Source organism: Mycobacterium syngnathidarum, from assembly GCF_001942625.1.
Taxonomy (GTDB): Bacteria; Actinomycetota; Actinomycetes; order Mycobacteriales; family Mycobacteriaceae; genus Mycobacterium; species Mycobacterium syngnathidarum.
In genome coordinates, this window is sequence record NZ_MLCL01000093.1 from 227,840 (window position 1) to 271,165 (window position 43,326).

At 66.3% G+C, this 43,326-nt stretch carries 36 protein-coding genes, 2 tRNA genes and 1 pseudogene (1 of these 39 running past the window's edge); 26 read left to right on the forward strand and 13 right to left on the reverse strand.

The features are described 5' to 3' along the window. Nucleotides 1-1,904, reverse strand: partial view of a leucine--tRNA ligase gene (gene leuS, locus BKG60_RS30805; RefSeq protein ID WP_075910512.1) — the 5' portion only. It extends 961 nt beyond the left edge of the window; the window shows 1,904 of its 2,865 coding nt (coding positions 1-1,904); it begins with the start codon at nt 1,902-1,904; its stop codon lies off the left edge, out of view. A 210-nt stretch (nt 1,905-2,114) separates the two neighbouring features. Between leuS and BKG60_RS30810 the strand changes: the two genes are divergently transcribed. Together BKG60_RS30810 and BKG60_RS30815 are read left to right on the forward strand one after the other, a co-directional pair. Then, a complete protein-coding gene (locus BKG60_RS30810) occupies nt 2,115-2,999 on the forward strand; it encodes an LpqN/LpqT family lipoprotein (RefSeq protein WP_075910471.1) in 885 nt (294 codons plus the stop codon). Nucleotides 3,000-3,057: 58 nt separating this feature from the next. Then, nucleotides 3,058-3,408, forward strand: a complete 351-nt coding sequence (locus BKG60_RS30815; protein ID WP_044514280.1) for a hypothetical protein — start codon at nt 3,058-3,060, stop codon at nt 3,406-3,408. Between the two features lie 16 nt (nt 3,409-3,424). Here BKG60_RS30815 and BKG60_RS30820 read toward each other — a convergent pair whose 3' ends face one another. Next, a complete protein-coding gene (locus BKG60_RS30820) occupies nt 3,425-4,030 on the reverse strand; it encodes a YqgE/AlgH family protein (RefSeq protein WP_070945591.1) in 606 nt (201 codons plus the stop codon). An 89-nt stretch (nt 4,031-4,119) separates the two neighbouring features. On the opposite strand from BKG60_RS30820, the gene BKG60_RS30825 reads away from it, so the two are divergent. Both BKG60_RS30825 and BKG60_RS30830 read left to right on the forward strand, forming a co-directional pair. Continuing rightward, nucleotides 4,120-5,403, forward strand: a complete 1,284-nt coding sequence (locus tag BKG60_RS30825; RefSeq protein WP_075910472.1) for an MFS transporter — start codon at nt 4,120-4,122, stop codon at nt 5,401-5,403. 23 nt (nt 5,404-5,426) lie between these two features. After that, the gene (locus BKG60_RS30830; protein WP_075910473.1) at nt 5,427-6,203 is read left to right on the forward strand and encodes a TIGR03084 family metal-binding protein; all 777 of its coding nucleotides are present in this window, start codon (nt 5,427-5,429) and stop codon (nt 6,201-6,203) included. A gap of 80 nt (nt 6,204-6,283) precedes the next feature. On the opposite strand, the gene BKG60_RS30835 is transcribed toward BKG60_RS30830, so the two are convergent. Both BKG60_RS30835 and BKG60_RS30840 read right to left on the reverse strand, forming a co-directional pair. Further along, nucleotides 6,284-6,775 carry a pullulanase gene (locus BKG60_RS30835; RefSeq protein ID WP_070187693.1) on the reverse strand — a complete coding sequence of 164 codons (492 nt, stop codon included), beginning with the start codon at nt 6,773-6,775 and terminating at the stop codon, nt 6,284-6,286. Between the two features lie 18 nt (nt 6,776-6,793). Beyond that, on the reverse strand, nt 6,794-8,272 hold the full coding sequence (locus BKG60_RS30840) for a CCA tRNA nucleotidyltransferase (protein ID WP_075910474.1): 1,479 nt from the start codon (nt 8,270-8,272) through the stop codon (nt 6,794-6,796). Between the two features lie 84 nt (nt 8,273-8,356). Between BKG60_RS30840 and BKG60_RS30845 the strand changes: the two genes are divergently transcribed. The 8 genes from BKG60_RS30845 (at nt 8,357) to BKG60_RS30880 (ending at nt 19,447) form a co-directional block, all read left to right on the forward strand. Beyond that, nucleotides 8,357-9,160: an NUDIX hydrolase gene (locus BKG60_RS30845; protein ID WP_075910475.1), complete on the forward strand. Its 804-nt coding sequence runs from the start codon at nt 8,357-8,359 to the stop codon at nt 9,158-9,160. Beyond that, nucleotides 9,157-11,643, forward strand: a complete 2,487-nt coding sequence (locus BKG60_RS30850) for a DUF6049 family protein (RefSeq protein ID WP_083650390.1) — start codon at nt 9,157-9,159, stop codon at nt 11,641-11,643. The genes BKG60_RS30845 and BKG60_RS30850 overlap by 4 nt, the downstream gene beginning before the upstream one ends. Continuing rightward, nucleotides 11,643-15,308 (forward strand): murein biosynthesis integral membrane protein MurJ, encoded by a 3,666-nt coding sequence (gene murJ / locus BKG60_RS30855; RefSeq protein ID WP_075910476.1) that lies wholly within the window; start codon nt 11,643-11,645, stop codon nt 15,306-15,308. Before BKG60_RS30850 ends, murJ begins: the two co-directional genes overlap by 1 nt. 99 nt (nt 15,309-15,407) lie before the next feature. Further along, nucleotides 15,408-16,061 carry an RNA polymerase sigma factor SigM gene (gene sigM / locus BKG60_RS30860; protein WP_075910477.1) on the forward strand — a complete coding sequence of 218 codons (654 nt, stop codon included), beginning with the start codon at nt 15,408-15,410 and terminating at the stop codon, nt 16,059-16,061. After that, nucleotides 16,012-16,761, forward strand: a complete 750-nt coding sequence (locus tag BKG60_RS30865) for a hypothetical protein (RefSeq protein WP_075910478.1) — start codon at nt 16,012-16,014, stop codon at nt 16,759-16,761. The genes sigM and BKG60_RS30865 overlap by 50 nt, the downstream gene beginning before the upstream one ends. 81 nt (nt 16,762-16,842) lie before the next feature. After that, the gene (gene trxB, locus BKG60_RS30870; RefSeq protein ID WP_070187688.1) at nt 16,843-17,778 is read left to right on the forward strand and encodes a thioredoxin-disulfide reductase; all 936 of its coding nucleotides are present in this window, start codon (nt 16,843-16,845) and stop codon (nt 17,776-17,778) included. 34 nt (nt 17,779-17,812) lie between these two features. After that, a complete protein-coding gene (trxA, locus tag BKG60_RS30875) occupies nt 17,813-18,145 on the forward strand; it encodes a thioredoxin (protein WP_019344858.1) in 333 nt (110 codons plus the stop codon). A 111-nt stretch (nt 18,146-18,256) separates the two neighbouring features. After that, nucleotides 18,257-19,447, forward strand: coding sequence for an N-acetylmuramoyl-L-alanine amidase (locus BKG60_RS30880; protein ID WP_070187687.1), 1,191 nt, complete (start codon nt 18,257-18,259; stop codon nt 19,445-19,447). A gap of 183 nt (nt 19,448-19,630) precedes the next feature. Here the strand turns inward: BKG60_RS30880 and BKG60_RS30885 are convergent, their stop codons facing one another. The 9 genes from BKG60_RS30885 to rpmH all read right to left on the reverse strand — a co-directional run bounded on the left by BKG60_RS30885 (nt 19,631) and on the right by rpmH (nt 26,138). Further along, nucleotides 19,631-20,503: an acetyltransferase gene (locus BKG60_RS30885; protein WP_075910479.1), complete on the reverse strand. Its 873-nt coding sequence runs from the start codon at nt 20,501-20,503 to the stop codon at nt 19,631-19,633. 222 nt (nt 20,504-20,725) lie between these two features. After that, nucleotides 20,726-21,766, reverse strand: coding sequence for a ParB/RepB/Spo0J family partition protein (locus BKG60_RS30890; RefSeq protein ID WP_070185764.1), 1,041 nt, complete (start codon nt 21,764-21,766; stop codon nt 20,726-20,728). Nucleotides 21,767-21,839: 73 nt separating this feature from the next. Then, a complete protein-coding gene (locus BKG60_RS30895) occupies nt 21,840-22,706 on the reverse strand; it encodes a ParA family protein (protein WP_234998218.1) in 867 nt (288 codons plus the stop codon). Nucleotides 22,707-22,828: 122 nt separating this feature from the next. Continuing rightward, complete coding sequence (rsmG, locus tag BKG60_RS30900; protein WP_075910480.1) at nt 22,829-23,545, reverse strand: 16S rRNA (guanine(527)-N(7))-methyltransferase RsmG; 717 nt, start codon at nt 23,543-23,545, stop codon at nt 22,829-22,831. Between the two features lie 58 nt (nt 23,546-23,603). After that, nucleotides 23,604-24,146 carry a Jag family protein gene (locus BKG60_RS30905; protein ID WP_070185767.1) on the reverse strand — a complete coding sequence of 181 codons (543 nt, stop codon included), beginning with the start codon at nt 24,144-24,146 and terminating at the stop codon, nt 23,604-23,606. 39 nt (nt 24,147-24,185) lie between these two features. Further along, entirely contained in the window at nt 24,186-25,214 is a 1,029-nt protein-coding gene (gene yidC, locus BKG60_RS30910; RefSeq protein ID WP_239252632.1) for a membrane protein insertase YidC, read from the reverse strand. 43 nt (nt 25,215-25,257) lie between these two features. Beyond that, complete coding sequence (gene yidD / locus BKG60_RS30915; RefSeq protein WP_070185769.1) at nt 25,258-25,611, reverse strand: membrane protein insertion efficiency factor YidD; 354 nt, start codon at nt 25,609-25,611, stop codon at nt 25,258-25,260. Then, entirely contained in the window at nt 25,608-25,964 is a 357-nt protein-coding gene (rnpA, locus tag BKG60_RS30920) for a ribonuclease P protein component (RefSeq protein ID WP_070185770.1), read from the reverse strand. Before rnpA ends, yidD begins: the two co-directional genes overlap by 4 nt. 30 nt (nt 25,965-25,994) lie before the next feature. Next, nucleotides 25,995-26,138 (reverse strand): 50S ribosomal protein L34, encoded by a 144-nt coding sequence (gene rpmH, locus BKG60_RS30925; RefSeq protein WP_003883350.1) that lies wholly within the window; start codon nt 26,136-26,138, stop codon nt 25,995-25,997. Nucleotides 26,139-26,653: 515 nt separating this feature from the next. Between rpmH and dnaA the strand changes: the two genes are divergently transcribed. From dnaA to BKG60_RS30995, 14 genes and pseudogenes are all read left to right on the forward strand, one after another. Further along, nucleotides 26,654-28,183: a chromosomal replication initiator protein DnaA gene (gene dnaA / locus BKG60_RS30930; RefSeq protein WP_070185771.1), complete on the forward strand. Its 1,530-nt coding sequence runs from the start codon at nt 26,654-26,656 to the stop codon at nt 28,181-28,183. A gap of 622 nt (nt 28,184-28,805) precedes the next feature. Beyond that, nucleotides 28,806-29,999: a DNA polymerase III subunit beta gene (dnaN, locus tag BKG60_RS30935; RefSeq protein WP_070185772.1), complete on the forward strand. Its 1,194-nt coding sequence runs from the start codon at nt 28,806-28,808 to the stop codon at nt 29,997-29,999. 13 nt (nt 30,000-30,012) lie between these two features. Beyond that, nucleotides 30,013-30,918, forward strand: a pseudogene (gene gnd / locus BKG60_RS30940) (phosphogluconate dehydrogenase (NAD(+)-dependent, decarboxylating)); the annotation flags it as partial. A gap of 12 nt (nt 30,919-30,930) precedes the next feature. Beyond that, nucleotides 30,931-32,079, forward strand: a complete 1,149-nt coding sequence (gene recF, locus BKG60_RS30945; protein ID WP_075910482.1) for a DNA replication/repair protein RecF — start codon at nt 30,931-30,933, stop codon at nt 32,077-32,079. A gap of 2 nt (nt 32,080-32,081) precedes the next feature. After that, on the forward strand, nt 32,082-32,654 hold the full coding sequence (locus BKG60_RS30950; RefSeq protein ID WP_075910483.1) for a DUF721 family protein: 573 nt from the start codon (nt 32,082-32,084) through the stop codon (nt 32,652-32,654). Between the two features lie 210 nt (nt 32,655-32,864). Continuing rightward, a complete protein-coding gene (gene gyrB, locus BKG60_RS30955) occupies nt 32,865-34,877 on the forward strand; it encodes a DNA topoisomerase (ATP-hydrolyzing) subunit B (RefSeq protein WP_075910484.1) in 2,013 nt (670 codons plus the stop codon). A 57-nt stretch (nt 34,878-34,934) separates the two neighbouring features. After that, nucleotides 34,935-38,702, forward strand: a complete 3,768-nt coding sequence (gyrA, locus tag BKG60_RS30960) for an intein-containing DNA gyrase subunit A (protein WP_075910485.1) — start codon at nt 34,935-34,937, stop codon at nt 38,700-38,702. Nucleotides 38,703-38,754: 52 nt separating this feature from the next. After that, nucleotides 38,755-39,669: a DUF3566 domain-containing protein gene (locus BKG60_RS30965; RefSeq protein ID WP_075910486.1), complete on the forward strand. Its 915-nt coding sequence runs from the start codon at nt 38,755-38,757 to the stop codon at nt 39,667-39,669. Between the two features lie 56 nt (nt 39,670-39,725). Then, nucleotides 39,726-39,799 (forward strand) — tRNA-Ile (locus BKG60_RS30970). Between the two features lie 153 nt (nt 39,800-39,952). After that, nucleotides 39,953-40,025 (forward strand) — tRNA-Ala (locus BKG60_RS30975). Nucleotides 40,026-40,809: 784 nt separating this feature from the next. Next, nucleotides 40,810-41,799: an amidase domain-containing protein gene (locus BKG60_RS32645; RefSeq protein ID WP_242671665.1), complete on the forward strand. Its 990-nt coding sequence runs from the start codon at nt 40,810-40,812 to the stop codon at nt 41,797-41,799. A 5-nt stretch (nt 41,800-41,804) separates the two neighbouring features. Then, the gene (locus BKG60_RS30985; RefSeq protein ID WP_075910487.1) at nt 41,805-42,287 is read left to right on the forward strand and encodes a hypothetical protein; all 483 of its coding nucleotides are present in this window, start codon (nt 41,805-41,807) and stop codon (nt 42,285-42,287) included. A 338-nt stretch (nt 42,288-42,625) separates the two neighbouring features. Further along, nucleotides 42,626-43,030 carry a hypothetical protein gene (locus tag BKG60_RS32875; RefSeq protein WP_423226862.1) on the forward strand — a complete coding sequence of 135 codons (405 nt, stop codon included), beginning with the start codon at nt 42,626-42,628 and terminating at the stop codon, nt 43,028-43,030. A 132-nt stretch (nt 43,031-43,162) separates the two neighbouring features. After that, nucleotides 43,163-43,326 (forward strand): helix-turn-helix domain-containing protein (locus BKG60_RS30995; RefSeq protein ID WP_162562104.1); only part of this gene is annotated, 164 nt, incomplete at its 3' end.

A 43,326-nucleotide genomic window follows, 5' to 3' on the forward strand; every position in this document is an offset into this window, starting at 1 on the left:
TCGCTCGGTCCATGCTCGGCCGGACGCGGGCCCATCCAGTACGCCTCGTTCTCCTTGGCGCACAGCTCTTCTGAATTGTGCGGGTCGGTATAACGCAGCTCGTACCAGGAGCTGCCGGCCCACTGCGGCATCACGTTGGTGTCGCGGGTGTAGGTCTGCAGCCCGTCACCGAGATCCAGCTCGACATGCACCCACTCGGTGGCCTTGCCCAGCGGCGGCGACGGTTCACTGTCGGCGTCGTCCGGATCGAAGGAGACCGGCGAGTAGTCCGGGACATCCGGAAGTTCTACGGGCAGAGCCGATTCCGGCAAAGCATGAGCGCGGCCCTCGGCGTCGTAGACGATCGGGAACGGTTCACCCCAGTACCGCTGCCGGGCGAACAGCCAGTCCCGCAGCTTGTATTCGATGCGAGCGCGGCCGCGTCCGTCGGCCTCCAGGTGTTCGATCACGGCCTGCTTGGCCTCGGCCACCGACATCCCGTTCAGGTAGTCGGAGTTGACCATGGTGCCGTCACCGTTGTAGGCGGCCTCGGTGATGTCGCCGCCGGCGACCACCTCGATGATGGGCAGACCGAACTCGGTGGCGAAATCCCAGTCCCGCTGGTCGCCGCCGGGCACGGCCATGATGGCGCCGGTGCCGTAGCCGGCCAGCACGTAGTCGGCGATGAACACCGGAACCCGTTGTCCGTTGACCGGATTGGTGGCATAGGCGCCGAGGAACACACCCGTCTTGGTCTTGTTCTCCTGGCGCTCCAGATCCGACTTGGCCGAGATCCCGGCCCGGTAGGCAGCGACGGCCTCCACCGGGGTCACCGCTGCGAAGGTCCACCGCGAATCGGTGCCCTCTGGCCAGGCGTCGGCCACCAGCGCGTCGACCAGATCGTGCTCGGGGGCCAACACCAGGTAGGTGGCGCCGAACAACGTGTCCGGGCGGGTGGTGAAGACCTCGACATCGCCTGCAGCGGTGCCGAATTCGACCGAGGCACCGGTCGAGCGGCCAATCCAGTTGCGCTGCATGGTCTTGACCTTGTCCGGCCAGTCCAGCACGTCCAGATCGTCGAGCAACCGGTCCGAGTAGGCGGTGATGCGCATCATCCACTGCCGCAGCCGCTTCCGGAACACCGGGAAGTTGCCGCGGTCACTGCGTCCGTCGGCGGTGACCTCTTCGTTCGCCAGCACGGTGCCCAGGCCCGGGCACCAGTTCACCACCGAGTCGGCGCGGTACACCAGCCGGTAGCCGTCCACCACATCGGCGCGCTCGGCCGCCGACAGCTCGGCCCACGCCCGGCCGTCGTCGAGCGTGCGGGCCCCGGACTCGAACTCGGCCAGCAACTCGCTGATCGGTCGGGCCTTCTTGGCATCGGTGTCGAACCAGGCGTTGTAGATCTGCAGGAAGATCCACTGCGTCCACTTGTAGAAGTCGACATCGGTGGTGGCGAAGCTGCGCCGAGAATCGTGGCCCAGACCCAGCCGGCCCAACTGCCTGCGGAAGTTGACGATGTTGGCTTCGGTGCGGGTGCGCGGGTGTGTCCCGGTCTGCACGGCGTACTGCTCGGCGGGCAGACCGAACGCGTCGAAGCCCAGCGCGTGCAGCACGTTGCGGCCGATCATCCGGTAGTACCGGGCGTAGACGTCGGTGGCGATGTAGCCCAGCGGGTGCCCGACATGCAGCCCGTCACCGGACGGGTACGGGAACATGTCCTGCACGAACATCTTGTCGGCCGGAACCGACGAGCCGTCCTGCGGCGCGAGCGAGCCCACCGGGTTGGCCACGTTGAACGTCCCGAGCTCGGCCCAGGTCTGCTGCCAGGACTGCTCGATCTGACCCGCCAGCTCCGCGGTGTAACGGTGTTGCGGGGTGTCCTCTGACGGCTCTGCTTGGGTCGTGGTGGCGGGTTCGATCACGCCGTTCAGGGTATAAGGCCGGGGTTTGAGCAGCTCACCGCCCGTCTCACGGCGCACAAGCCACAGCTTGGTATCGGTTGCGTCGCGGCACTGTCAGGGGTTGATTCCAGGTCGATTGAGATGCTGGTGCCAGGCGGCAGACCCTGGATACTCTCGGCCCCTAGTGACGAGATTGCCTGGTGAGGGCATGGTTTGTGGGAGGAACCGAGGATGATCGAGTTGGCCGGCCGGTGGCGGGTGGTGGCAGCGGGCACCGCCATCGGCGTCTCCGCGGTTGTGGGCTTCGCCGGTCAGACCGCCTCAGCCGAACCTCTACTGCCGGCTCCCGGCGTTCCCGGGCCGGTGACCGTGGCCCAGCCCGTCCCCGGTGCAACACCCGCGGTCCCGGCTGCAGCGCCGGCTGCCCCCGCAGTCCCCGGTGCGACAACCGCGGTCCCGGTGGCCGTGCCGGCCCCGGCGGCCCAGACCATCACCCCGGCCACCTCAGGCACCTTCGCGGAGTTCTTCAAGAGCAAGGGCGTCAAGATGGAGCCTCAGGTCAGCCACAATTTCAAGGCGCTGAGCATCGTCTTGCCGTTGCCGTCCGGGTGGACCAACGTGCCCGATCCGAACGTGCCCGACGCCTTCGCCGTGATCGCCGACCGTTCCAGCACCGACCTCTACACCCCCAACGCACAGGTCGTGGTCTACAAGCTCGTCGGCGACTTCGACCCGGTCGAAGCCATCAGCCACGGCTTCGTCGACACCCAGCAGTTGCAGAGCTGGCGCCCCACCGACATGGCCATGGGCTCCTTCAACGGATTCCCCTCGGCATTTATCGAAGGTAGCTACATGTCGGGCAGCCAGATGCTCAACACCTCGCGCAGGCACATCCTGGCCACCGCGGGTCCCGACCGTTACCTGGTGTCGTTGTCGGTGAATTCCTCAGCCGCCAACCAGGGTGTTTCCGCGGCTGCCGACGCCGCCGACGCGATCGTGTCGGGGTTCAAGGTCAGCGCCCCGGCCCCCGCCGCCGCGCCGCCGCCAGCTACCCCGGCCCCGGCCGCACCCGCGCCCGCACCGGGTTTGCCCCAGCTCCTGGGCCTGCAACGCTGAATCAGCGGCACCAAACCCGAGCTCGCAATACCGATCGGCGCCTCGTATTGTGTGGCGCATGCTGATCGCCGCGCTGCTGTGTTTGAGCGCCGCCGTCATCGTCGGCGTGTTCGGGCTGTGGTTGTTGACCAGACCTCGCACCGGTGATCCCGTGCGCTCGGTGCTGAGGGCAGTGGCCCCAACCCAACTGGCTGCCGCGGTGATGCTCGCCGCCGGTGGCGCCGCCGCCCTGGCCGCCGCACCCCACACCGGCTTGATGGTCGTCATGGTGTGCATCATCGGCGCTGTCGCCACCGTGGCGGCCGGCTGCTGGCAGAGCGCCAAGGCCGTGGCGGCAGCGGAGGCCGGCTCGGCTTCCGGTGCGGGCTGCGCCGGCTCGTGCGCCAGCTGCACGTTGTCGTGCAAGTGACGGACTGCGGGCAGCGCTAGTTGCGGCTCACGTCGATCGGATGTGTGGCCAGTAGCGACATCGGCAACGGCTGACGGCGCAGCACCCGACCCCACAGATCGATCCTCGGTTCGATCAGCACGTCCGACGGCAACGCCGAGAGCACCATCCAGTCGTCCCGTTCGATCTCGCCGTCCAGTTGTCCGATGGTCCAGCCGGAGTATCCGGCGAATATCCGCACGCCCTCGATGACCGGGGCCAGCGTGTCCGGATCCGCGTCGAGATCGACCATCACCACCCGGCCCTGCACGTGACGCAGCCCCGGAACGCCGTCGGCCTGCATGCCCACCCGCAGCGTCGCCAGGCACAACGCGGAGTCCCGCTTGACCGGGCCACCGATGAACATGGTCTTGGGTTTGGCGGTGAGCTTCGACCACTGCGGCAGCACGTTGTAGACGGCGGTTTCGCTGGGCCGGTTCAGCACGACACCGAGAGTCCCGCCGGCGTTGTGCTCGACGATGTAGATGACGCTGCGCCGGAACGTCGGCTCCAGCAGATCGGTGTTGGCCAGCAGCAGTGTGCCCGGCCGTACCCGGTGCGCCGCAGGTGCGATGAAATCCTCCGGATCTTCTGACTGCGCCACGCCCTACATCATGGCACCGCCATTGCCCACAGGGGGCGAACAAGCCCGGGCGCGGTCGGATTTCGGCACAGCTTTGTACTGTTGATCGGGTGATTCATGCTCGTGCTCCCCGTGCCCTGTGGCACTCACTGCGCGGCATGACCGAATTCCGCCGGCTGCTGGAGTTGCGTGCGGTCAGCCAGTTCGGCGATGGGCTGTTCCAGGCCGGGCTGGCCGGTGCGATCCTGTTCAATCCGGAACGCCAGGCCGAGCCGTGGCAGATCGCCGCGGCGTTCGCGGTGATGTTCCTGCCGTACTCGGTGCTGGGCCCGTTCGCCGGAGCCCTGCTGGACCGCTGGGACCGGCGCCTGGTGCTGATCGGGGCGAATCTGGGCCGGCTGATCGTGGTGCTGCTGGTGGGTACGTTGCTGGCCTTCGGAGCCGGCGACATCCCCATCCTGTGTTGCGCGCTGATCGTCAACGGGTTGACCCGGTTCGTCTCCTCGGGCCTGTCTGCCTCGCTGCCCGACGTGGTTCCGCACGACCGCGTGGTGACGATGAACTCGGTGGCCACCGCCGTCGGTGCGCTGGCAGCCTTTTTGGGCGCCGACTTCATGCTGGTGCCGCGCAAGCTGGTCGGCGCCGACGACACCGGCGCCTCGGTGGTGATGTTCATCGTGGCGCTTCCGGTGGCGCTCGCGCTGTGGTTGTCGGTGCGCTTCGGCCCCCATGTTCTCGGCCCGCACGAGAGCAAGCGAGCCATCCACGGCTCGGTGGTCTACGCGGTGGCCACCGGTTGGGTGCACGGCATCCGGACCGTCTGGGCCGTGCGCCCCGTGGCGGGAACGCTGGCCGGGCTGGCCGCCCACCGCATGGCCTTTGGGATCAACTCGCTTCTGGTGCTGGTGATCGTCCGGCACACCGACGATCCGGATGTGACCGGACTGGGCCTGGGTACCGCGGTGCTGTTCGTGGCCGCCGGCGGTGTCGGACAGTTCCTCGCCACGATCTTCGCCCCGGCGGTGATCGGCCGCTTCGGCCGCTACGCGACGGCCAACGGCGCATTGGGTTTCGCCGTGCTGACACAGCTGGTGGCGATCGGCCTGCACGTGCCGGTGATGCTGGCCTGTGGCTTCCTGCTCGGCGCCGCCGGGCAACTTGTGAAGCTGTGCGCGGATTCGGCGATGCAGCTCGATGTCGACGACGCGCTCCGCGGTCACGTGTTCACCGTGCAGGACGCGCTGTTCTGGATGTCGTTCGTCGCCGCGATCGCCGTGGCAGCCGCGGTGATTCCCGCTGACGGGCGATCGCCGGCACTGGTGGTCGCCGGTGCCGCGGCCTATCTCGTGGGCCTCGGCCTGCACGCGACGGTGGCATCCCGGAAACGGGTGTGACCCTCCGGTCTAGGCTGGCCGCCATGGTGAGCGCCGAGCCGATCGTGGCCGACTTGTCCGCCGAGAGCGATGAACTCGATGCCCTGGTGGCCGACCTGCCGCCCGAGCGCTGGGCCACGCCCACCCCGGCCGAAGGTTGGACCATTGCCCACCAGATCGCCCACCTGCTGTGGACGGATCGGGTGTCGGTCATCGCGATCACCGACCAGGCCGGCTTCGAGGCGGTCCTCGCCGAGGCGTGGAAGAACCCGACCGGATTCGTCGACGCGGCCGCCGAGGAACTCGCACTGACCCCGCCCGAGCAGCTGCTGGCCGAATGGCGGACCACCCGCGCGAGACTGCACACCGAGCTGGTGAACGTGGCCGAGGGCCGCAAGCTGCCCTGGTTCGGCCCGCCGATGAGCGCGACATCGATGGCCACGGCCCGCATGATGGAGACCTGGGCGCACGGGCTTGATGTGGCCGACGCTCTCGGCGTGCACCGGCCGGCGACCACGCGCCTGCGATCGATCGCTCACATCGGTGTTCGCACAAGGGATTTCGCGTTCACGGTGCATGAGCTGACGCCGCCGGCCGAGCCGTTCCGGGTCGAGCTTCGCGCGCCCGACGACACTCAGTGGGAGTGGGGTCCGCCCGATGCACAACAGCGGGTGACGGGTTCTGCCGAGGACTTCTGCATGCTGGTGACCCAGCGCCGGGCGCCCGCCGAACTGGACGTGAGAGCGGTGGGCGAGGACGCCGCCAAGTGGCTGACCATCGCACAGGCCTTCGCCGGACCGCCGGGGGCCGGGAGGGGCTGAGCGGTCGACTAGCGGGGATTCGATTCTGCGCCCAGGACGCGAAAGCTCAAGAGGCCCAGGCCGTCACGCAGAGTCAACACTCACGAAACGGCGTCGGCGCGGCCGTCCCCGTCCGTGTCGGCCAGCTTGAGGTCCCACCGCCCGTCACCGTCGGTGTCGACGTAGGCCAGACCCCCGGCCAACGCCCGATCGGCCCGCCCGTCCCCGTCCGCATCGAGCAGCCGGTCATCGACCGCGCCGTCGCCGTCGAAGTCGACCAGCGGCCCACCCGTCTGCTCGACGCCGTCCAACCCGAACCAGCGCACCTGCCCAGACCGGTCCACGCGCACCGCCCAGGTGCCCGAACCGTCGTCGGAGAAATAGCTTTCGGCCCGCCCGTCATCGTCGGCATCGAGCACGGCCCGCTCGGCGCTCCCGTCGCCGTCGAAATCGGCCATCACGTCGTCGATACGGCCGTCCCCGTCGAAATCCAGGCCGATGCCGTCCGGAGCGCCGTCGCCGTCCACGTCCACATCGGGAACCCCGGTGAAAATCGCCGCGGTGCCATCGGGTTCACCCAGGCAGTAGTCCATGACTGATCAGACGCACGATCAGCCCCTGTCGTTCCACCATTTCAACAATTCGTCGACGGCCTGCTCACGGGACAGCGGCCCGTGGTCGAGCCGGAGCTCCTTGAGGTACTTCCACGCCTCACCGACCTGCGGGCCCGCCGGGATGCCCAGGATCTCCATGATCTCGTTGCCGTCGAGATCCGGCCGGACCCGCTGCAGATCCTCCTTGGCCGCCAGCTCGGCGATCCGGTTCTCCAGATCGTCGTAATTGGCCTGCAGGCGCGCGGCGCGACGCTTGTTGCGGGTGGTGCAGTCGGCACGGACCAGCTTGTGCAGCCGGCCGAGCAGCGGGCCTGCGTCGGTGACATAGCGGCGTACCGCCGAGTCGGTCCACTTGCCGGTGCCCTTGTCGTCGGCGTAGCCGTGGAACCGCAGGTGGAGATACACCAGCTGCGACACGTCGTCGACCATCTGCTTGGAGTACTTGAGCGCCCGCATCCGCTTGCGGGTCATCTTCGCGCCGACCACCTCGTGGTGGTGGAAGCTCACCCCGCCGTCGGATTCGTGCTTGCGGGTGGCGGGCTTGCCGATGTCGTGCAGCAGCGCGGCCCAGCGCAACACCAGGTCCGGACCCTCGTCCTCGAGATCGACAGCCTGACGCAGCACCGTCAGCGAATGCCAATAGACGTCCTTGTGCTGGTGGTGTTCGTCGATGGCCATCCGCATCTCACCGACCTCGGGCAGCACCACATCGCCCAACCCGGTCTGAACCATCAGATCGACCCCGGCAACGGGATCCTTACCCAGCAGCATCTTGTCCAACTCGGCGGCGACCCGCTCGACGGTGATCCGCCCCAACTGCGGAGCCATCTCCAGCAGTGCCTCAAGAACCCGCGGCGCCACCTCGAACCCGAGCTGCGAGACAAACCTGACCGCACGCAGCATCCGCAGCGGATCATCGCCGAAAGACACCTGCGGCGCAGACGGAGTGTCGAGGAGCTTGGCCTGGATGGCCGCCAAACCGCCCAGGGGATCGATGAATTCGCCGATTCCGCCCGGCTGATCCGGGGTGATCCGGACCGCCATCGCGTTCACCGTGAAATCGCGGCGCACCAGATCGTCATCGAGGTTGTCGCCGAACTCGACGGTCGGATTCCGTGACACCTGGTCGTAGCTGTCGGCGCGGAACGTGGTGATCTCAAGCCGGTGCTCCACGCCGCCCATCCGCTTGCCCACACCGACGGTGCCGAACTCGATCCCGGTGTCCCACAGCGCGTCGGCCCACGGCCGCAGGAATTTCACCATCTGCTCGGGCCGGGCATCGGTGGTGAAGTCGAGATCACTGTGCGCGGTCAGCCGGCCCAGCAGGGCGTCACGCACACTGCCACCGACCAGATACAGCTCATGACCCGCCGCAGCGAACACCGCACCGAGCCCGTGCAGCACCTCGGCGCGCTCCTTCAACGAGACCAGGGCGCCCGCCAACAATTCGGCATCAGTAACAACAGCGTCGGACACGTTCGATGAGCCTAATGCTCGCAGTGTGGTCACAACCGGCGAGTGTGGCAGGAGGGCCACCCCGCGGCAGCTACTATCGCTTGGGTGTCGGACGGCGAACAGGCCAAACCACGACGGCGCCGCAGTCGGCGTCGTGGCCGTCGTCGTGCACAAAGGGCGGCGGGGCCGCCGGCCGGTGATCAGGGCAATGAAGCCGCCGCACCCAGCGAAGCGACGGCCGGCTCCACGACTCCCACCCCAACCCCTCGTGACCAGTCCAAGCAACACAAATCGCGACCGCGTCGACCCCCGGAGCGGCTGCGGACCGTACACGAGACCTCGGCCGGAGGTTTGGTCATCGACGGCATCGACGGCCCCAAGGACACGCAGGTGGCAGCATTGATCGGTCGGGTCGACCGGCGCGGACGGATGCTGTGGTCGCTGCCCAAGGGTCACATCGAACTCGGCGAGACGGCCGAGCAGACCGCGATCCGCGAAGTCGCCGAGGAAACCGGCATCCACGGTGACGTGCTGGCCGCGCTCGGCAGCATCGACTACTGGTTCGTCACCGAGGGCCGGCGAGTGCACAAGACCGTGCACCACTACCTGCTCCGCTTTCAGGGCGGAGAACTGTCCGACGACGACGTCGAGGTGACCGAGGTCGCCTGGGTCCCGCTGCGGGATCTGCCCTCTCGGCTGGCCTACGCCGACGAGCGCAAGCTCGCCGAAGTGGCCGGCGAACTCATCGACAAACTGCACACCGACGGTCCGGGCTCCCTGCCGCCGCTGCCCCGCAGCGCGCCTCGGCGCCGTCCGCAGACCCACTCACACGCCCGCAATCACCGCCGCGACGACCCTGCGCAACCCCAGCCCCGCCGGCGCACGAACGGATGCGGACAGGGACCGTGACCGCCGCCCCGGCGGTGCGCCGAGGGGTCTCCCTCCTCGCGCACACAGTGGTGCTTGTGGCGGTGGTGTTGCTGTTCTCGGTGTGGTCCACCGCGGCGCTGCCCGTGCTTCTGCCCCAAGCCGAAGCGAGCGAACCCGGCGAGCTGCCGTTCCTGCAGATCCGGATCGACCGCGTCACCCCGGACGTCGTCACCACCACCAGTGAGTCGACGCTGACCGTCAGCGGATCCGTGCTCAACGTCGGCGACCGCCCGGTACGCGACGTGGACATCCGGATGGAACACGCCAACGCCGTGACCTCGTCGAGCCAGCTGCGTACCGACCTCACCGGGGACGTCGCCCGGTTCGAGCCGGTGGCCGACTTCGTCACGCTGGCCCCGGAGCTGGAACGGGGCCAGTCGGTCGGATTCAACCTGACCTATCCCCTGCGCACCGACGGTTCCGGATCACTGCACATCACCGAACCCGGCGTCTACCCCGTGCTGATCAACGTCAACGGGACACCGGACTACGGTGCGCCGGCCAAACTGGACGACTCCCGCTTCCTGCTGCCCGTGCTCGGCGTGCCTCCCGACCGGCCCGCAGGCGAGACACCCGACTCGATGTCGGCGGCGGAGACACTCAGTTCGGTGGTGCCGCCGGACACATCGCAGCCGGTGCGCATGACCATGCTCTGGCCCCTGGCCGACCGCCCTCGGCTGGCCCCGGGGGCACCCGGCGGGACGACGCCCGTGCGTCTGGTCGACGACAGCCTGGCCGCCTCACTGGCTCCCGGCGGGCGGCTCGACACCTTGCTTTCGGCGGCTGATTTCGCCACCGGCCCGACCGTCGACTCCGGCGGCCAGATGCGCGCCACCCTGTGCCTTGCCGTCGACCCCGACCTGCTGGTCACAGTCAACGCGATGACCGGCGGCTACGTCGTCAACGACGGTCCCGACGCCGGGGCCGCCACCCCGACGCGCCCCGGCACCGGGCAGGAAGCCGCGATCGCCTGGCTGAACCGACTGCGTGCCCTGGCCACGCGGCTCTGCGTGGCACCCACCAACTACGCGCAAGCCGACCTGGCCGCCCTGCAGCGGGTCGGTGATCCGGGCCTGAGTGCGATCGCCACCAACGGCGCCGGCGACATCGTCGACCAGATTCTGGGCATCACCTCGGTCCGAGGAGCCAGCATCCTGGGCGACGGTCCGCTCACCCGGCCCGCCCTGGACCTGCTGGCGGCCCAGGGGCAGACGGTCAGCATCTCGGCCGCCCACATCACCGCTCAGGACTCCGAGACCGGGGCTCCCGAGACCGCCGACATCACTCCTCTGCGGTACCGGCCGGAAGTCGTGGCCGCCGGATTCGACCCGGCCGTCGGGGCCGCACTGGCCGGTGCGGGCACCGATCCGGTGGCACCGTCCTACCTGGACCCGTCACTGCAGATCCCGGTACGCCACGACTCGCAGACCGCACGGCGCCAGGACGCGCTGGGTGCGCTGCTGTGGCGCGGGCTCACCCCCACCGAGGAGCCGCGGACGCAGATCCTGATGCCACCGCTGGTGTGGTCGCTGGACGCCAACGACGCGCAGGCCATCCTGACCTCGGTGGCCACCACGATCCATGCCGGCCTGGCCGTGCCGCGCCCGCTGCCCGCGGTGATCGCCGAGAGCAGCGCCCTGCCGCCCGAACCCGTGGCCCCGCCGCCACCGGACACCCTGGGCGACCCGCGCGGCAACGTCGACCAGAACATCGACAGGGGTATCGCCGCGGTGGTCGGCCGGCTGTGGGGCCTGACCGCCGCGCTGACCACCGACGAGCGCACCGGCCTGACCGGCATGCAGTACACCGCGCCGCTACGGGAAGACACGCTGCGCGCGCTCAGCCAATCCGTACCGCCGGAGGCCCGCGAAGGGTTGGCCGAGCAGCGATTGCAAGCGGTCAGCCGCAGCGTGAACGACATGTTCAGGGCGGTGACGATCGTCAACCCGGGCGGGGCGTACACGCTGGCCACCGAACGCAGCCCGCTCCCGCTGGCCCTGCGCAACGACCTGCCGGTACCCGTACGGGTCCGGCTGCACGTGGACGCGCCGCCGGGCATGACCGTCACCGACATGGGCGAGATCGAGCTGCCACCCGGCTATCTGCCGCTACGGGTGCCGATCGAAGTTCACTTCACCCAGCGGGTGGCCGTCGATGTCAGCCTGCAGACCGCCGAGGGCGTCACCCTCGGTGAACCGGTGCGATTGTCGGTGCACTCCAACGCCTACGGCAAGGTGCTGTTCTTCATCACCCTGTCGGCCGGGGCGGTGCTGGTGGCACTCGCCGGGCGCCGGTTGTGGCACCGCTTCCGCGGTCAGCCCGACCGCGCCGACCTCATCCCCCCGGGCGAACACCCCGACCCGCTCGATGTCGCCATGGCGTTCAACGCCGAGCCCGGCACCGAAGACCGCGCCGAGCCCGCCGCCGCGCCGAGCTCTGAATCCAGTCCGGACCGACCCTGATGACCGTGCCCGACCACAACCCGACCCGACCCCCGAAAACACCGGCGCAGCCGGCCGGGCGCGCCGAGTTGTCCGATGCGGCGGTGGTGTCGCGCTCGTGGGGCATGGCATTCGCCACGCTGATCTCACGCATTACCGGATTCTTGCGGTTCGTGCTGCTCATGGCACTCCTCGGCGGGCCGCTGACCAGCTCGTTCTCCGTGGCCAACCAGCTGCCCAACATGGTGGCTGCACTCGTCTTGGAAGCCACCTTCACCGCGATCTTCGTGCCGGTATTGGTCCGCGCCGAACGCGACGATCCCGACGGCGGGCGGGCCTTCATCCGTCGGCTGGTGACCCTGGCCACGACGCTGCTGCTGGTCACCACGGTGCTCTCGGTGCTGTGCGCCCCGTTGCTGGTGAAGCTCATGCTGGGCAGCCACCCCGAGGTCGACACCCCGCTGACCACCTCATTCGCTTACCTGCTGCTGCCGCAGGTGTTGTTCTACGGCCTGACGTCGGTGTACGGCGCGATCCTCAACACCCGCAACATCTTCGGCCCGCCGGCCTGGGCGCCGGTCGTCAACAACGTCATCGCCATCCTGACGCTGGGCCTCTTCGTCCTGGTGCCCGGCGCGCTGTCGGAGAACCCGGTTCAGATGGGCACGGCCAAACTGCTGGTGCTCGGTATCGGCACCACCCTCGGCGTCGTGGCCCAGGCCATGGTGCTGTTTGTGGCCATCCGGACCGAGCGGGTCAGCCTGCGGCCGCTGTGGGGTATCGACGACCGGCTCAAGAAGTTCGGCGGCATGGCCGCGGCGATGGTGCTGTACGTGCTGATCAACCAGATCGGGTTCATCGTCGGCAACCGGATCGCGAGCAGCGCGGCCGCTTCCGGGCCGGCCATCTACAACTACACCTGGCTGGTCCTGATGTTGCCGTTCGGGATGATCGGCGTCACGGTGCTCACGGTGGTGATGCCGCGCCTGAGCCGCAACGCCGCGGCGAACGACATCCCTGCCGTCCTCGACGATTTCTCCCTGGCCACCCGGTTGACCATGGTGACGCTGATCCCGATCGTGGCGATGATGACCGTCGGCGGCCCGGCGATCGGCAGCGCCCTGTTCGCCTACGGCAGGTTCAGCGCCTCCGACGCCGGTTACCTCGGCATGGCGATCACCCTGTCCTCGTTCACCCTCATCCCCTACGCGCTGGTACTCCTGCAGCTGCGGGTGCTCTACGCGCGGGAGCGACCGTGGACTCCCATCGTGATCGTCGTGGTCATCGCCGTCGTCAAGATCATCGGTTCGATCGCCGCGCCGCACGTCACCGACGACCCCAGCATGGTGGCCGGGTACCTCGGCCTGGCCAACGGCTTGGGATACGTGGCCGGAGCGATCGCGGGCTACCTACTGCTGAAAGCCAACCTGCGGCCGGGCGGCGGACAATTGCTGCGTCCCGCGGTGATCCGCACGATCCTGGTGACGGTCGCGGCGTCATTGATCGCCAGCCTGGTGGCGCACACCGTCGACCAGCTGCTGGGGCTGGAGTCGCTGACCACGGCCGGCGGCGCCGCCGGATCGATGCTGCGCCTGATCACACTGGGGCTCATCATGGTCCCGATCATCGCCGGCGTGATGCTCGCAGCCCGCGTGCCCGAGGCTCACTCGGCGTTGGACATGATCCGACGCCGGCTCGGGCGAGGGCGTGTCGCGCCGAGTCCGGGGGCAGGACAGGTAGCCGCGCAAACAATCGCGCCGCCCGTCAGACCGCACCCCGCATCGCCAGTCACGTACCCTGATCAGAGGAATTCTTCTCCCAGCGGGTGGCCGCCAAGCCCGGCAGCCGCCGGAGGCGGGACTCCGGCAGGTGTTGCCGGGGCGGGGATGTGGAAAGGATCACCGGTGACCGACGAATCTACGGACGGCCCGGCAGCGAACACCGCCTCGAGTTCCGGGATGACAACCGAGACGACGAAGTTGCCGCGTTCGGCCGCCGACGAGTTCCAGCCGGACGTGGCCCCCGACGGCCCGGAAGACAGCACCCCACCAGACACGGGTGACACCTCCGATGACGCGGCCGGTGGCCACACCAACGGAGCGACGCGCCCGCTCACCGATTTCGGCGGTGACCCGACCCGTGAGCCGATCTCGTTCGCCCCGCCCAACGATGCCGGACTCGATTCGGCAGATGACGACGTGCACCTGATCCCGGGGGCCACCATCGCCGATGGCCGCTACCGGTTGCTGGTGTTCCACGGCGGTCCCCCGCACCTGCAGTTCTGGCAGGCGCTGGACACCGCGCTGGATCGCCAGGTGGCATTGACATTCGTCGACCCGGACTCGACCCTGCCGGATGCCAAGGTTCAGGAAATCCTTTCGCGCACCCTCAAACTCAGCCGTATCGACGTTCCCGGGATCGCTCGGGTGCTCGACGTGGCCCACAGCGGATCCGGCGGGCTGATCGTCTCGGAGTGGATTCGTGGCGGCTCGCTGGCCGAGGTGGCCGATACCTCGCCGTCCCCGATCGGTGGCGCCCGGGCCATCCAGTCGCTGGCCGCGGCGGCCGAGGCCGCCCATCGCGCCGGCGTCGCCCTGTCGATCGACCACCCGGGCCGGGTTCGCGTCAGCATCGAAGGCGATGTGGCACTGGCCTTCCCGGCCACCATGCCCGACGCCACCCCTGACGACGACATCCGCGGTATCGGAGCCGCGCTCTACGCACTGCTGGTCAACCGCTGGCCACTGCCGGAATCGGGCGCCCGCAGCGGGCTGGAACCGGCTGCACTGGACCAAGCCGGCCAACCGGTCGAGCCGCGCGCCATCGATCGCGAGATCCCGTTCCAGATCTCGGCGGCAGCCGCTCGCGCCGTCCAGCCCGGTGGTGGAATCCGCAGTGCACCAACGCTTTTGAATCTGCTGCAACAGGCCACCGCGATCGCCGACCGGACCGAGCTGCTGGGGTCGGTGGAAGAGACCCCCGCGCCGGCCGCCCCGGTCCGGGCACACGAGACGCCCGAGGAGCACGAGGCCGCCGAGGCGCGGCGCCGCAAGGGCCTGATCATCGGCATCAGCGTGGGCGCCGGCATCATCCTGGTCGCACTGCTGGTATTGGCTTCGGTGCTCAACAGCATCTTCGGCGATGTCGGGGGCGGGCTGAACCGCGATGAGCTCGGCCTCAACGCGCCATCGGCGAGCAGTGAGGAAACCACGGACGATTCCACCGCGGCCAGCGGCAGCACGGTGAAACCCGTTCGCGCCACGGTGTTCTCACCTGAGGGCGAAGCCGACTCACCATCCACGGCGGGGCAGGCCATCGACGGTGACTCCAGCACCGCGTGGTCCACCGACACCTACTCGGATCCGGCTCCGTTCCCCGGGTTCAAGAACGGTGTCGGCCTGATGCTGCAGTTGCCGCAGCCGACCGTGATCGGCTCGGTAACCCTCAACGTGACGAGCACCGGCACCTCGGTGCAGATCCGCTCGTCCCAGTCCGCCAACCCGTCGTCACTCTCGGACACCACCGAGCTGACCCCGTCGACCCCGCTGAAGCCCGGCTCCAACACCATCTCGGTGAACAAGGAATCGTCGACCTCCTACGTGCTGGTCTGGATCTCGACGCTGGGCACCGTGGACGGCAAGAGCCGTACCGACATCTCCGAGATCACCCTCAAAGCGGCGTCCTGACCCGCCATCCCCAGCCAATTCAGCTCCTTGACCAGGCGTTATATCGGGTCGGGCAAACAAGTGTCCAGGCCGCGGCCCGACAACGTTTAAGTTCAGCGTGTGGGAAGGTTCGGGGGAGCCGGCAAGCCGGCCACAGGGCAGCCGCGGGGGCACGACACCGCCACACGTTCTGACGCCGAGCTGCTCGCCGCCCACGTCGCCGGGGATCGCTACGCGTTCGAGGAGCTCGTCCACCGACACCACCGGCAGTTGCGCCGCCTGGCCTTTCTGACCAGCCGCCATCACGAAGACGCCGACGACGCGGTGCAAGAGGCCCTGCTGTCCGCTCACCGCACCGCCGCGTCGTTCCGCCACGACTCTGCGGTCAGCAGTTGGCTGTACCGGATCGTGGTCAACGCCTGCCTGGACCGGGTGCGCCGGTCGCGTACCCAGCCGGCAGCGTCGCAGTACGAGTCCAGCCACCTGCTGCACCTACACGACCCGGCCGGTGACCCGGCACCACGGGTGGCCACCGCGATCGTGGTGGAGCGGGCCCTCATGCAGCTGCCGGTCGAGCAGCGCGCCGCCGTGGTGGCCGTCGACATGCAGGGCTATTCGGTGGCCGAGACGGCGAAGTTGCTCGGGGTGGCCGAGGGCACCGTGAAGAGCCGCTGCGCCCGCGCCAGGCACAAGCTGGCGCGGCTGCTCCAGTATTTTGAATCCGATGAACGGCAGCACGCCCCGAGTGCCGTCGGACGGCCCGATTCCTGCTGACCTGCTGGCCGACCTGCAGGCCGGGCTGCTCGACGACGCCACCGCCGCGGATGTCCGTCGGCGCGTGCGCACCGACCCGGTGGCCGGCCCCCAAGCCAGGAGCAACCTCGCCGCCCTCGATCGGGTGCGCCGCGACCTGCGCGAGCTGGGGGCGGATTCACAGTCGGCTCCCCCGGTGCCCGCCGAGGTCAGCGCTCGACTGTCCGAAGTGCTGCGGGCTGAACCGGCACCGGCTCCACCGGCACGACGCTGGAAGTCACTAGCCGCTGTCGCCGGTGTTATCGCGGCGACAGCGGCCGCGGTGCTGGGCGTGGCCGTACTGCTGCACCCGGCGGATGAGGTGGCCTCGACACGGGTCAGCCTCGGCCAGATCACGGTGTCACCGCCGCGTTCCGGGGTCGGCCTGTCCGAAACCCAGATCCTGGGCCTGCTGTCGAAACCGCCCGACCTGGGACCGCTGACCGACGCGAAGCGCCGCACCGCCTGCCTCACTGCACTGGGGTACCCGACCGGAATCGCGATCCTGGGCGCCGAGCCGATCGAGGCCGCCGGTCAGCCCGGGGTGCTGGTGCTCGTACCCCCGAATCCGCCCGATCCGCCCGAATCCGTCGTCGCCGTGGTGCTGCCCGCGGACTGCGCCGCCGGCCACACCGGCCCCCTGGCCCAGACCGTGGTGAAACGCCCGGTGAAGCGCCCGTAGTCTGTCCTACGAACTCACCTGGGAACACATCCGGCCTAGGCTGACGTTGCAACCCGTGCCGAGTACGGCAGAAAGGCTTACATGTCCAACTCAGCGACGGTTCACGACGTCATCATCATCGGTTCCGGCCCCGCCGGATACACCGCAGCGATCTACGCGGCCCGCGCCCAGCTCAAGCCGCTGGTGTTCGAGGGCTCCCAGTTCGGTGGCGCATTGATGACCACCACCGAGGTGGAGAACTACCCGGGATTCCGCGAAGGCATCACCGGTCCCGAACTGATGGATGAGATGCGGGAACAGGCCCTGCGCTTCGGTGCCGACCTGCGCATGGAGGACGTCGACGCCGTCGACCTCACCGGTCCGGTGAAGTCCGTCACTGTCGGCGACGAGACACACCAGGCCCGGTCGGTGATCTTGGCGATGGGTGCCGCGGCGCGGCACCTGGGTGTCCCCGGCGAAGAGGCCTTGACCGGTATGGGCGTGAGCACCTGCGCCACCTGCGACGGATTCTTCTTCCGCGACGAGGACATCATCGTCGTCGGTGGCGGCGATTCTGCGATGGAAGAGGCGACGTTCCTCACTCGCTTCGCCCGATCGGTGACGCTGATCCACCGCCGCGACGAGTTCCGGGCCTCCAGGATCATGCTGGAGCGGGCCCGCGCCAACGAGAAGATCACCTTCCTCACCAACACCGAGATCACCCAGATCGAGGGCGATCCGAAGGTGACCGGAGTTCGGCTGCGTGACACCGTCACCGGCGAGGAGTCCAAGCTCGAGGTCACCGGCGTGTTCGTGGCCATCGGTCACGATCCACGTTCGGAACTGGTGCGCGGGCAGATCGATCTCGATGACGAAGGCTACGTGCAGGTCAAAGGCCGTACCACCGCAACCACACTCGACGGCGTGTTCGCCGCGGGCGACCTTGTCGACCACACCTACCGCCAGGCCATCACCGCTGCGGGCAGCGGCTGTTCGGCGGCGATCGACACCGAGCGCTGGCTCGCCGACAACGACTGACCCCCAATAGATTTCGACCCGACAGGAGAGTTCCATGAGTGCGGACAGCGCGACAGTAACCGTCACCGACGATTCGTTCTCCACCGATGTCCTGACCAGCAGCACGCCGGTACTGGTGGATTTCTGGGCCACCTGGTGCGGTCCGTGCAAGATGGTCGCCCCGGTGCTCGAGGAGATCGCCGGCGAGAAGGCCGGTGAGTTGCGGGTCGCCAAGATCGACGTCGACGCGAACCCTGCCACCGCCCGCGACTTTCAGGTGGTGTCGATCCCCACGCTGATCCTGTTCAAGGACGGCGAGCCGGTCAAGCGCATCGTCGGTGCCAAGGGCAAGGCCGCGCTGCTGCGGGAAATCGCCGACGCACTCTGACCTCACGCACACCCCGGATACGCCTGGCGTTTTCCGGTATGTGGCCGAAGTCTGAGACAATGCTGGCTAGCTAGTCCGGCAGACGGCCGGAGACCAGCATGGAGGGGCCGAATGTCGAGTCTGCGTCGCGGTGACCGTGGCGGAGCAGTCACCGAGATCCGGGCAGCGCTGGCGGCGTTGGGTCTGATCGACAATCCTGACGCCGACCTGAGCACCGGTAGACATGTTGCGCTCGACGCATTCGACGACGAGCTCGACCGCGCCGTTCGGGCATTTCAGCAGCACCGCGGCCTGTTGGTCGACGGAATCGTCGGGGAGGCCACCTATCGCGCCCTGCGCGAAGCCTCCTACCGGCTCGGTGCCCGCACGCTGACCCACCAGTTCGGCGCGCCCATGTACGGCGACGACGTGGCCACCCTGCAGGCCCGCTTGCAGGACCTCGGTTTCTATACCGGCATGGTGGACGGCCACTTTGGTCTGCAGACCCACAATGCGTTGTCCTCGTATCAGCGGGAGTACGGGCTGTACCCCGACGGTATCTGCGGGCCGGAAACGTTGCGCTCGCTGTACTTCCTGGGTTCACGGGTGACCGGCGGGTCGCCACATGCGATCCGCGAAGAGGAGCTGGTACGCCGCTCCGGGCCGCAGCTGTCGGGTAAACACGTCATCATCGATCCGGGCCGCGGCGGAGCAGACCACGGCATGATCATGCACGGGCCCGACGGACCGATCAGCGAAGCGGACATCTTGTGGGACTTGGCAAGTCGGCTGGAAGGCCGGATGACCGCGATCGGCATGGAGACGTTCATCTCACGGCCGGCCAACCGCAGCCCAATGGACCCCGAACGTGCCGCCACCGCGAACCGGGTTGGCGCCGACCTGATGATCAGCCTGCGGTGTGAGAGCCAACGCTCCCCTTCCGCCAACGGCGTGGCCTCGTTCCACTTCGGCAATTCACACGGTTCGGTATCGACCATCGGCCGCAACCTCGCCGACTTCATTCAACGAGAAGTTGTGGCCCGCACCGGGTTACGCGATTGCCGGTCTCATGGCCGGACTTGGGACCTGCTGCGTCTGACCCGGATGCCCACTGTCCAGGTCGACATCGGATACATCACCAATCCCCACGACCGTGGCCTGCTGCTGTCCACGCAGACCCGTGACGCAATCGCCGAAGGCATCCTGGCTGCCGTCAAACGCCTCTATCTCCTGGGCAAGAACGACCGTCCGACAGGAACTTTCACTTTTGCCGAGTTGTTGGCACATGAGCTTTCGGTGGAACAGGCGAGCCGCGGCGCGTGAGCGCCGGTTCAGCTTGAGCGCGTGAGCGCCGGGGACCCGGCAGTCGTTTCGTCATGTGACGTCCACCGTCGCTCGGCACGTGGTCCGTCCGGATCCAGTGGCGCGCAGTTGGTCGCCATCGCGCTGCAACTCAGTGAGCTACGTGCCACGCCTCGGGAAGTAGTCCGTCAGCTGTTCGGGTTCCTACTGTGGCGCAATGCCTTTGGCTCCGAACCCGGATGACGACATGCCGGCCCCGATCGGAATCTCGATCCGCGCGTTCTCCAGCAGGCGCTCAAGCGCCGCCTCGACTTCGGCCTTCCAGCCGAGTCCCTTGTCGAGTTCCAGACGTAGCCGTGGGAAGTACGGGTGCGGTGCGACCACCGTGAAGCCGACGTCTTCGAGAAAGTCGGATGTCAGCATGCACTCCTCGACGGAGCAGTCCCCCAGCACCGCCACCACCGGCGACAGCTCGGCGGGAAGCTTGCCGGCCTCGGACATCTCGGTCACGGCCGCGGTGTAGCCAAAGGCTTCCAATGCCCGAACTCCACGCCGCACCAGATCGTTGACCACTGCGGCGAGCAGACTCTGCGACAGCAACTCGCGATCGTCGGCGCACTCCACACCTACCGCGGTCAACAGAATCGCGTCAGCGCTGACCGGCGCGGTGGGAAACAGTCGGGCGCGTGGCACCGCCCCCGGTGGCGCATAGAAGGCGAAGCCCAGACAAGGATCGTCGACGATGTCGGGCGCAGTCCAGTCGCTCTCCGACGCCGGTACCCCCAAATTGGCCACACCGGCGCGAGTCGTCAGGTCGATCTCGACATCGGGGCCGGAGCCTCTCTGGTCTGCCGGCTCACCTTCCGGATGGTCCGCGCGAGCCGTGACGGCGAGCTGACCGCACGACCCCCACTCGAGCATCACCATCGAGAGCCAGGCTTCTTTCTCGAACTCGGGATCTGTCAGGTGGTCGTCACCCACCGTCGACGGGTCTACTTCCCAGAACACACATCGCCGCGCGTGCTTGGGCAGCTGCTCGAAGCCCTCGAGCCGAAGCGGCGTGATTCGTGCTGTCACTGAGGTCCCTGGCTTTCACACTTTGTGCGTGGCTGCCCTTCAAGAATAGGAGAGTCCACCAGAGTCAGCCCACTGCGCCCCGAAAATGTCATCGAGCCCCGCCTTCAAAGTGAAATGCTATGTCGCACAATTGCTTTGCGTTATGTGGTGCTCACGACTGCGGGCGTTGGTCACTGTTGTGTCACAGTGACGGAACAACCTGGTGTCCTTGGTCGTGGGTTTTCAGTGCTCTTCTGCGCTCATCAGTTCGACGATTCGCTGTAGATCGTCGACCGAGCCGAACTCGACCACGATCTTGCCTTTTCGTTTGCCGAGACTCACGGTCACCTTCGTGTCGAACGTCGACGAGAGCCGTTCAGCAACGTCCTGGAGGCCGGGCATCTGGATCGGCTTGCGCCGCGGCGCCGGTGGCGCGCTATTGCCCTCACGGTTGGCCAGTGTGACGGCCTCCTCGGTGGCCCGCACCGACATGCCTTCGGCGACGATCCGGGCGGCCAGCTCCTCCTGCTTCTCCGCTCCCCCTTCCAGAGAGAGCAGGGCCCGAGCGTGCCCCGCCGAAAGCACGCCGGCTGCCACTCGACGCTGGACGGCGATCGGCAGGCGCAGCAGGCGGATCATGTTGGAGATCAGGGGCCGGGAGCGTCCGATCCGGGCGGCCAGTTCATCGTGGGTGACTTCGAACTCGTCGAGTAGCTGTTGGTAGGCCGCCGCCTCTTCCAACGGGTTGAGCTGTACGCGGTGGATATTCTCCAGCAGCGCGTCACGCAGCATGCTGTCGTCGCCGGTCTCCCGGACGATCGCCGGGATGGCATCCAGCCCGGCCTGCTGGGCGGCCCGCCAGCGCCGCTCCCCCATGACCAACTGGTAGCGGGATTCACCGTTCTCCTCGACCGCGCGGACCACGATCGGTTGCATCAATCCGAACTCGCGGATGGAGTGCACCAACTCGTTCAGCGCCTCTTCGTCGAACACCTGGCGGGGCTGACGCGGATTCGGCTGGATCAGGCTGGGATCGATCTCGCGGTAGGTGGCACCGACATCGCCGGCAAGTACCGGGCCCTCCCCGTCAGGTTCGGGGGGTGTCGTGACCGAGACCGGTGTTCCCCCGTCACCCGGGGTCGCCGACGGGCCGAGCAGAACATCGGCCGCATTCGCGCCGATCCGCGGGCTCAGAGCATCGGTGCCGTCCTCAGCGGGACCGGTCGGAATGAGGGCTGCCAGTCCCCTGCCCAGGCCACTCCGCTTCCGTGCCGGCTGATTCATGGTCGTCTCCTGCTCATCGCTACCGTCCGCTGTTTGTCTGCTGCTGCTTGGTTACTGGCGTCTAATGCACGTGTTACTGCCCGCGGGGCGGGGCCCCGCGCTCTGCGATCTCACGGCTGGCGTCGAGATAGCTCAACGCACCGCGAGATCCCGGATCGTAATCAAGGATCGTCATCCCATAGCCCGGGGCTTCCGACACCTTGACGCTCCGCGGGATGACCGTGCGCAAGACCTTGTCCCCGAAGTGCTCCCGCACATCTTCGGCAACTTGATCCGCCAGCTTGGTCCGTCCGTCATACATCGTCAGTATCACGGTGGACACCGACAGCTCGGGGTTCAGATGTGCCTTCACCATCTCGATGTTGCGCAGCAGCTGACCCACCCCCTCCAGCGCGTAGTACTCGCACTGGATCGGGATCAGCACCTCGGGAGCGGCCACCAACGCATTGATGGTGAGCAACCCGAGCGACGGCGGGCAGTCGATGAACACGTAGTCGAAGTTGTGGTTGGCCAGAGCGGCCAGCGCTCCCCGCAACCGTCCTTCACGGGCCACCATGCTGACCAACTCGATCTCGGCGCCGGCCAGATCGATGGTCGCGGGAATGCAGAACAACCGGTCGCTGTGCGGACTCTGCTGCAGCGCCTCCTCCACCGGGATGTCGCCGAGCAGAACCTCGTATGAGGACGCCGTCCCGGGACGGTGCTCGATGCCGAGCGCGGTGCTGGCATTGCCCTGCGGATCGAGGTCGATCACCAACGTCCGCAACCCCTGTAGCGCGAGCGCGGCCGCGACGTTCACCGCGGTGGTTGTCTTGCCCACGCCGCCCTTCTGGTTGGCGATCGTGAATACGCGTTGGCGCGACGGCCGGGGCAGCTGCCCGTGCGAGGTATGCAGTACCCGCGTCGCCTGCTCTGCCTCTGCGGCAATCGGGGTGTCCATGCTGGCGTCCGCGGCCCACGCGGTCCCGTCCCCGTTGTTCCATGTTTCACGTGAAACCGTTTCACGTGAAACGGCGGGCGTAGCATCCGCGCCAGCGGTTGCCTGCCGATCAGAACCCATCCTCATCTCCTGCCCGATCTCCCCCGCGACCCGGAGGCTCTGCCCGTTGACCGGTTGCCCGGTCTTACCGCCACGCGCCGCACGGCGACGACGGTTACGGGCGGGTTCAAATAGTTCACGCCACATTTCACCACCCTGGCATCGACCGCACCCAGGGAAGCCATCACACGCCGATGCTCATCGATCTCAGCCTCGGCTCGCTCGCCCTTGAGGGCGAGCATCCGTCCGTCCACGCGAAGCAGCGGCATGCTCCACCGCGTCAACTTGTCCAACGAAGCGACCGCGCGCGAAGTCACCACATCCATCTCGCCGACGGATTTACGAACCTCAGCGTCTTCTGCCCGACCACGTACCACTGTCACCTCGAGGCCCAACTCTTCGACCGCCTCGCGCAAGAACTCGCTGCGACGCAGGAGGGGCTCGATCAACGTGACGTGGATGTCGGGGCGCGCCATTGCCAACGGGATACCCGGGAGGCCGGCGCCGCTACCGATATCGGCGACGCGCTCATCGGGAGCCAGGAGCTCTCCGAGAGCCGAGCTGTTGAGAATGTGTCGATCCCAGAGCCGATCCATTTCGCGCGGACCGATCAGACCCCACTCGACACCGGCACCGGCCAGAATTGCCGCGTACCTTTCGGCGGTCTCCAGGCGATCCCCGAAGACCCCCGCCGCGGCGTCCGGTGCCGCGGGGACCGGTCCATGTTTCACGTGAAACATCCTCCGCACTCCCTACGGCACCGTCGCCGCAAACGAACTACACCTTTGTAACTAAAACTCAGCCCAGCAGAACAACGACGCGGCGCGACGGCTCCACGCCCTCGCTCTCGCTGCGGACGCCATCGACTGCCGCGACCGCATCGTGAACGATCTTGCGCTCGAACGGTGTCATCGGGGCCAACTCTTCACGTTCGCCCGACTCGAGCACACGACGGGCCACCTTATCGCCCAGTGCCGCGAGCTCATCGCGACGGCGACGGCGCCACCGGGCGATGTCCAGCATCAGCCGGCTGCGTTCACCGGTCTTCTGGTGCACGGCCAGTCGGGTCAGTTCCTGAAGCGCATCGAGCACCTCGCCCTTGCGTCCGACCAGCTTGCTCAGATCGCCCCCGCCGTCGATGCTCACCACGGCGCGGTCCCCCTCGACGTCGAGATCGATGTCGCCATCGAAGTCCAGCAGATCGAGCAGCTCCTCGAGGTAGTCGCCGGCGATCTCGCCTTCGGCGACCAGTCGCTCCTCCAGGTCGTCCTCGCTCTTGGCCGCGGGCTGTGAGGCCTCCTCCAACTCGGCGTCGGGCTCGGTCGTCTGTGCGTCCGTCATATCGGTCTTCTCCCTACTTGTAGCCAGTGTGTGAACTGGTCACCGTTTCCGCTTCTTCGGGCGTGCACCGGGCTTGGGTGTGCGACTCACGCTCTGCCCTCCCGATCCACTGGCCGTATCGCTCTTGTTCTCCGTCTGCGTCGCGTCAGCAGCCGCCTCGGTACCGGTCGCCTCGCCGGTCTCCGCCGGTGTCCCAGCGTCGGCCTTACGGGCCCGATTGGGCTTCGCCCCGGGGGCCGGCGCGTTCGCAGATCGCCGTTCGAGCGCCTCGGCCTTCTTGGCTTCTTCTTCTTTCTCGATCATCCCGAACACGTAGTGCTGCTGGCCGTAAGTCCAGATGTTGTTGGCGAGCCAGTACATGATCACGGCCAGCGGCAGGAACGGCCCACCGACAACGACGCCGAGGGGGAACACGTAGAGCGCCAGCTTGTTCATCATCGCGGTCTGCGGGTTGGCGGCGGCCTCCACACTCTGACGCGCCACCGAGGCCCGGCTGTTGAAGTGGGTGGCGATGCCCGCCAGGATCATGATCGGCACACCGACCGCGATCACGGCCAATCGATTGAATTCGGTAAACGCCTCGAGGCCATGTTGCTGAATCATGGTCGCGCCGAGCGGGGCACCGAACAGGTTCGCATCCAGGAAGTGCCCGACGTCAGTCGCGCTGAACACATAGTTGCCCAGTGACGCGTTCTCTTCGACTGAGAGTCCTAGCTGACCGATTCCGCTCTGAGTGCGGTTGAACGACCGCAAAACGTGAAACAAGCCCAGGAAAACCGGCACCTGCGCCAGCATCGGCAGGCAGCCCAGGATCGGGTTGAACCCGTGCTCGCGTTGCAGCTTCTGCATTTCCAGCGCCATGCGCTGGCGGTCCTTGCCGTACTTCTTCTGCAGCGCCTTGATCTGCGGCTGCAATTCCTGCATCTGCCGCGTGGTGCGGATCTGCTTGACGAAGGGCTTATAGAGGATCGCGCGCAGGCTGAAGACCAGGAACATCACCGACAGTGCCCAGGCGAAGAAGTTCGACGGGCCCAGCAGGAAGGCGAACGCCTTGTACCAAACCCACATAATCGCCGACACCGGGTAGTAAATGATGTCCAGGCTGAACCAATTAAACACGCGACTTGCTCTCCCCTCGGTTCTCTGGGGTTTCCCAGACCAGGTTTTCTGCGGCTATCTCGCCGGACACGCTCTCATCAGACGTGCAGGATTCATGATCGTGCGGGCACCGGTCCGGGATGGGGTCCCATCCGCCCGGGTGCCACGGTCCGCATTTCAGCAGTCGGATCACCGTCAACCACGTACCGCGAACCAAGCCGTATTCGGTGAGGGCGTCGACCGCGTACTGGCTGCAGGTCGGCATGAATCGACACGACGGCAGTCGCAGCGGAGAGATGGTGTGACGGTAGAGCTGAATCAGGAAGATCGCGCCGCGGGCAGCACCGGCACCCGCTCTGCGGATCATGGCGACGTCCTGCGCCGCGCCTCAAGGCGCTCGAGAGCGCGATGCAACTGCTGTTCCAACCGCGACGACGGCACGTGGCTGCTGCCCGCGCGGGCTCGGATCACCACGAGGTCGGTGGCGTCCAGTTCGGGTATCACGGTGCGGGCCACATGACGCAGCCGCCGGGACACCTGGTGACGTTGCACGGCGTTCCCGACGGCTTTGGACACGATGAGACCGACCCGCGGGCCGGTAGCGTCCGTCCCTTCGTGTAGCGCGTGTACGACAACGTCTGGTTGAACCGCACGTACGCCACGACTGACGGTGGCACTGAACTCCGCGGACCGCCTCATCCGGTTTCGAGCCGGAAGCACCGCGCTAGATCCTGCCTGCGAGCCGCAGTATCACGCAGTGAGTGCGCGACGGCCCTTGCTACGACGGTTGGCGACGATGGCGCGGCCGGCGCGGGTGCGCATCCGCAGCCGGAACCCATGCACGCGCGCACGGCGGCGGTTGTTGGGCTGGTAGGTCCGCTTGCCCTTGGCCACGGCAATCTCTCCTTGTTCCGTTTGGTGCCCGCTCTCACCGACACCGAAATGTCGCCAAGAACACGGTCACCGTGCAAGCTCGGTTTAAGCTCGTCCGTCGTGCTTTACTAACCGGCGCGTTCTCCGGAACATCCCGGGCGCAGCCGTATCGCCACGTGCGGGCGACTGCTCGAGGGTACTGATGAGATTTCCCTCGGTCAAACCTGCGCCGAACCGCCAGAATCATCGGTATCCGATGTTGCAGAACTGTTGGCACATCGAGAGAAAACTGTTAGCTTCTGGCAATGCCGTTCTGAGCCTGGATCGGCCCCGGACAATAAGATGAGGGCGTCGCTCCGCCGCAAGCCTCACAGCATGTGACGAACCCGGCCCACGACGCTCTCACGCAGAGACAACAGAGCGACGACGACTGTCCTTTCTCCACAAGCTGTGGATAAATATGTGGACAGTTCGTCATCGTTCTTTTTGGTCGTCACCGGGTCGACCTCGATGCACCTCAAAGGGGGAAACGGTCGTTGACAGCGGACCCCGACCCACCATTCGTCGCCGTCTGGGACAGCGTCGTCGCCGAACTCAACGGTGACCGTGCCCCGGAATCGGGCCTCTCAGGTGACACCGCCGCACCCCAGCTGACCCCTCAGCAAAGGGCGTGGCTCAAGCTGGTGGAACCACTCGTGATCGCCGAGGGGTTTGCTCTGCTGTCGGTCCCCACCACGTTCGTCCAGAACGAGATCGAGCGTCACCTCCGCGAGCCCATCATCAACGCGCTCAGCCGCAAACTGGGCCAGCGAGTCGAGCTAGGCGTGCGCATCGCCACGCCCTCTGAGGAACCCCAGGATTCCGCGGCCGAGACACCGGCCGATTCCGACGAGACCGCTGACACCACGTCTCCCGAGCCGGCCGCCGACACCGACGAGATCGACGACGACCGCGCGGCCAAGGTCAGTGCCGAGGAAACCTGGCCGACCTACTTCAGCAGCCCGCAGCGTGACTCGACCGTCAGCGACGACAACGCGGTCAACCTCAACCGCCGCTATACCTTCGACACGTTCGTCATCGGGGCCTCGAACCGCTTCGCCCACGCCGCCACCCTTGCCATCGCCGAGGCACCCGCGCGGGCGTACAACCCGTTGTTCATCTGGGGCGAGTCCGGTCTCGGCAAGACGCATCTGCTGCACGCGGCCGGGAACTATGCGCAACGTCTCTTCCCCGGCATGCGCGTGAAGTACGTCTCCACAGAGGAATTCACGAACGACTTCATCAACTCATTGCGCGACGACCGTAAAGCGTCGTTCAAGCGGAGCTACCGCGACATCGACATCCTGCTGGTGGACGACATCCAGTTCATCGAAGGCAAGGAAGGTATCCAGGAGGAGTTCTTCCATACCTTCAACACCCTGCACAACGCCAACAAGCAGATCGTCATCTCCTCGGACCGCCCGCCCAAGCAGCTGGCCACCCTCGAGGACCGACTGCGGACCCGCTTCGAGTGGGGCCTGATCACCGATGTGCAGCCGCCGGAGCTCGAAACGCGCATCGCGATCCTGCGTAAGAAGGCGCAGATGGATCGCCTCGATGTACCCGGTGACGTACTCGAGCTGATCGCCAGCAGCATCGAGCGCAACATTCGCGAGCTCGAGGGTGCGCTGATCAGGGTCACCGCCTTCGCCTCGCTGAACAAGACCAGGATCGACAAGGCTCTGGCCGAGGTCGTGTTGCGCGATCTCATCGCCGACGCCACGACCATGCAGATCAGCACGGCGGCGATCATGGCCGCCACCGCCGAGTACTTCGAGACCACGGTGGAGGAATTGCGCGGCCCCGGCAAGACCCGGGCATTGGCGCAGTCCCGGCAGATCGCCATGTACCTGTGCCGTGAACTCACCGATCTGTCCCTGCCCAAGATCGGCCAAGCCTTCGGCCGTGATCACACCACCGTCATGTATGCGGAGAAGAAGATCCGTGGCGAGATGGCCGAGCGCCGCGAGGTTTTCGACCACGTGAAGGAACTCACCACGCGGATCCGCCAGCGCGCCAAGCGCTGAATCGCGCGCTGTCCCACAACGTCTGTCCCTGCCGTCGGGCCCGCGGGGTTCAACCCTGCCGTCGGCGGGGCCGTCGCCGTCTCACATCGTGGTCTCAACGGGGCCGTCCGGCGAAAAATCTTGTAACAACTTCTGCCTCTTTGCGCACCACAAGTCACAGCCCACCGCTGTGGATACCGCTGTGCACAACCTGCGGGCAAACCACGGGATGAATGACAAAATCATCCACACGCCCGTGTCTGTCCACACTCGAGCGCCCGTCCATCCACCGGACTCCACAGTGGACTCACATGTCGACACACCGGCGGTGCTGGGCAAACACCCCTTCATCCCCAGTTTTCACAGGCCCTAATACTGTTACTCAAATATCTTCTAAGAATTCCTTCTAGAAGAAGGGGCTTGGGGACACCGCATGGACCGTACGTCCGAGCGGGCCCCTCGAGGCACGAGCCGGTCCCGATGTCACCCCGATCGATTAGCTTTCAAGTTGGTGCGGAAAGCTCTACGGTGGTTCATCGACAGCGGTTTCCAGCTTTGTCATTCAGCGTCATGCTGCGTGGTGCGGTTTTCGGAAGACGCAGGTAGAGCTCGTTATGGGGATCATCGAAGGGGCGCATAGCACGTGGCGACGACGACGGCTGGGCTGACCGACTTGAAGTTCCGCGTGGTGCGTGAGGACTTCGCGGACGCGGTGGCCTGGGTGGCCCGCAATCTGCCGACCCGGCCCACCATCCCGGTGCTGGCCGGCGTCCTGCTGACCGGCACCGATGATGGCCTGACCATCTCCGGCTTCGACTACGAAGTATCCGCCGAGGTGCGGGTCAGCGCTGAAATTGCTTCTCCCGGAAGCGTTTTGGTGTCGGGTCGGTTGTTGTCGGACATCACCAAGGCCCTGCCCGCCAAGCCTGTCGAGCTCAGCGTCGAGGGCACCCGGGTGGCATTGACCTGTGGCAGCGCCCGGTTCTCGCTGCCCACCCTGGCGGTCGAGGACTACCCCGCGCTGCCGACCCTGCCCGAAGAGACCGGCGTGGTGTCATCGGATCTGTTCGCCGAGGCGATCGGCCAGGTGGCCGTGGCTGCCGGCCGCGACGACACCCTGCCCATGCTGACCGGTATCCGGGTCGAGATCTCCGGTGAATCAGTGGTTTTGGCCGCCACGGACCGCTTCCGGCTCGCGGTGCGTGAGCTGACCTGGGAAACGAGCGCCACCGATGTCGAAGCGGCCGTGCTGGTGCCGGCGAAGACGCTGGCCGAGGCGGCCAAGGCCGGCACCGACGGCAACCAGGTGCACCTGTCGTTGGGTTCGGGGGCCGCGGTCGGCAAGGACGGTCTGCTCGGTATCCGCAGTAACGGCAAGCGCAGCACCACACGTCTGCTCGATGCGGAGTTCCCGAAGTTCCGCCAGCTGCTGCCGTCCGAGCACACTGCGGTGGCCACCATCGGCGTCGCCGAGCTGACCGAGGCGATCAAGCGTGTGGCGCTGGTTGCCGATCGGGGCGCCCAGATCCGGATGGAGTTCGGTGATGACGTGCTGCGGCTGTCGGCGGGTGCCGATGACGTGGGCCGGGCCGAGGAAGATCTGCCGGTGGAGTTCGCCGGGGATCCGCTGACCATCGCGTTCAATCCCACCTACCTGACCGACGGGCTGAGCTCGTTGCATTCGGACCGCGTGACTTTCGGTTTCACCACGCCGAGTCGTCCGGCAGTGTTGCGCCCGACGGGCGAGGATGGTGGTACCGGTGGTGGGTCGGGTCCGTTCCCGGCCGCCAAAACCGATTACGTCTACCTGTTGATGCCGGTCCGCCTTCCCGGCTGATCGGCGCTGGCGAGAGAGGGCGCACATGCAACTGGGGTTGGTCGGCCTGGGCAAGATGGGCTTCAACATGCGCGAGCGCCTGCGCGCCGGGGGCCATGAGGTCGTGGGTTACGACCCGCGACCGGAAGTGAGCGACGTGGCCAGCCTGGCTGATCTGGCGGCTGCGCTCGAGGCACCACGGGTGGTGTGGGTAATGGTGCCGTCAGGCACGGTGACGCACCAGACCATCGGCGAGCTCGCCGACGTGCTGGCTCCCGGCGATCAGGTGATCGACGGCGGCAACTCGAGGTACACCGAAGATGGTCCGCATGCAAAGTTGTTGGGCGACAAGGGCATCAACTTCATCGACGCTGGAGTTTCGGGCGGAGTCTGGGGTTTGCACGAGGGCTACGGCTTGATGGTCGGTGGCAGTGACGCCGATGTCGCTCGAGCCATGCCGATCTTCGACACGTTGCGTCCCGCCGGTGACGCGGCCGACGGATTCGTCCACGCCGGCCCGGTTGGCGCGGGGCACTACGCCAAGATGGTGCACAACGGCATCGAATACGGGCTGATGCACGCCTATGCCGAGGGGTATGAGCTGTTGGCCGCCGAGGAACTCATCGCAGATCCGCAGGCGGTGATCCAGGCCTGGACCAACGGCACCGTGGTGCGGTCCTGGTTGCAGCAGCTGCTGGCCAAGGCGCTCAAGGAGGATCCGGGTTTCGCCGCGATCAGCGGGTACACCGAGGATTCCGGCGAAGGCCGCTGGACGGTGGAGGAGGCGATCAGCCACCGGGTGCCGATGCCGGTGATCGCCGCGTCGTTGTTCGCCCGGTTCGCCTCGAGACAAGAGGACTCCCCCACCATGAAAGCCGTGTCGGCGTTGCGCAACCAGTTCGGTGGCCACGCGGTGCACCGGATCAGCGAGTCCGGTTAGGCGCGATTTCCGATGTATGTCCGTCACCTGGGACTGACCGACTACCGGTCCTGGGCACATGTCGAGCTCGAGCTGGAGCCCGGCCGCACGGTCTTCGTCGGATCGAATGGATTCGGAAAGACGAATCTTGTTGAGGCACTGTGGTATTGCGCGACGCTGAGCTCCCATCGGGTGGCCTCGGACGCACCGCTGATCCGGGCCGGCGCACCCCGCGCCATCGTCTCGAGCATCGTGGTCAACGAGGGGCGGGAGCTGGCGGTCGATCTCGAGATCACCAGCGGCCGGGCCAACAAGGCCCGGCTGAACCGGTCACCGGTTCGCTCACCGCGCGAGATCCTCGGTGTTTTACGGGGAGTGTTGTTCAGCCCGGAGGATCTTGCGCTGGTGCGGGGCGATCCGGGTGAGCGCCGGCGTTATCTCGACGAGTTGGCCACCACCCGTCGTCCGGCTATCGCCGGTGTCCGGGCGGATTATGACAAGGTGGTGCGCCAGCGCACCGCGCTGTTGAAAACCGCTGCGGGAGCACGTTATCGGGGTGATCGCAGCGTGCTCGGCACCCTCGATGTGTGGGACGGGCACCTGGCCGCGCACGGTGCGGCGCTGATCGCCGCCCGCATCGCGCTCGTCGAGCAACTGCATCCCGAGGTGCAGAAGGCGTACCAATTGTTGGCGCCCTCGAGCCGGCCGGCGGCCATCCGGTACCGCAGCAGTGTGGAGGCGATCGAGAACGCCCCGGGTCCCGAGCCGGTGGAGTTCTACGAGGCCGCGCTGCTGGACGCATTGGCCCGCCGCCGCGACGCCGAGCTGGATCGCGGGGTTTGTCTGGTGGGCCCCCATCGCGACGATCTCGAGCTCTGGCTCGGCGATCAGCCTGCGAAAGGCTTTGCCAGCCATGGCGAATCGTGGTCGATGGCACTTTCGCTACGGCTGGGCGCCTACGAATTGCTCCGGTCCGACGGCGTCGATCCGGTCTTGTTGCTCGACGATGTCTTCGCCGAGCTCGACACCGCCCGCCGGCAGGCCCTGGCGGCGGTGGCCGGTGAAGCCGAGCAGGTTCTGGTCACCGCGGCGGTCAGCGAGGACATCCCGCAGGATTGGGTGGCCAACCGCATCGAGATCAAGATGACCGAGGGCGACCAGGGACGGATATCGGTGGTGTAGTCATGGCAGACGATTCCGGTCAGACCCCAGAGCCGGCGGTCTCCCCCGAAGACGCCGCGCGCATGCGCGGCATGGATCTGGTGCGGCGGACCCTCGAGGAGGCACGGGGCGCGGCGCGCAGCCAAGGCAAGGACGTCGGCCGCGGCCGCCGCGCCCCGGTACGGCGGACGGCAGGCAATACCGGGCGGCGCCGCAGCTGGTCGGGTCCGGGCCCCGACGTCCGCGATCCGCAACCGCTGGGCGCGGCGACCCAGGACCTGGCGAAGCTGCGGGGCTGGTCCTCGCGGGTCGCCGAGGGCTCGGTGTTCGGCCGGTGGCGGGCCGTAGTGGGCGACCAGATCGCCGACCATGCCAACCCGACCGCCCTGAACGAGGGAGTGCTGACCGTCTCGGCGGAATCCACCGCGTGGGCCACGCAGCTGCGGATGGTGCAGTCCCAGCTGCTGGCCAAGATCGCCGCCGCGGTCGGCGATGGTGTGGTGACCTCGTTGAAGATCGTCGGCCCGGTCGGCCCATCGTGGCGCAAGGGCCGATATCACGTCGCCGGCCGCGGGCCCCGCGACACTTACGGCTAGTGCTGCGCTCAGAACGCCGAGACGCTCGAAATGGAACTTCTGAAGCGTCGGGAGGCACCAAGGGGCGAGAAATTCCGCGCACGGCGCAGTTAGGTAGGTGAAAACGCCGCTACAGAGTCGGCCCGGTCCGTGTCGACCGGTAGACTGTGGCGAGATCTGCAGGGCGGTGACGCAACCGCCTCCCGCGAACCCCAAGGAGACGCGTCCGACGTGGCTGCCCAGAATCAGTACGGTGCCGACTCGATCAAAGTGCTGGAAGGCCTCGAAGCCGTTCGTAAACGCCCCGGCATGTATATCGGTTCCACCGGTGAACGTGGCCTGCACCACCTGGTGTGGGAGGTCGTCGACAACGCGGTAGACGAGGCGATGGCCGGCTTCGCGACGAAAGTGGATGTGCGCATCCTCGAGGACGGCGGAGTCCAGGTTTCCGACGACGGGCGCGGCATCCCGGTCGCCATGCACGCCACCGGCATCCCGACGATCGACGTGGTGATGACTGTTCTGCACGCCGGCGGCAAGTTCGAGGAGGGCGCCTACCAGGTGTCCGGCGGCCTGCACGGTGTCGGCGTCTCGGTGGTCAACGCGCTGTCCACCCGGCTGGAGGCCGACGTCCGCACCGACGGATACGAGTGGTTCCAGACTTACGACAACTCGGTCCCCGGAACCCTGCGCAAGGGTGAGAAGGCCAAGGACACCGGCACCACGATCCGGTTCTGGGCCGATCCGGACGTGTTCGAAACCACGGTGTACGACTTCGAGACCATCGCCCGGCGGCTGCAGGAGATGGCGTTCCTCAACAAGGGCCTGACCATCGAGCTCACCGATGAGCGGGTCACCCAGGAGGAGGTCGTCGACGAGGTGGTCGCCGACACCGCCGCAGCGCCCAAGACCGCGGAGGAATCGGCGGCCGAGGCCGCCGCACCTCACAAGGTGAAGCACCGGACCTTCCATTACCCCGGCGGCCTGGTCGACTTCGTCAAGCACATCAACCGCACCAAGACGGCGATCCAGCCCAGTGTCATCGACTTCGACGGCAAGGGTCCGGGCCACGAGGTCGAGATCGCGATGCAGTGGAATGCCGGTTACTCCGAGTCGGTGCACACCTTCGCCAACACCATCAACACCCATGAGGGTGGTACCCATGAAGAGGGTTTCCGTGCGGCGTTGACGAGTGTGGTGAACAGGTACGCCAAGGATAAGAAGCTGCTCAAGGACAAGGATCCCAACCTCACCGGTGACGACATCCGCGAGGGTTTGGCGGCGGTGATCTCGGTGAAGGTGGCGCAACCTCAGTTCGAGGGGCAGACCAAGACCAAGCTGGGCAACACCGAGGTCAAGTCGTTCGTGCAGAAGATCTGCAACGAGCAGCTCACCCACTGGTTCGAGGCCAATCCCGCCGAGGCGAAAACCGTGGTGAACAAAGCGGTTTCGTCAGCACAGGCGCGTATCGCGGCCCGCAAGGCCCGTGAGCTGGTGCGCCGCAAGAGTGCCACCGATATCGGCGGTCTGCCGGGCAAGCTGGCCGATTGCCGCTCGACAGACCCGACGAAGTCCGAACTGTATGTGGTGGAGGGTGACTCGGCCGGTGGCTCGGCCAAGAGCGGTCGCGACTCGATGTTCCAGGCGATCCTGCCGCTTCGCGGCAAGATCATCAACGTCGAAAAGGCCCGTATCGACCGGGTTTTGAAGAACACCGAAGTCCAGGCCATCATCACCGCGCTGGGCACCGGCATCCACGACGAGTTCGACATCTCCAAGCTGCGCTATCACAAGATCGTGTTGATGGCCGACGCCGACGTGGACGGTCAGCACATCTCCACGCTGCTGCTGACGCTGCTGTTCCGATTCATGAAACCGCTTGTCGAGCACGGCCACATCTTCTTGGCCCAGCCGCCGCTGTACAAGCTCAAGTGGCAGCGTCAGGAGCCGGAGTTCGCCTACTCCGACCGCGAGCGTGACGGTTTGTTGGAGGCCGGCCGGGCGGCCGGCAAGCGGATCAACGTCGATGACGGTATCCAGCGCTACAAGGGTCTGGGCGAGATGGATGCCAAGGAACTGTGGGAAACCACCATGGACCCGACAGTGCGGGTGTTGCGTCAAGTGACGCTTGACGATGCGGCCGCCGCCGACGAGTTGTTCTCCATCCTGATGGGCGAAGACGTCGAAGCGCGCCGCAGCTTTATCACCCGCAACGCCAAAGACGTTCGCTTCCTGGATGTTTAGCCGCCACGCGGCCAAGTCCTTTGACCTCATCAAGCCGAGCCGACGAGCGAGGAATCCATGACTGACACCACGTTGCCACCCGGCGACGGAGCCTCCGACCGCATCGAACCGGTCGACATTCAACACGAAATGCAGCGCAGCTACATCGATTACGCGATGAGCGTGATCGTGGGTCGTGCGTTGCCGGAGGTGCGCGACGGCCTCAAGCCCGTGCACCGCCGCGTGCTCTACGCGATGTACGACTCAGGCTTCCGTCCCGATCGCAGCCACGCCAAGTCGGCGCGCTCGGTGGCCGAGACGATGGGTAACTACCACCCGCACGGTGATGCGTCGATCTACGACACCCTGGTCCGGATGGCCCAGCCGTGGTCACTGCGCTACCCACTGGTCGACGGCCAGGGCAACTTCGGTTCGCCGGGTAACGATCCCGCGGCCGCGATGCGTTATTGCGTGACCGGCGACGCGCTGGTGCGCCTCCCCTTCGGTCACTCGGTACGAATTGCCGATATCGTGCCGAATGCTCGTCCGCAATCCGACAACGTCATCGAACTCAAGGTCCAGGACCGCCACGGCAACCCTGTTGTTGCCGATCGACTGTTCCATTCCGGTGAGCACCAGACCTACGCCGTCAAGACGGATGAGGGTTATACGGTCACGGGTACCGAGAACCACCCTCTCCTGTGTCTGGTCGATGTCGCGGGTGTTCCCACGCTTCTGTGGAAGTTGATCGAAGAAATCCGACCGGGCGACAGGGTCGCGATTCAGCGCACGCAGCCGGCTGAGTTCGGGCCCGCAGATTGGCACGAGACCCTGGAAGCATTACTACTGGGCGCCTTCATCAGCGAAGGTTTCGTGTCCGAGAACCGAGCGGGGTTCAACAATCTTGATCGCGATTTCTTCGACATGGTCGTGGAGGCGTATGACGCAGTTGTAGGCGGCCAGCGGTATGTATCGACGCGGACCATTTCGTCGGGATCGTGGCTGCACGAGCTCGATGTTCACAATCTGCACGCGTTGAAGGCTTCGCGCCTTGGCGATTTGGTCGGTCAACGGTCTGCCGACAAGGCCGTGCCGGAATGGATGTGGCGTGCCCCGGCAGCGGTCAAGCGCGTGTTCTTGCAGGCATTGTTCGAAGGTGATGGCTCATGTTCGTCGTTGCCGCGCAACGCTATTCAGGTTTCATACTCCACTCGGAGTGCGCAGCTGGCAGTCGACGTTCAGCAGATGTTGCTGGAGCTTGGTGTGGTTTCGCGCCGCTACCGACACGCGGTCGGCGAGTACAAGGTCGTCATCACCAACCGTGCTCAGGCGGAACTGTTCGCCGCGCAAGTCGGCTTCGGTGGCGCGAAGCAGACCAAGCTGAACCAGATTCTGTCGGCGCTCCCTGCCACGGCCAAAGGACTCGACGGTGACCATGTGCCGGGCTTGGCCGAATTCATCCGCACTCATGGTGGTGGCGGCTGGATGGACCGGGAATGGCTGCGCAAGCACAACATCGATCGGCTAGACCGGTGGCGCCGCAACGGCACTGAGATTCTCAGTCACATCGCGGATCAGGACGTTCGTGCGGTCGCTACGGACCTGACCGACGGACGGTTCTACTTCGCCCAGGTTGAGTCGGTGACCGACGCCGGGGTGCAGCCTGTGTACAGTCTGCGCGTCGACACCGACGACCATGCGTTCATCACCAACGGGTTCGTCAGTCACAACACCGAAGCCAGGCTGACCCCGCTGGCGATGGAGATGTTGCGTGAAATCGACGAGGAGACAGTCGATTTCATTCCGAACTACGACGGCCGTGTGCAAGAGCCGACAGTACTGCCGAGCCGGTTCCCCAACCTGCTCGCCAATGGCTCCGGCGGTATCGCCGTCGGTATGGCCACCAACATCCCGCCGCACAACCTGCGGGAGTTGGCCGAGGCGGTGTACTGGTGCCTGGAGAACCACGAGGCCGATGAGGAGGCCACCCTCGCCGCGGTGTGCGAACGGGTCAAGGGCCCGGACTTCCCCACCAGTGGCTTGATCGTCGGATCGCAGGGCATCCAGGACGCCTACACGACGGGTCGCGGTTCGATCCGGATGCGCGGTGTGGTGGAGATCGAAGAGGACAGCCGCGGCCGTACCGGCATCGTCATCACCGAGCTGCCCTACCAGGTCAACCACGACAACTTCATCACCTCGATCGCCGAGCAGGTGCGCGACGGCAAGCTGGGCGGTATCTCCAACATCGAGGACCAGTCCAGTGACCGCGTGGGCCTGAGAATCGTGGTGGAGCTCAAGCGCGACGCCGTCGCCAAGGTCGTGCTCAACAACCTCTACAAGCACACCCAGCTACAGACCTCGTTCGGCGCGAACATGCTGTCGATCGTCGACGGAGTGCCCCGCACGCTGCGCCTGGACCAGATGATCCGGTACTACGTCGCACACCAACTCGACGTCATCATCCGGCGGACCCGATACCGGCTGCGCAAGGCCAACGAGCGGGCCCATATCCTGCGCGGTCTGGTCAAGGCGCTCGACGCCCTCGACGAAGTGATCGCCCTGATCCGCGCCTCGCAAACGGTCGATATCGCCCGCGCCGGTTTGATCGAGCTGCTCGACATCGACGAGATCCAGGCCCAGGCCATCCTCGACATGCAGCTGCGCCGGTTGGCCGCCCTGGAACGTCAGAAGATCATCGACGATCTGGCCAAGATCGAGGCCGAGATCGCCGACCTCGAGGACATCCTGGCCAAACCGGAACGGCAGCGCGCGATCGTACGCGACGAGCTGGCCGAGATCGTCGAGAAGCACGGCGATGACCGGCGGACCCGGATCGTTCCCGCCGACGGCGACGTCAGCGACGAAGATCTGATCGCCCGCGAAGACGTCGTCGTCACCATCACCGAGACGGGGTACGCCAAGCGCACCAAGACCGACCTGTACCGCAGCCAGAAGCGTGGCGGTAAGGGCGTACAGGGTGCGGGGCTGAAGGCCGATGACATCGTCAACCACTTCTTCGTGTGCTCGACGCACGACTGGATCCTGTTCTTCACCACCCAGGGCCGCGTGTACCGGGCGAAGGCCTACGACCTGCCGGAAGCCTCGCGCACCGCGCGCGGCCAGCACGTGGCGAACCTGCTGGCCTTCCAGCCCGAGGAGCGCATCGCCCAGGTCATCCAGATCAAGGGCTACGAGGATGCGCCGTATCTGGTGCTGGCCACCCGCAACGGTCTGGTGAAGAAGTCCAAGCTGGTCGACTTCGATTCGAACCGCTCCGGCGGCATCGTGGCCATCAACCTGCGTGACGGCGACGAGCTGGTCGGTGCGGTGCTGTGCTCGTCCGACGACGACCTGCTGCTGGTCAGTGCCAACGGTCAGTCGATCCGGTTCTCGGCAACCGATGAGGCACTGCGGCCGATGGGCCGGGCCACCTCCGGTGTACAGGGCATGCGGTTCAACGAGGACGATCGGCTGCTGTCGCTCAACGTGGTCCAACCGGACACATATCTGCTGGTCGCGACGTCCGGCGGCTACGCCAAACGCACCGCCATCGAGGAGTACTCGGCCCAGGGCCGCGGCGGCAAGGGCATCCTGACGATCCAGTACGACCGCAAACGTGGCAGTCTGGTCGGAGCGCTGATTGTCGACGACGAGACGGAGCTTTACGCCATCACCTCCGGTGGCGGCGTGATCCGGACCGCTGCACGTCAGGTTCGCAAGGCTGGACGTCAGACCAAGGGTGTCCGCTTGATGAACCTGGGCGAGGGCGACACACTGATTGCGATTGCGCGCAACGCCGAGGAGGACTCGGACCCGGTTGGTGTTGAGTCCGACGAGGAATGACGCTGTCGCCGAGGCCCGACGCGGACCTCGGCCTGAGCTAAGGAGCTGTTAGGTGAGTTCACCGAACCCGCGGGCGGGCGACCGGTCCGGCAGTTCCAACGGCTCAGGTTCCGGGGCTGCAGGGGCCGAAGGGGCGTCGACCACCGGAAAGGCTGCCGGAGTTCAGGCCCGACCGGCCGGCGGGCAGATCACCGAGACCGGTGAAGCGCCGCCGTGGCAGCGCGGGACCGCCAGGACCACGCCGCCCCCGGCAACCGAGACGCGCGACGAGAGTGCCCGCACGCCGAACGCCCACTCCCCCGGTGTGGAAGCCCGGCTGCAGCGCTTCGTCGCCGGTTCGGAGAACCAGGAGACCGAGCAGCAACCACGCCCGGCCCGGCCGTCGTCTTCGGGCCAGGCGGGCCAGGCGGCCCAGGGCGCTGCATCTGCGCCGCGCAGCGAGCCCGTCCGGTCCGAGGCCTACGCCAGTGAGATTCCCGATCTGTCCGGGCCGGCCCCGCGCCCGGCACAGCGCAAAACGTCCTCCGACGCTGCGGCGGCCAGATCTTCGAGCAACAGCCCCACCACCCGGATCCAGGTGTCCAACCGCACCGCGCATCAGGGGCCGGTCCGGGCCAGCATGCAGATCCGCCGGGTCGATCCATGGACTGTGCTGAAGGTCTCACTGGTGCTGTCGGTGGTGCTGTTCTTCGTCTGGATGATCGCGGTGGCTTTCCTGTACCTGGTGCTCGGCGCCATGGGTGTGTGGAGCAAGCTCAACAGCAACGTCGGCGACCTCCTGACCAGCGCCAGCGGCGCCTCCGGGGGCGAATTGGTGTCCAGTGGAACGATATTCGGCGGGGCGGCGCTGATCGGTCTGGTGAACATCGTGGTGCTGTGTGCGATGGCCACGATCGGGGCGTTCATCTACAACCTGACCACCGACCTGGTCGGCGGAGTCGAGGTCACGCTGGCCGACCGGGATTGATTTGGGAGTCTGCGCCCGGGTGCGGTAATCTCTGCGCTCGGTCGATCCCAATTTTCGGGCCTATAGCTCAGGCGGTTAGAGCGCTTCGCTGATAACGAAGAGGTCGGAGGTTCGAGTCCTCCTAGGCCCACGACACCCGGTGTAACCGGTGATCATCGAGAGGTTGCGCCATGCGGTTCATACTTCTGGCCGGCATCGCAGCCGCCGCGGTGATCGTCTGGCGATCACGTCACGGTGAAGAAGTTTGGCACGACCTGGAAATTCCAGCATCGCCGCCAGATTCGGGGCCTTAGCTCAGTTGGTAGAGCGCTGCCTTTGCAAGGCAGATGTCAGGAGTTCGAATCTCCTAGGCTCCACAACTCAATTCAGTCCTAAAGCGGTTCCGGTCTTAGCTGACGGAACCGCTTTTCTTGTTGGCGGCCACATTTTGACCACAACTGCGAGTAACCGCACTGGTCAGCATGTTGTTTATGCGATACAGACTGCCTCGACGTCGAACGGGTAGAGGTGGCCGGACCGGTCCAGGGTGAGGCCCGCGGACTCGTGTCCAAGCATGTTCTGCGACCCCACAACAGTTGACAGCACCGATCACGCTCCCTCGATCCGCTGACCGCCGAGGACATCCACACACCGTTTCACCTGTGGTGAGCAGCCAGCCGCCAGATCCGATGGTCGCGGTCCTCCTATGGCGAGGCTGCGGTAACCTCCAGTCATCAAGATCTGGCCGCTTGGGGGATTGGCATGGCAAACGAATTGAACGTGAACACGAGCGACCTTCGCGCAGCCGCTGCCAGCGGGGATGTTGCGGCGGCGACGTTGACGGACGCAGCTGTGGGCACATCGGCCGGTTCGCGGTCGAGCAGTGTTGGCATCGCGGCCCTGGACACGGCGATCAGAACAGTTCGCGGCCGCCAGTCTGCGCGCATGTCTGGGCAAACCGCCGCCCTGCGGGAAGGTGGCCAGCGCTACGCCGAGACCGACGGTGGTAGCGCCGACAGTATTGCGGGGACTGTGCGAGCCTTGCTGCGGACGCGTCAGGCGGGTTGCCGACGCGGACTGAGATCGAGGAGTGGGATACCCGCGATCTGACTGATGCGGCAGTACGTTGGCGTGCGATGGCGGCAGAGTCCGACGAAGCCTTTGCCCAACACCGAGACAACATCATCAGGACAGAGTGGAACGGGGATGCCAAAGACGCTGCGGTCGATCGGGATCCGCGCGGCCAAACGCCAAGCATTGGAGGCGATCGCGGAGGCCGAGGCGAACGGGTTCAAAGTCGGTGAAGACCTCGCGGTGCGTGACACTCGCCCGATAGATGTCACAACGATGGCCGAGCGCACCAAGGCGGCCCGCGAGCACGCCGAGGATATCCGATGGTTCGCCGAGCGGCTGGTGCAGGCCGATGAGTTCGGCGGTAGGCAACTACAGGATAAGGCCTCCGAGTTGGAGGGGATTCGATTCGAGGGCGCCGAGCCGGACAGCCCGGTCCAGTTAGCGAGCAACGAGTTCAAGCAGAACCCGCCACTGTTTCCGGGGCCACCGTTGTCGGAGAGTCGTCGTGCCGCAGTGGAGTATGCGGAGAAGTGGGCCGAGGGCTTCAACCCTGACTACGAATCTCTCGGGGGCGGGGATTTGGATTGCACGAACTTCGCATCACAAGTGATGCGGGCCGGTGGGTTCGGTGATGTGGGCAACGGCATAGACGACTGGCGTCGCGGAGACAGTGACGATTGGTACTACCAGAACGACGGACTGGTGTTCCCGGGAAATACCTCATCGAAAACCTGGACGCTGGCGAAGGAGAATCATAATTTCGTCACCCAGCATTCCGGTCGAGGCGAAATCGTGGGAGTGGTTGCTACTCCGAGCCGCGAGGGTCTCGACCCGTTAGCTCCGTCCCGGGCCGGTCGCCTTCCTGGCGACCTGATCTACTACAAGGACGCCGACGGCGGGATTAACCACGTGGCGGTGTACACAGGTCAAACGATGATCAACGGGGTGCCCACCGACGTGATCAACCAGCACTCTGGCGGCGTCAAGACGCACGGCGACTGGATGCCAGATTCGGCGGAGTACACCCGTGCTCCTGCCCAGGTCGAGTTCGTTCATCTGAGATACCCAGGAGAATGACCCGAATGAGTGACTGGTTCAGCGCGCACCGCGGCGTTGCCGCGATCGTGGCCGTGCTCGCGGCAGCGGTGGTCGGCACTGTGGCGTGGGCATGCACCGTGCCGTCGAGCAGCGACGGCTTGTCGATGGGTGATTATGGCCCCGACAAACAACGTGAGTGGGCAGAGCGGCTGGTCACCGGGTTGAACACCCGCGAGGTGAACCAGGTTCCGCTTCTTCGTCCCAACGGTGTGCTATCGGCCGAACAACGGCAGACAGTGGAGGCGGTCATGCCCGCACCCGGCTGCGCATACCACCTGGTGTCGGTCGAGGATCGAGGAGAGCAAGGCAGGCAGCAAGTGCCTGGACTTTCGACCGAGAGCTCGACCTACCGCTTCGATATGACCGTTGAGGCGCGGTGCCCAGACAAGCAACCACTCAACCGGACGATCGGCGTCGTAGCCATCGCCGAAATGAGCTACTGGGAGCCCTTCTACTTCGTGCCATAGCCACGAGAGCCCGCGATGAACGGCTGCCGTCAGCGCTGTCATGTCACGCCCCGTCGCGGAACTCCTGTAGATAATCCGGCCACGACAGCCCACGGAGTGGTCGCGTATGACTCGTCCTGGTCGTGGTGTACGCCAATGGCTGACCTAGGGATAACGAATCTCCTAGGCTCCACAACTCAATTCGGTCCTGAAGCGGTTCCGGTCTTAGCTGACGGAACCGCTTTTCTGGCTCAGCGTTGACACCGGGCCTGACGAATGCCGCTGTGCCATGGGTATTTCCAGTAGGACATCGGAGAATGTCCCGACGACACCGGCGTCAATTGATACCGTCGGCCGACATGAAGTGTTTGCACAAGATATTTCCTGTCGCGGCGGCTCTCGTGCTCAGCACTGCCGCGTGCGGTACCGAGAGCAGCCAGCAGGGCCCGAGCAGCCCCCAGGCTCCTCCGGTGACCACGTCGTCGAGCCACGCGCCGGCAGCGCCGGCAGCTCCGCAGACGACCGGCGAAGCCACCACCACCGTGCCGATGATGCCCAACCCGAACGGTGACGGTTCGATGGTGCCGTGTGAGGGGACCATCTGCACCAACCCCAACCATGGTGCCGGTGACAATCCGGAGGAGAACGGTGGCGCGGTGATGCCCAATCCGAACGGGGACGGGTCGGATGTGCCGTGTGAGGGCACCATCTGTACCAACCCGAATCACGGTGCCGGCGATGACGACAGCGGCGGCGAAGGGTAGCCGTCGCCTCCCTGCGCGCCCTAGGTGTAACTCCCAGACAGGTTGTGAACGGCGTGGTGAGCGGAAGTAGGTGAGGACCTCCGGTATCGGTGTGGTTACCAAACACGCACATCCGATTACCGAGAGGTCCTCATGGTCCACGCTAATGCTTCGTTGACTCCTCGTGGGCGGTTGCGGCTTGCGCAGGCGGTTGTTGATCAGGGCTGGAGTTTGCGGCGCGCGGCTGAGCGGTTCCAATGTTCGGTGGCCACAGCCAAGAAATGGGCCGACCGTTATCGCGACGGTGGCGAAGCAGC

Excerpts from the sequence above, each read along its gene's own strand:
- BKG60_RS30810 (WP_075910471.1), top strand. The coding sequence starts at position 2,115 with ATGATCGAGTTGGCCGGCCGGTGGCGGGTGGTGGCAGCGGGCACCGCC.
- BKG60_RS30815 (WP_044514280.1), top strand. The coding sequence starts at position 3,058 with ATGCTGATCGCCGCGCTGCTGTGTTTGAGCGCCGCCGTCATCGTCGGC.
- BKG60_RS30830 (WP_075910473.1), top strand. The coding sequence starts at position 5,427 with ATGGTGAGCGCCGAGCCGATCGTGGCCGACTTGTCCGCCGAGAGCGAT.
- BKG60_RS30835 (WP_070187693.1), bottom strand. The coding sequence starts at position 6,775 with ATGGACTACTGCCTGGGTGAACCCGATGGCACCGCGGCGATTTTCACC.
- murJ (WP_075910476.1), top strand. The coding sequence starts at position 11,643 with ATGACCGTGCCCGACCACAACCCGACCCGACCCCCGAAAACACCGGCG.
- BKG60_RS30865 (WP_075910478.1), top strand. The coding sequence starts at position 16,012 with ATGAACGGCAGCACGCCCCGAGTGCCGTCGGACGGCCCGATTCCTGCT.
- trxB (WP_070187688.1), top strand. The coding sequence starts at position 16,843 with ATGTCCAACTCAGCGACGGTTCACGACGTCATCATCATCGGTTCCGGC.
- trxA (WP_019344858.1), top strand. The coding sequence starts at position 17,813 with ATGAGTGCGGACAGCGCGACAGTAACCGTCACCGACGATTCGTTCTCC.
- BKG60_RS30880 (WP_070187687.1), top strand. The coding sequence starts at position 18,257 with ATGTCGAGTCTGCGTCGCGGTGACCGTGGCGGAGCAGTCACCGAGATC.
- BKG60_RS30890 (WP_070185764.1), bottom strand. The coding sequence starts at position 21,766 with ATGAATCAGCCGGCACGGAAGCGGAGTGGCCTGGGCAGGGGACTGGCA.
- BKG60_RS30895 (WP_234998218.1), bottom strand. The coding sequence starts at position 22,706 with ATGGACACCCCGATTGCCGCAGAGGCAGAGCAGGCGACGCGGGTACTG.
- rsmG (WP_075910480.1), bottom strand. The coding sequence starts at position 23,545 with ATGTTTCACGTGAAACATGGACCGGTCCCCGCGGCACCGGACGCCGCG.
- BKG60_RS30905 (WP_070185767.1), bottom strand. The coding sequence starts at position 24,146 with ATGACGGACGCACAGACGACCGAGCCCGACGCCGAGTTGGAGGAGGCC.
- yidC (WP_239252632.1), bottom strand. The coding sequence starts at position 25,214 with ATGTGGGTTTGGTACAAGGCGTTCGCCTTCCTGCTGGGCCCGTCGAAC.
- yidD (WP_070185769.1), bottom strand. The coding sequence starts at position 25,611 with ATGATCCGCAGAGCGGGTGCCGGTGCTGCCCGCGGCGCGATCTTCCTG.
- recF (WP_075910482.1), top strand. The coding sequence starts at position 30,931 with ATGTATGTCCGTCACCTGGGACTGACCGACTACCGGTCCTGGGCACAT.
- BKG60_RS30950 (WP_075910483.1), top strand. The coding sequence starts at position 32,082 with ATGGCAGACGATTCCGGTCAGACCCCAGAGCCGGCGGTCTCCCCCGAA.
- gyrA (WP_075910485.1), top strand. The coding sequence starts at position 34,935 with ATGACTGACACCACGTTGCCACCCGGCGACGGAGCCTCCGACCGCATC.
- BKG60_RS30985 (WP_075910487.1), top strand. The coding sequence starts at position 41,805 with ATGAGTGACTGGTTCAGCGCGCACCGCGGCGTTGCCGCGATCGTGGCC.
- BKG60_RS32875 (WP_423226862.1), top strand. The coding sequence starts at position 42,626 with ATGAAGTGTTTGCACAAGATATTTCCTGTCGCGGCGGCTCTCGTGCTC.